50 protein-coding genes and 1 pseudogene (2 of these 51 cut by a window edge) are annotated in these 57,671 nt (G+C 39.1%); 24 read left to right on the top strand and 27 right to left on the bottom strand.

Going from position 1 to position 57,671, the window contains the following annotated elements:
• The 3 genes from GQR54_RS09830 to GQR54_RS09820 form a co-directional block, all read left to right on the top strand.
• Nucleotides 1-522: the 3' end of an EAL domain-containing protein gene (locus tag GQR54_RS09830; protein WP_166377478.1), read on the top strand. Its footprint begins 1,017 nt before the window's first position; the window shows 522 of its 1,539 coding nt (coding positions 1,018-1,539); its start codon lies off the left edge, out of view; its stop codon occupies nt 520-522.
• 55 nt (nt 523-577) lie between these two features.
• Nucleotides 578-1,099: a hypothetical protein gene (locus GQR54_RS09825; RefSeq protein WP_166377477.1), complete on the top strand. Its 522-nt coding sequence runs from the start codon at nt 578-580 to the stop codon at nt 1,097-1,099.
• A 247-nt stretch (nt 1,100-1,346) separates the two neighbouring features.
• A complete protein-coding gene (locus GQR54_RS09820) occupies nt 1,347-2,036 on the top strand; it encodes a response regulator transcription factor (RefSeq protein ID WP_166377476.1) in 690 nt (229 codons plus the stop codon).
• 73 nt (nt 2,037-2,109) lie between these two features.
• Here the strand turns inward: GQR54_RS09820 and GQR54_RS09815 are convergent, their stop codons facing one another.
• Genes GQR54_RS09815 through GQR54_RS09800 form a run of 4 tightly spaced genes read right to left on the bottom strand, consistent with a single transcriptional unit; the run spans nt 2,110 to nt 5,241 of the window.
• Complete coding sequence (locus GQR54_RS09815; protein ID WP_166377475.1) at nt 2,110-2,883, bottom strand: CsgG/HfaB family protein; 774 nt, start codon at nt 2,881-2,883, stop codon at nt 2,110-2,112.
• Nucleotides 2,883-3,308 (bottom strand): curli assembly protein CsgF, encoded by a 426-nt coding sequence (locus GQR54_RS09810; RefSeq protein ID WP_166377474.1) that lies wholly within the window; start codon nt 3,306-3,308, stop codon nt 2,883-2,885. Before GQR54_RS09810 ends, GQR54_RS09815 begins: the two co-directional genes overlap by 1 nt.
• Nucleotides 3,298-3,696: a curli production assembly/transport protein CsgE gene (locus GQR54_RS09805; protein ID WP_197193263.1), complete on the bottom strand. Its 399-nt coding sequence runs from the start codon at nt 3,694-3,696 to the stop codon at nt 3,298-3,300. The genes GQR54_RS09810 and GQR54_RS09805 overlap by 11 nt, the downstream gene beginning before the upstream one ends.
• A gap of 42 nt (nt 3,697-3,738) precedes the next feature.
• Nucleotides 3,739-5,241 carry a curlin gene (locus tag GQR54_RS09800; RefSeq protein ID WP_166377473.1) on the bottom strand — a complete coding sequence of 501 codons (1,503 nt, stop codon included), beginning with the start codon at nt 5,239-5,241 and terminating at the stop codon, nt 3,739-3,741.
• 580 nt (nt 5,242-5,821) lie between these two features.
• On the opposite strand from GQR54_RS09800, the gene GQR54_RS09795 reads away from it, so the two are divergent.
• A complete protein-coding gene (locus GQR54_RS09795) occupies nt 5,822-8,323 on the top strand; it encodes a S8 family serine peptidase (protein WP_166377472.1) in 2,502 nt (833 codons plus the stop codon).
• 68 nt (nt 8,324-8,391) lie between these two features.
• Here GQR54_RS09795 and puuE read toward each other — a convergent pair whose 3' ends face one another.
• The 8 genes from puuE to xdhA are packed head-to-tail and all read right to left on the bottom strand — an operon-like array spanning nt 8,392 to nt 17,462.
• A complete protein-coding gene (gene puuE / locus GQR54_RS09790; RefSeq protein WP_166377471.1) occupies nt 8,392-9,327 on the bottom strand; it encodes an allantoinase PuuE in 936 nt (311 codons plus the stop codon).
• A 1-nt stretch (nt 9,328) separates the two neighbouring features.
• Complete coding sequence (locus tag GQR54_RS09785; protein WP_166377470.1) at nt 9,329-10,540, bottom strand: urate hydroxylase PuuD; 1,212 nt, start codon at nt 10,538-10,540, stop codon at nt 9,329-9,331.
• A 5-nt stretch (nt 10,541-10,545) separates the two neighbouring features.
• Nucleotides 10,546-11,910 carry a guanine deaminase gene (gene guaD, locus GQR54_RS09780; RefSeq protein ID WP_346766082.1) on the bottom strand — a complete coding sequence of 455 codons (1,365 nt, stop codon included), beginning with the start codon at nt 11,908-11,910 and terminating at the stop codon, nt 10,546-10,548.
• Nucleotides 11,910-12,260: a hydroxyisourate hydrolase gene (uraH, locus tag GQR54_RS09775; protein WP_166377469.1), complete on the bottom strand. Its 351-nt coding sequence runs from the start codon at nt 12,258-12,260 to the stop codon at nt 11,910-11,912. Before uraH ends, guaD begins: the two co-directional genes overlap by 1 nt.
• Nucleotides 12,257-12,757 carry a 2-oxo-4-hydroxy-4-carboxy-5-ureidoimidazoline decarboxylase gene (gene uraD / locus GQR54_RS09770; protein ID WP_166377468.1) on the bottom strand — a complete coding sequence of 167 codons (501 nt, stop codon included), beginning with the start codon at nt 12,755-12,757 and terminating at the stop codon, nt 12,257-12,259. Before uraD ends, uraH begins: the two co-directional genes overlap by 4 nt.
• A complete protein-coding gene (xdhC, locus tag GQR54_RS09765) occupies nt 12,754-13,644 on the bottom strand; it encodes a xanthine dehydrogenase accessory protein XdhC (protein ID WP_166377467.1) in 891 nt (296 codons plus the stop codon). Before xdhC ends, uraD begins: the two co-directional genes overlap by 4 nt.
• A complete protein-coding gene (gene xdhB, locus GQR54_RS09760; RefSeq protein ID WP_166377466.1) occupies nt 13,637-15,976 on the bottom strand; it encodes a xanthine dehydrogenase molybdopterin binding subunit in 2,340 nt (779 codons plus the stop codon). Before xdhB ends, xdhC begins: the two co-directional genes overlap by 8 nt.
• Entirely contained in the window at nt 15,963-17,462 is a 1,500-nt protein-coding gene (gene xdhA, locus GQR54_RS09755; protein WP_166377465.1) for a xanthine dehydrogenase small subunit, read from the bottom strand. The genes xdhB and xdhA overlap by 14 nt, the downstream gene beginning before the upstream one ends.
• A 225-nt stretch (nt 17,463-17,687) precedes the next feature.
• On the opposite strand from xdhA, the gene GQR54_RS19765 reads away from it, so the two are divergent.
• Nucleotides 17,688-17,846, top strand: coding sequence for an ATP-binding cassette domain-containing protein (locus tag GQR54_RS19765; protein ID WP_166377464.1), 159 nt, complete (start codon nt 17,688-17,690; stop codon nt 17,844-17,846).
• Between the two features lie 439 nt (nt 17,847-18,285).
• Nucleotides 18,286-18,921, top strand: coding sequence for a trimeric intracellular cation channel family protein (locus GQR54_RS09745; RefSeq protein ID WP_004334621.1), 636 nt, complete (start codon nt 18,286-18,288; stop codon nt 18,919-18,921).
• Nucleotides 18,922-18,923: 2 nt separating this feature from the next.
• Here the strand turns inward: GQR54_RS09745 and GQR54_RS19600 are convergent.
• Nucleotides 18,924-19,142: pseudogene (locus GQR54_RS19600) on the bottom strand (GNAT family N-acetyltransferase); the annotation flags it as partial.
• Nucleotides 19,143-19,634: 492 nt separating this feature from the next.
• Nucleotides 19,635-21,101, bottom strand: a complete 1,467-nt coding sequence (locus tag GQR54_RS09730; protein WP_166377462.1) for a DASS family sodium-coupled anion symporter — start codon at nt 21,099-21,101, stop codon at nt 19,635-19,637.
• 286 nt (nt 21,102-21,387) lie between these two features.
• On the opposite strand from GQR54_RS09730, the gene GQR54_RS09725 reads away from it, so the two are divergent.
• From GQR54_RS09725 to GQR54_RS09695, 6 genes are all read left to right on the top strand, one after another.
• On the top strand, nt 21,388-22,227 hold the full coding sequence (locus tag GQR54_RS09725) for a DUF417 family protein (RefSeq protein ID WP_166377461.1): 840 nt from the start codon (nt 21,388-21,390) through the stop codon (nt 22,225-22,227).
• A 10-nt stretch (nt 22,228-22,237) separates the two neighbouring features.
• Nucleotides 22,238-22,489, top strand: coding sequence for a Rho-binding antiterminator (locus GQR54_RS09720; protein ID WP_166377460.1), 252 nt, complete (start codon nt 22,238-22,240; stop codon nt 22,487-22,489).
• 252 nt (nt 22,490-22,741) lie between these two features.
• Nucleotides 22,742-23,920 (top strand): DUF262 domain-containing protein, encoded by a 1,179-nt coding sequence (locus GQR54_RS09715; protein WP_166377459.1) that lies wholly within the window; start codon nt 22,742-22,744, stop codon nt 23,918-23,920.
• Nucleotides 23,920-25,041, top strand: coding sequence for a DUF3696 domain-containing protein (locus GQR54_RS09710; RefSeq protein ID WP_166377458.1), 1,122 nt, complete (start codon nt 23,920-23,922; stop codon nt 25,039-25,041). The genes GQR54_RS09715 and GQR54_RS09710 overlap by 1 nt, the downstream gene beginning before the upstream one ends.
• A 6-nt stretch (nt 25,042-25,047) precedes the next feature.
• Nucleotides 25,048-25,995, top strand: a complete 948-nt coding sequence (locus GQR54_RS09705; RefSeq protein ID WP_166377457.1) for a hypothetical protein — start codon at nt 25,048-25,050, stop codon at nt 25,993-25,995.
• 631 nt (nt 25,996-26,626) lie between these two features.
• A complete protein-coding gene (locus GQR54_RS09695) occupies nt 26,627-26,851 on the top strand; it encodes a hypothetical protein (RefSeq protein ID WP_166377456.1) in 225 nt (74 codons plus the stop codon).
• Between the two features lie 114 nt (nt 26,852-26,965).
• Here the strand turns inward: GQR54_RS09695 and GQR54_RS09690 are convergent.
• A protein-coding gene (locus tag GQR54_RS09690; protein WP_166377455.1) for an IS3 family transposase occupies nt 26,966-28,146 on the bottom strand; the annotation gives its coding sequence in 2 pieces (ribosomal slippage) (nt 26,966-27,888 and nt 27,888-28,146; 1,182 coding nt in all).
• Between the two features lie 310 nt (nt 28,147-28,456).
• On the opposite strand from GQR54_RS09690, the gene GQR54_RS09685 reads away from it, so the two are divergent.
• The 5 genes from GQR54_RS09685 to GQR54_RS09665 all read left to right on the top strand — a co-directional run bounded on the left by GQR54_RS09685 (nt 28,457) and on the right by GQR54_RS09665 (nt 32,577).
• Nucleotides 28,457-29,995, top strand: coding sequence for a glucan biosynthesis protein (locus tag GQR54_RS09685; protein ID WP_166377454.1), 1,539 nt, complete (start codon nt 28,457-28,459; stop codon nt 29,993-29,995).
• 151 nt (nt 29,996-30,146) lie between these two features.
• A complete protein-coding gene (locus tag GQR54_RS09680; RefSeq protein ID WP_166377453.1) occupies nt 30,147-31,334 on the top strand; it encodes a hypothetical protein in 1,188 nt (395 codons plus the stop codon).
• A gap of 256 nt (nt 31,335-31,590) precedes the next feature.
• A complete protein-coding gene (locus GQR54_RS09675; RefSeq protein WP_166377452.1) occupies nt 31,591-31,908 on the top strand; it encodes a hypothetical protein in 318 nt (105 codons plus the stop codon).
• Complete coding sequence (locus GQR54_RS09670) at nt 31,909-32,178, top strand: hypothetical protein (protein ID WP_166377451.1); 270 nt, start codon at nt 31,909-31,911, stop codon at nt 32,176-32,178.
• Nucleotides 32,179-32,274: 96 nt separating this feature from the next.
• On the top strand, nt 32,275-32,577 hold the full coding sequence (locus GQR54_RS09665) for a hypothetical protein (RefSeq protein WP_166377450.1): 303 nt from the start codon (nt 32,275-32,277) through the stop codon (nt 32,575-32,577).
• Between the two features lie 137 nt (nt 32,578-32,714).
• Here GQR54_RS09665 and GQR54_RS09660 read toward each other — a convergent pair whose 3' ends face one another.
• The 7 genes from GQR54_RS09660 to GQR54_RS09630 form a co-directional block, all read right to left on the bottom strand.
• Nucleotides 32,715-33,998 carry an allantoate amidohydrolase gene (locus GQR54_RS09660; protein WP_166377449.1) on the bottom strand — a complete coding sequence of 428 codons (1,284 nt, stop codon included), beginning with the start codon at nt 33,996-33,998 and terminating at the stop codon, nt 32,715-32,717.
• Nucleotides 33,999-34,012: 14 nt separating this feature from the next.
• Nucleotides 34,013-35,242 carry an alanine--glyoxylate aminotransferase family protein gene (locus tag GQR54_RS09655; RefSeq protein WP_166377447.1) on the bottom strand — a complete coding sequence of 410 codons (1,230 nt, stop codon included), beginning with the start codon at nt 35,240-35,242 and terminating at the stop codon, nt 34,013-34,015.
• Nucleotides 35,243-35,245: 3 nt separating this feature from the next.
• On the bottom strand, nt 35,246-36,070 hold the full coding sequence (locus tag GQR54_RS09650) for a sulfite exporter TauE/SafE family protein (RefSeq protein ID WP_024593246.1): 825 nt from the start codon (nt 36,068-36,070) through the stop codon (nt 35,246-35,248).
• Complete coding sequence (locus tag GQR54_RS09645) at nt 36,058-37,659, bottom strand: gamma-glutamyltransferase (RefSeq protein WP_166377445.1); 1,602 nt, start codon at nt 37,657-37,659, stop codon at nt 36,058-36,060. The genes GQR54_RS09650 and GQR54_RS09645 overlap by 13 nt, the downstream gene beginning before the upstream one ends.
• Entirely contained in the window at nt 37,656-38,858 is a 1,203-nt protein-coding gene (locus tag GQR54_RS09640) for an amidase family protein (protein ID WP_166377443.1), read from the bottom strand. The genes GQR54_RS09645 and GQR54_RS09640 overlap by 4 nt, the downstream gene beginning before the upstream one ends.
• 465 nt (nt 38,859-39,323) lie before the next feature.
• Nucleotides 39,324-39,806, bottom strand: a complete 483-nt coding sequence (locus GQR54_RS09635) for a putative 4-hydroxy-4-methyl-2-oxoglutarate aldolase (RefSeq protein ID WP_166377441.1) — start codon at nt 39,804-39,806, stop codon at nt 39,324-39,326.
• A gap of 3 nt (nt 39,807-39,809) precedes the next feature.
• Nucleotides 39,810-40,463 (bottom strand): TetR/AcrR family transcriptional regulator, encoded by a 654-nt coding sequence (locus GQR54_RS09630; protein ID WP_004334664.1) that lies wholly within the window; start codon nt 40,461-40,463, stop codon nt 39,810-39,812.
• A 180-nt stretch (nt 40,464-40,643) separates the two neighbouring features.
• On the opposite strand from GQR54_RS09630, the gene yddG reads away from it, so the two are divergent.
• On the top strand, nt 40,644-41,552 hold the full coding sequence (gene yddG, locus GQR54_RS09625; protein ID WP_166377439.1) for an aromatic amino acid DMT transporter YddG: 909 nt from the start codon (nt 40,644-40,646) through the stop codon (nt 41,550-41,552).
• A 131-nt stretch (nt 41,553-41,683) separates the two neighbouring features.
• On the opposite strand, the gene GQR54_RS09620 is transcribed toward yddG, so the two are convergent.
• Entirely contained in the window at nt 41,684-43,240 is a 1,557-nt protein-coding gene (locus tag GQR54_RS09620; protein ID WP_166377437.1) for a PepSY-associated TM helix domain-containing protein, read from the bottom strand.
• A 674-nt stretch (nt 43,241-43,914) separates the two neighbouring features.
• On the opposite strand from GQR54_RS09620, the gene GQR54_RS09615 reads away from it, so the two are divergent.
• Nucleotides 43,915-45,963, top strand: a complete 2,049-nt coding sequence (locus tag GQR54_RS09615; RefSeq protein WP_165729000.1) for a TonB-dependent receptor — start codon at nt 43,915-43,917, stop codon at nt 45,961-45,963.
• 116 nt (nt 45,964-46,079) lie between these two features.
• Here GQR54_RS09615 and GQR54_RS09610 read toward each other — a convergent pair whose 3' ends face one another.
• The gene (locus tag GQR54_RS09610) at nt 46,080-46,760 is read right to left on the bottom strand and encodes a LytTR family DNA-binding domain-containing protein (RefSeq protein ID WP_166377435.1); all 681 of its coding nucleotides are present in this window, start codon (nt 46,758-46,760) and stop codon (nt 46,080-46,082) included.
• A complete protein-coding gene (locus tag GQR54_RS09605; protein WP_166377433.1) occupies nt 46,754-48,262 on the bottom strand; it encodes a sensor histidine kinase in 1,509 nt (502 codons plus the stop codon). The genes GQR54_RS09610 and GQR54_RS09605 overlap by 7 nt, the downstream gene beginning before the upstream one ends.
• A 343-nt stretch (nt 48,263-48,605) precedes the next feature.
• Between GQR54_RS09605 and GQR54_RS09600 the strand changes: the two genes are divergently transcribed.
• The 3 genes from GQR54_RS09600 (at nt 48,606) to GQR54_RS19590 (ending at nt 52,629) form a co-directional block, all read left to right on the top strand.
• Complete coding sequence (locus GQR54_RS09600; RefSeq protein ID WP_166377431.1) at nt 48,606-49,469, top strand: ABC transporter ATP-binding protein; 864 nt, start codon at nt 48,606-48,608, stop codon at nt 49,467-49,469.
• On the top strand, nt 49,463-50,539 hold the full coding sequence (locus GQR54_RS19595; protein WP_240918921.1) for a hypothetical protein: 1,077 nt from the start codon (nt 49,463-49,465) through the stop codon (nt 50,537-50,539). The genes GQR54_RS09600 and GQR54_RS19595 overlap by 7 nt, the downstream gene beginning before the upstream one ends.
• Before the next feature lie 128 nt (nt 50,540-50,667).
• Nucleotides 50,668-52,629, top strand: coding sequence for a M1 family aminopeptidase (locus GQR54_RS19590; protein WP_240918919.1), 1,962 nt, complete (start codon nt 50,668-50,670; stop codon nt 52,627-52,629).
• 72 nt (nt 52,630-52,701) lie between these two features.
• Here the strand turns inward: GQR54_RS19590 and GQR54_RS09590 are convergent, their stop codons facing one another.
• Nucleotides 52,702-53,217 (bottom strand): ankyrin repeat domain-containing protein, encoded by a 516-nt coding sequence (locus tag GQR54_RS09590; RefSeq protein WP_166377429.1) that lies wholly within the window; start codon nt 53,215-53,217, stop codon nt 52,702-52,704.
• 135 nt (nt 53,218-53,352) lie between these two features.
• On the bottom strand, nt 53,353-54,879 hold the full coding sequence (locus GQR54_RS09585) for a catalase (RefSeq protein ID WP_166377427.1): 1,527 nt from the start codon (nt 54,877-54,879) through the stop codon (nt 53,353-53,355).
• A gap of 427 nt (nt 54,880-55,306) precedes the next feature.
• On the opposite strand from GQR54_RS09585, the gene GQR54_RS09580 reads away from it, so the two are divergent.
• The gene (locus GQR54_RS09580; RefSeq protein ID WP_101216367.1) at nt 55,307-55,981 is read left to right on the top strand and encodes an HAD family hydrolase; all 675 of its coding nucleotides are present in this window, start codon (nt 55,307-55,309) and stop codon (nt 55,979-55,981) included.
• Between the two features lie 210 nt (nt 55,982-56,191).
• Nucleotides 56,192-57,671, top strand: partial view of a membrane protein gene (locus tag GQR54_RS09575; protein WP_024591939.1) — the 5' portion only. The gene runs 242 nt beyond the window's last position; the window shows 1,480 of its 1,722 coding nt (coding positions 1-1,480); it begins with the start codon at nt 56,192-56,194; its stop codon lies beyond the right edge, outside the window.

Raw genomic sequence — 57,671 nt, 5'->3', positions numbered from 1 at the left:
ACCTCTATAGAGGCATTGCCGAAAGGCTTTAAAGTGTCGCTTAATATATTTCCATGTGATGTAGAGCTGGGTAATGTGTCGTTGCTGCCGCAAATAATAGAGCTTGCCAATTCACGCTTTATTATTTGTTTAGAGATAACTGAAGATGAATACCTTGATACAAGCATTGCGCATGCTCATTTTAGAACCTTGGTTGAGTCGGGATTTAACTTATCATTAGATGATTTTGGTACGGGTTATTCGAATTTAAGAAACTTACAAAATTTGAGTTTTCACCAACTTAAAATTGACCGTACGTTTGTTCAAGATATAGCAACTGAGGGTTTAAAAGCCTCCATGATCCCACATATTATGGAGCTTGTGCATAAGTTTAATTATACCTGTGTGGCAGAAGGAATTGAAACCACTGAGCAAGAAGCTATTTTAAAAATGGCGGGTGTACATTACGGGCAGGGTTGGAAGTATGGAAAACCTATGACTGCATCTAAATTTAAAAATTATATAGATAATCAGCATTTTTAGATCTTAACAGCCATACTAAACGTATCGATATAATATATAAAAAATTAGGTTTATTATGATCAAATTAACATTAAGTGCCTTTGCATTTTTATTACTTAGTGCGTGTACAACACAGTACCCAAACCAGCAATTAACAGGTAAGCAGTTCCCAAGCATTAGCGGCGAAAGCTTAGAGCAAAGCATAGTAACTATACCTAGTGATTTCAAAGCAGATAAAACACTTCTACTCATTGGATACAAGCAAGACAGCCAGTTTGATATTGACCGTTGGTTAATTGGTTTAGATATGGCAGGTGTAACGCTTCCTACATACGAACTACCAACCATTGCCGGCATGGCGCCACGGATGTTTAGTACATTTATAGACAGCGGTATGCGCAAAGGCATTCCTAAGGAATTATGGGGTGGGGTAATCACTATTTATAAAGATGGTGAAGCAGTACAAAAATTTACAGGCAACCAAAGCCCAAATAATGCTCGTGTTGTACTCATAAATAGCAGCGGAGAGATTGTGTATTTTTACGATCGAGGGTTTTCGGTTAATGCGCTAAATAAATTAAAAACGACTATAAAATAAACCACTCAAAATGTTTGTATAGACTAATTTACTCAAGGTTTTCTGAGTTATTAACCCACTAATCCGATCTGTTATTTATCTTATAAAAGTAATTTGTTGAACTCGGATTTTAGTTTTTTGTAGTTGATTTTATTAGTTTTTATCTCTATTAGTATGAGAAATTATAACTGTATTTTAATACCAAAATCTCATTGTAAGTTGTATTTGATTTAGGTAATGTAGTGTAAATGTTTCAAGGACGAAATTTATGCCTCATATAAACTCTGTATTCGTAAAAACAACATTTCAATCATCTTTCCATTCCCATAATTACTCCACTATTTTAAGAACACTGCAAGCCCTGTTTAGTGATATTAAAATGGACGACGTTGTTCCTAAAGCTGAGCAGCGAGAAAATTATGATTTGTTTTTAATAGATGGTGCTAAAAGCAAATGGCAAGACCTTATTCCAGCAGATCTAATTTGTTTAGCTAAACATCATAACGTTGTCATTTTTAATGTAAATAAAGAAGACGTGTGCGAGCAAAATTTATTGCTTAACCATTTTAACGGTGTTTTTTATAAATCTGATCCGCCAGAAGCTATTTTTAAAGGCGTAGTTCGGGTTAATACTGGCGAGCTTTGGTTTACACGTAAAGTTATATCAAAGGCATTTAATGATATTTTAGCCGTGGCATCGTCGTTTAATAACCTACATGACAACATTGAATTAAAGCAAGACCAATACGAGCACTTAACAAAGCGAGAAAAGTCTGTTATTCATCTAATTGCACAAGGTGCGAGTAACAATACTATTGCTGAAAAACTTAATATTAGCGACCACACTGTAAAAACGCACTTATATAGTGCGTTTAAAAAAACTAACTCACGTAATCGAGTGGAGCTTGCTAATTGGGCTCAGCGCTATGTTTCTGTTTTATTACCTGTGGCTAAATAGCTTATTGCACATTGAATTCCCCTATAAAGGCTACTTTTAAGTAGCCTTTATATTTGTTATAACACCTATGTGATTAGCTCACTTTTTTGGCCCATAAGCCTTTATCAATACCTTTAGTTATAAGGTCTGTAAGTGCTTTTTCTATTGCTTGCGTTACACAAATACTCATAGGTTCATTGTCACTAAAGCCTGCTTCAGCTTCAGCTAGTCGTTTGTAGCTTACGTATCTAAAAAAGCCTGCTCGCATTTCTTGGCTTAATACTTTTTTACTGGTAGCTACACTTAATAATACTTGTCCTGTACGAACATCAACAGCGCGTAAGTATATTGAAATAGCATCTTCACGGTAAAGCTCTGATGCGCCTATACCAAAGTATTCCATACCCAAACCACCTGTTTTTACATTGGTGTCGTAGCTTATAATACCGCCCTCTAAAATAATTTTAGCCGTAGTAAGTGGAGGTAAATCAGCTTGGTTAGGATTATCGGCTTGGCCTGCACGAATGATTTTTCGCTCGGTTAAAATGTTTTGTAAACCTTCACGCTCTACGGGAGTAAACCAATCAGATTCATGTAGTGCTTGTACTAGTATAGAGTTAGCCCCTTGAGTAACGGCAGTTGAAAATGAGCTGACGTTAGTTTGTGGCTTATATTGGCCTGTTTGATCTCTAAATGAGTAAACCGATACTGGAATACTGCCCACAGGTTTAGGTAGATTTTTTAGGTCTGCAAATAATTCAGTCGGTTCTAGGCTAATAGCTTTTTGCTGTGATGGTGGAATAAGGTTGCCTAAACTTGCACAGCCGCTCAAACCTAGTAATGTTATTGTTATTAGTAGCTTATACATTATCCAAACCTCGGTACTTCAATGATCACAACAGAGTCATCTAATATATTTGTTATTCTTACTGTAATAGAGTCGGTTGTGCTGGTTATAACTTCAATTTGATAATCACCACTCATAAATATAGAGTCTTGATTAAAAAGGCTATCTTCTATGTCCTCACCAAATGCCATATCGGTAATTTCTCTTACCATACGATTTAAGTAAGTTCGCTCTAGAGTTTCTTGAAATTGTTCAGCGTAACCTTTTTCTATTACCGGTGCTTTGTGTTTGTTTTGTGCTTGAGCCTTACTCAACAGCATATTTGCATTTAGTGGATTACCACCAAAGCTTGGGTTAATTGGGGTATAAATTATTTCAGTCGCTTGGGGCGAAAAGCTTAATATTGTTATTATTATAAGGGCTGTTTTTTTCATTTTACCATCCATCTTTAGCCATATCTGGGGTTGATGCAGCCATATTTGAGCGAGCCATTGCATCTATTACAGTAAAAACAGCTTGCTCAACACGTTCATCGAGCGGCTCTAATCTACGGCCTAAATAAGTTGCGTAAACAAGCTGGTTATTCATTATTAAAGAAAGTTGTGTACCCGCTTTTGGTATGACGGTTTCTTTTATTTCGATATTAAAACCAGCTGTTGAGGGTAAATCTCGCCAGTAGTTTGAAAATTCATAATAAAATTGATGACCAAAGCGGCTGATACTTCTGTCGAGTAATAAGCCATCTATTTCTAGTTCATCAGCAGCATGAGCAGCCCCAGAAAAACATAGGAAGAGTGTGAGTAAGTAACTATTAAAGTTAATATTTTTTTTCATAATTTAAAATAGGGGAGAGGGTCGCTCTCCCCACCTCAACAATTACATTTGAGTAATTGTTGCTGCGTTTCCATCACCAATTTGAGTAACAGAAACTGTGCTGTTAAAGCCAATTACAGAGCCTTCAACAATATTGTCGTTACCAATTTGAGTAACGCTAAACGATACGCTTTCACCACCAACTAAAAATGCTGATTGTTCAACGCCAGTAACCCAGTTACCTTCACCTGTTTGTGAAATATCAATACTGTGGTTATTGCCTTCAACCATCATATCAATAAGGTTTAACATGCCATTTTGGGCAATATCAATCTGGTTATTGTTACTGTCTAAAATACCAGCAAGGGTAACAATTGCTTCATTTTGAGAACCATCTTGCGCAATATCGATGTCGTTATCGTTAGATGTAAGCGATACATCTGGATATGACGATTGAACAAGTACGGCATTTTCATCGCCTGATTGCACTAAATCAACATCGTTATCAGAACCATTAAAGTTAGCTAAGTGAACTGAGTTTAAATCACCCACTTGATTAACCATAAACTCATTATCAGAGCCAATCACGCCCATATAAGTTTCGTTTAAGTCGCCTATTTGTGTTGCTGTTAATTCGTTGTTATCACCAATAACATCTATAGTTGATAAGTTTTCAGAACCAACATGCGTTACAGAAACTTCGTTATTTGAGCCTTCAAACAAGTTAGATTCAATGGTATTCATTGCTCCTTCTTGGTCTAAATCAATTTCGTTATCATCGCCAACAACCGTAGCAAAAGTTACCGCATTTACATCGCCATCTTGCTCAACTAAAAGTTCGTTAGCATCACCTGAGATAGAAGTAAATGTAGCTGTGTTTCGATCGCCTTCTTGTTCAATATCAAGTTCGTTTTCATTGCCTTGAAGGCTGCTTACTTTAAAGGTGTTCCAATATCCGTCTTGAACTAAATCAAGAGTATTTTGGTCACCTGTAAGCATAGTGATTTCAGCTTCATGCCATTCACCTGTTTGTAGCGAGGTAATTTCATTTGCGTTACCTTGCATATCCATGTTGTAGAACCAGTGGCCACCAGTGCCTTGTTCAACATCAATGATATTATCATCACCAGTTACAATATTAATGGCTTCGTTATTTACTAAAATGCCTTGGCCAAATTGTGAAACCAATAGCATGTTATTATTACCAGTCACTTCAGAGATTAAACCATTAGCAACGCCGTCTTGGTTGTATACTTGTAAGTTATTGTCACCGATAGTTGTTATCTCAGCATAATTACCTGATTGACTCTGAACAACTTCAGTTTCGTTATTATTACCGGTCGTTGTTACAAGTATGGTATTGCTATCACCATCCTGTGTAAGCAGTGCGGTATTTTCATTAAAAGTTTGTATTAGAGTCATCGAGTTTTCAATACTTGCTACAGACACTTTAGTACTAAGTTCTGAGCTAGATGCTGATTTGCTTGATGTATCTGCATAAGATGCAAAGCTAGTACCCATTGCAATCGCAACTGCGCAGCTTAAAAGTGATTTGTTCAACGTCATTATTTTCTCCTTGAAATGTTAAAACCAAATACCTTAAATTTTATAGGTTTTATAAGTTATTTGCTGTGTCAGCATGCCGTGCCGATATAATGTTTTGTGATCCGCTTGAAAAGCTCTTTAAGTAAAATTTACGATGTAGCTAATAATTATTACTAAGCGGTTTGTTGTCTTTTAACTTACGTTTAATAATTGTTAATTATTAACTGCCTATTTACTGTATTCCTCTAATAGCATTTCTTAAATCATTATTTTTTACCAATTTTTTAGTTTCTATTTTTCATGGTGTTATAGCGTTTCTTTGTGTTTTTTATAAATTCACCATAAAAAGCAGTAAAAATTAATGATCAAGTATTAGGTAAATAGTTGAGTATTAATTTCATTAAAACGTCTGTGTTTAGTGTTTTTTTTGCACATTAACTGGTCAAAACTGCTGGTTTTTACATCGTTTTAACTTTTTAGCTTGTTTAATGATTCGTTTGGTTGTTTCCTAATCATATGCCACGTGATCCCTTGTACTCGAAATAGTAAAAGAGCGCGCTTAGACCATCTAAGCTAACCCAACAAAACTATGGATAGAACAATGAAAAAAAAATTATCTATTATTACTCTTGCCTTACTCCCTTGTTTAGCAGCTGCAAAAGTTCCTGATGTGGGTGTAAAGGAACCTATAGCCGCAAGCAGTGATTCAATAATTGTTAAATATAAAAACAATGCAACGAAAGAAATGCGTAAGCAGGCTCGTTTATTAGTTAAAGCCAAAATTACTGATATAAATAAAGATGAACTTGATGATAGTTATGCGTCTTTACTTTCAGGGCGTTTAGCTAAATTCAAAGTATCAGGAATGAGCACTAAAGACGCGATTGCTCTTTTAAAGTCTCATCAAGCTATTGAATATGTAGAGCCGGATTACCGAGTAAGTATTGCGAGCGCACCTAATGACCCTCGTTTTGATGAGCTTTGGGGCCTAAATAATGAAGGTCAGACCGGTGGTACGGCAGACGCTGATATTGATGCTGTAGAAGCGTGGACTATTTCTACTGGTAGTCGTGATGTAGTTGTTGGTGTAATCGATACAGGTATTGATTATAGCCATAGCGATTTAGCGAGCAATATGTGGGTAAATACCTCTGAAATCGCAGGCGATGGTATTGATAATGACGGTAATGGCTTTATCGATGATATTCATGGTATCAATGCGATTACCAATACTGGCGACCCTATGGATGATGAAGGTCACGGAACGCATGTGTCTGGAACTATAGGTGCGAGTGGTAATAACTCTGTGGGTGTAGTGGGTGTAAATCATGAAGTATCACTTGTTGGTTGTAAGTTTTTAGATGCAGCAGGTAATGGATCAACATCAGATGCAATCAAGTGTATTGATTACATGGTTGGCCTAAAAAACTCTGGTGTTAACATCCGCGTATTAAATAATAGTTGGGGTGGCGGTGGCTATAGCCAAGCGCTGGCTGATGCAATCGAATCAAGTGAAGCTGCGGAGCTACTGTTTGTAGCTGCAGCAGGTAACGACACTATTGATAACGATGTAAACCCACATTATCCATCAAACTACGAAAATGCGAGTGTTCTATCGGTTGCAAGTACTAACCAAACTGATGATATTTCGTGGTTCTCTCATTGGGGCTTAACCAGTGTTGATATGGGCGCACCAGGTACAGCTATTTTATCTACTACACCGGGTGAAAGTTATGCATCGTATTCTGGTACGTCAATGGCAACGCCGCATGTTGCTGGCGCAGCTGCGCTAGTTTTATCTATTAATCCAGAGTTATCTACTCAAGAACTTAAAGATTTATTAATGAGCTCGGGCGATGCTAATGCTGCACTGCAGGGGAAAACGGTAGCCGGTACGCGACTTAATGTTAACCAAGCACTTATTGATGCGGATCCAACTCCTGGTTTTAAAATATCAGCTAGCCCGCTTACCCAACAAATTATAGCTGGAGAGGCTACAAGCTATACATTTACAATTGGCTCAATTGCCGAGTGGGATGAGGAAGTAACGCTTGAATTATCAACAACATTAGGTGGTGCTTATTTATCATCGCTTACAGCGCGCCCTGGTGATGACGTGATACTAAATGTTGAAACCGATACTGATACTCAGTGGGGAGATTACGAGTTTACCGTAACGGCCACTGCGGGTGATATTGTTAAACAGCAATCGGTTGAATTAATGATACAACCATTAGGGTTAAATGACTTTACCTACAGCAGTACTGGTAGCGTAGCAATTCCAGATAATTCTCCACAGGGGATTAGCTCAGTAATTAATGTTTCTGATGATTTAACCGTATTTGGCACAACCGCCGATGTTGATATTACTCATACTTACTCTGGTGACTTAGTTGTAAAACTAATATCTGCACAAGGTACAGAGGTAACATTGCAAAGCAATGTTGGTGGTAGTAACGATGATATTGTTAAGAGCTTCACGTCTAGTGCATTCAATGGCGAAGTAGCAAATGGTGACTGGACTCTTCATGTAGAAGATACTGCAGCCGCTGATACAGGTACAATTAATGGCTGGTCACTTACGCTTAGCGCTATAGGCGAAGTAAGTGCACAACCGCCACGTGCAGGCTTTACTGTTGATACGCAAGGTTTAACAGCCTCGTTTGTAGATACAAGCAATGATGCCAATAACGACATTACACAATGGAGCTGGAGCTTTGGCGATGGCGCTACATCAACAGATTCAAGCCCTGTGCATGCATATGCGCAATCGGGTAGTTACGATGTAGAACTAACTGTTACTGACAGTGAAGGTAATACAGATACATTTACCCAAGCCGTTGTTGTAAGTGACGTGACCCTTGAACTGAACTTAAAACGCGCTAACAAAACACGCCTAGGTACGATGCGTGTAGAACTTAGCTGGGAAGAAGTGGGTGCAGAGTCATTAAGCGTTTACCGTAATGGTGAGTTAGTTGATACCACTGCAGATAACGGACGCTACCGTGATTACGTACGTGGAGCTACATTACCATCGTACGATTACCAATTATGTGTAACAGAAAATGTGTGTTCGAATATCATCACCGTTTCTTTTGAATAAATTTCACTACTCCTAAAGTAATTTAAGCCCAGCTTTGCTGGGCTTTTTTATGTTTTAAAAAATATAAACTATGCTTTTTTATACGGGTGAGTTTTAAGCCAGTGCTCGGCGATTTGCTCGCGCGTGGCAAACCAAACCTGCTCATGCGATCGGGCATATTCTAAAAACCGTGCTAGTGCTTTTATTCTTCCTGGGCGACCAATTAAGCGGCAATGCAAACCTATCGACATCATTTTTGGGGTGTTTTCACCTTCTGGATCGCCTTCCTCGTATAGCGTATCAAAGGCATCTTTTAAATAATTATAAAACTGATCCCCTGCATTAAAACCCTGCACTGCAGCAAAGCGCATGTCGTTTACATCAAGTGTGTAGGGCACTATTAACTGTGGCTTACCTTCTTTAATACTGTAAAAAGGTAGGTCGTCGCTGTAATCGTCGGCGTCATATAAAAATGTGCCATTCTCAACTACAAGGGCTGCGGTATTTGGGCTAGTTCGGCCGGTATACCAGCCTTTGGGCTTTTTACCTGTGAGCTTTTTAATTACATCAATGGCTTGTTGCATATGCTCGCGCTCGGTTTGTTTATCTATATTTTGATAATTAATCCAGCGCAGGCCATGGCTTGCAATTTCGTGGCCCGCTTCAACAAAGGCTTTAGCTATATCGGGGTGGCGCTCAAGGGCCATCGCCACTGCAAAAATGGTGACCGGTATATCGTATTTTTTAAATAAACGCAGTAGCCTCCACACGCCCGCGCGTGAGCCATATTCGTAAATAGACTCCATGCTTATATGGCGGTCTTCAACATGCGGGGCACTGACTATTTCTGATAAAAACGTTTCAGCGGCTGCATCACCATGCAGCACGCAGTTTTCGCCGCCTTCTTCGTAATTTAATACCACTTGCACGGCAATACGTGCTTTATTGGGCCAATTTGCATGAGGCGCATGTGGGCCATAACCAATTAAGTCTCGTGGGTAATCAGTTTTAATATGATCAGCCATATTATTTATCCTTATTTAACAAGGTTAACCAAAGTCCTAACGCTTCGCGCTCTGCGTCTGTCATTTTTGTCATATTAGCCAGTGGCATGTCTTTAGTTATTACGGCGCGAGTATGCACAAGTACTTGCGACTTTTTCACCTGTTCAATTGAGTCGAGTTTAAAGCCAAGTGGCGCTGTTTGAAAAAGCTCAGAGGTAGGTGTTTCGCTGTGGCACTGCGTACAGTGTTTGCTGATTATATCCCACGCTTGTGCGTCGGTAATACTTGCTTGTAAAGGCGCGTTTTCGCCTGCATTTGTTGTACTGCTGGGCCAAGGTGCTATTGCTAGCATAAGGGCAAAAAATGCTGCAATACCACTTATAAGTACTGAAGGTTTATTAACGCCTTGATGTTTTAAGTTAAAGTAATGGCGTATCCACATACCAATACCAAACAGCGCAATTAAAATAAGCCAGCCAAAGTTGTGGCTATACGTGTAAGGAAAGTGATTGCTAAGCATAATAAATACCACAGGTAACGTGGCGTAGTTATTATGAATAGAACACAGCTTTGCCTTTAAACCTGGCGCTGAATCGGGTATACGGCCGGCTTCTACTTCACTTACCATATAGCGTTGCCCTGGCATAATAATGTGATACACATTACCCACCATACACGTGCCAATAAGTGCACCTACATGAATATACACAGCGCGGTCGCTAAATAATTGATCAACCCCAAAAGTCCACAGAGCTAATAAACCAATAACCACAGCAATAAACATTTTGCCGTTTTCAACGAGCGGGGTTTTACACAATAAACGATAAACACCATAACCTAAGCCAATAAAGCCAAGTGATGCGCCAATAGCTACAAATTTACTTAGCTCACTTTTACTGTTATCAATTAAGTATACATCGGCGCCAACATAATAAAGTAAGCTAAATAGTAATATACCGGTGATCCACGTTGTGTAGGCTTCCCACTTAAACCAATGCAGGGTGTGAGGCATTTGTTCTGGCCCATTTTGATACTTAGCCACTTCGTAAAAGCCACCGCCATGCACGGCCCATAAATCGCCTTTTATGCCTTTATCTATTTTCCATTGCGGTGGTGTTTGTAGGTTGTTATCAAGCCATGCAAAATAAAATGAAGCGCCAATCCAGGCTATACCAGCAATAACATGAAAATAACGCAGTACTAAATGAGCAAGCTCAAATAAATAGTTTTCCATAACTGTTAAGCCTCTTCTAATACCTGTGAGCGGGTGTCTGAAAATTGATTGCTATCATCGCGCTTATACACACTTTTACCCATAATGTAGGTTTGCTCAACGCAGCGGTCGTCGCCTAACATCATCATTGCAAATAGTTTTTCATGCAGGGTTTTGGCATGTTGTATTCTAAATTTTAAAAACGAAGTTGCCGAACAATCCATTACAATAAAATCGGCTTCACAGCCGGTTTCAAAATTACCAATTGTCCCTTCTAAATCGAGCGCTCTAGCACCGCCGAGAGTTGCTAAATACAGCCCTTTAAATGCTGAAAACTTTTGGCCTTGTAACTGTTGAATTTTATAAGCTTCGTTACCTGTTTGCAGCATAGAAAAGCTTGTTCCTGCGCCTACATCGGTACCCATGCCTACGTTTATGCCGTGCTCTTCACAGGCTTTTAAATTTAAAAGTCCTGATCCTAAAAATAGGTTTGAGGTAGGGCAGTGCGATATAGCCGCATTGTTATCGGCAAGGCAGCAAAGTTCGCGCTCAGATAAATGAATGCTATGGGCAAATACCGAGCGTTTACGTACCATTTTAGCTTGCTCGTACACGCCTAAGTAATCTTCAGCTTCTGGAAATAGCCCCTTTACCCATTCGCACTCGTCTTTGTTTTCAGATAAGTGTGTATGCAGGTAGGTGTCTGGGTATTCTTCAAGTAACTGAGTGCATTTTTGAAGTTGTTCAGGGGTTGATGTGGGGGCAAAACGCGGTGTAACTGCGTAGCTTAATCTGTCAACATTGTGCCATTTTTCGATGAGGGCTTTAGATTCGTCATAACTTGTTTGCGCACAATCAGATAAGTCGTCAGGGCAGTTACGATCCATCATTACCTTACCGGCAATCATGCGTAAATTGCGTTTTTGTGATTCGTTAAAAAATGCATCCACCGACTGCGGGTGCACAGTGCCAAATACCAAAGCGGTGGTGGTGCCGTTTCTAAGTAGCTCGTCTAAAAAGCGATTAGAGATCTCTTTTGAATAATGCTCACAGGTAAACTTTTTTTCAGTTGGGAAGGCATATTCGGTGAGCCAGCTTAAAAGCTGCTCGCCATAAGCGCCTACCATTTCGGTTTGTGGCAAGTGTATGTGGGTGTCTATCATGCCGGGCATAACCAATTTGCCATCGTGGCGAATAATAGAGGCTGATTTATCTAAGCTTGGTAGTATGTCTTGCTCGTAACCAAGTTTAACTACTTTGCCGTTTTGAATAACCAACGCGCCTTTTTCAAAATAGCGATGGGCGTTGTCGCCTGCTATGGCAGGGTCGTCTACAAAATCGAGTATGTTGGCACAAATTACGGTCACTTTATTATTTTGCATACTCATTATTAGCTACCTCTATACGTTGAGTAGCCAAATGGGCTAAGCAATAACGGAATATGATGATGCTTTTTATCTTGTAATCTAAAGGTAATTTGCGCCTCTGGGTAAAACGCTGGGGTAGGTTGATTTTGATAATAACTATCTAAATCAAATATCAGTTTATAGGTTGCAAATTCTACGTCTGTATTTAGCCAGTCGGTAATACGCCCATCGCTATCGGTTGTGCCTTGGGTTAGTTGCACCCATTCGTTATTTGTAAGTTTAAATAGCTTAACAGCAACGTTTGCTGCTGGTTTTCCGGTGCTGGTATCGAGTATATGGGTGGTTATAGGGCTTTTTTTCATACTTTTATTCATAGTAGTGACTCCAATCTTATTTTTGTTATTTTGGCTTGTTCGCCCGCGGCAATATTTAGCTCTGTACTGCGGGTGTTGTGTATGCGCTGCTCTATGAGTTCAAGCATTTGTTCGGCCGTTTTACCGCTGGCACACACAATAAAAATAAAGCCAAACTTGTTCAGGTACTCTTTATTAAGGTCGACCATTTTGGTAAGTACGGCTTCGTTTGCTTTGCTCATACCTGATTGCTCATGCCCCGCTTTTTGTGCGGTAGCAGCGTATTTTTTGCTAAGGGTTGATAAGTCACCTATTTGCGGGTGGCCTTCAAAGGCAGCTAAATAGTCGCTCTCGGTTAGGTTATCCCATACGCTTTGAGCGCTCTGAAATAGGTGCTCTTTACTTTTAAATGGCATTGCTTTTACCATGCCCGCCACCCAGTTAGGGGCCGCGCAGCAATGCTCAAGAGCTTGTTTTGCTTGTGCATCATTTAGCGTATTTATTTGTAAGCTACTCATGCGTTTACTTCCTCCTGCGTGGTGCTAATTAAGGCATTTTTTAGTGTGCGCCATTGCAAGCCTTGGCGTTTTGGCGCTTGGGTTTGCATAGCCTGATAAAGGCCAATTAGCTGTCCACTAATCGAAATAGCCACTTCCATTGGTAATTTGCCCGTAATGTTTTTAAGCCCAACAGGGCAGGTCATTTGTTGTATTTGATCGGCTGTAAAATCGCGATGTGCTAGGCGTTGTTTAAAACGTTTTGCTTTAGTGTCAGAGCCAATAACGCCCAGCCAATTGGCATCAGCGCGTTTAATAATTGCTTGGGTGAGTGCAAAGTCGAGCTGGTGGTTATGGGTCAATATTAAGTAGTTGTTAGATTTAGGTGCACGCTTTACTTGTTCTGTTGGCTCTTCATCAACCACTTTTACTACGTTATTTGGAATAGCCTGTGGGAATACATCTGCGCGGCTATCTATCCAGCGTATGCGCATAGGCAGCTGTGCCAATATACCAATAAGCGCTTGTGCTACATGGCCTGCGCCATAAATGTCGAGGGTAAAGCGCTCGCATTGCATGCACTCAAGCATAACGGTGGCAGCTCCGCCGCAGCACTGGCCTAAATTTGCACCTAGGTTAAATTGCTCAATTACTTGGGCGGCTTCGCCTTTGGCAAGTAGTTCGCGGGCTTTTTCTATTACTACGTATTCAAGGTGGCCACCGCCAAGGGTGTCGTAAATATGCTCGCCGCTTATTACCATTTTTGAGCCTGTGCCGCGAGGGGTTGAGCCATTTGTGCCTAGTACCGTGGCAATTACATAATTAGTGCCGCTTTGTTCGTGCTCGTTTATAGCCTGCGCCCAGTTTTGAGTATGAAAACCCTGAAACGACTCATTTAAATTAGTCATGTTGATGCTCCTTAAACCAACTAGCGGTTTGCTCAATTGCACTCAATACTCGCTCTGGGGTTGCGGGTGTATCCAATGGGGCGGTGTATTTGTAATCGGCCACACTGCTTATGGCATTACGAATAGCACTCCACACACTAAAGGCCAGCATAAATGGCGGCTCGCCTACGGCTTTTGATCTAAACACGGTGGTTTCTGGATTTGCTGAGTTATATAAATTGACGTTAAATTCGGCCGGTGTATCGCCAATGGCTGGTATTTTGTAGTTGGCTGGGCCAAAGCTTGCAAGCTGGCCTTTATCATTCCATTGTAAATCTTCGGTTGTTAGCCAGCCCATGCCTTGTACAAAGGCGCCTTCAATTTGCCCTATATCAAGTGCTGGATTAATTGAACTGCCTACATCGTGGAGTATATCAACGCGGGTTACCGTGTTTTCGCCGGTTAGGGTATCTACTTCTACTTCACTCAGTGCTACGCCGTGGGCGTAGTAAAAAAATGGGCGGCCTTCGCCTTTTGCTCTATCGTAATGAATTTTAGGGGTGGCGTAATAACCCGTTGATGAAAGCGATATACGGTTCATATAAGCAAGGTTTGCAAGCTCACTAAAGCTGATTTCACCTTTATTAAAGGTGATCAAGTTATCTTTAAATTTTATGCTTTTACTATCTGCCTCAAAGTGTTCGGTAATAAATTTTATTAAGCGCTCTTTTATTGTGTTTACTGCATTTAGCGCCGCCATACCGTTTAAGTCGGTACCGCTTGAGGCCGCTGTTGGTGAAGTGTTTGGTACTTTGTCGGTACGCGTAGCGCTAATACTTACCGCGTCAAAATCAACGCCAAACCCATGGGCTACAATTTGTGCTATTTTGGTGTTGAGCCCTTGGCCCATTTCGGTGCCACCATGGTTTAAATGTATAGAGCCATCGCTATAAACATGCACCAGCGCGCCAGCTTGGTTTAAGTGTTGTACAGTAAACGAAATACCGTACTTAACTGGCGTCATTGCAAGGCCTTTTTTTATAATAGGCGATGTGGCATTAAAGGCTTTAATAGCCTCTTTACGTTCCCAGTAGTCACCCGATTTCTCAAGCTGGCTTATCATATCTATTAAAATATGTTGCTCCACGGTTTGATGGTACGGCGTGGTGTCGCGGCCTTTCTTGTATAAATTAAGTTTTCGGATTTCAAGCGGATCTTTACCTAATTTGGCTGCTATATCGTCCATTATTAGCTCGCCCATAATCATTCCTTGCGGGCCACCAAATCCTCTAAATGCGGTATGGCTTACGGTATTTACTTTACAGCGATTACCCTTAATTGTGGCGGCTGGGTAGTAGTAGGCGTTGTCGGCATGAAACATGGCGCGATCTACAATTGCATCCGATAAATCAGGCGAGTAGCCACAAAATCCGTTTACGGTAATGTCGGCACCTTCTATTAAACCATTTTCGTCAAAACCAACATGGTATTGATTATAAAAAGGGTGGCGTTTACCGGTTAATTTAAAATCGTCGCTGCGGGCTAGGCGCATTTTTACTGCGCAGCCAAGGTGGTAAACCGCAAGGGCTGCAAGGCATGCCCATGGTGAGCCTTGGGTTTCTTTGCCACCAAAAGCACCGCCCATACGGCGGGTTTCTACGTTTACAAAGCTAAATGGCTTTTTTAAAATTTTAGCAACTAAGTGTTGAACCTCTGTTGGGTGTTGCGTAGAGCACTGAACATGAATGCCCCCGTCGTTATCAGGTTGCGCCAGCGCTATTTGGCCTTCTAAATAAAAGTGTTCTTGCCCGCCTATGTTTATTTCGCCTTTAAGCTGGTGGGCTGCGTTATTAATGGCTTGTTCGCTGTTACCACGGTTAAGTGAATGGGGCGGCCTCACCCAGTGCTCTTTGCTAATGGCTTCTTTAATATCAAGTATGGGCGTAGTTTGCTCGCACTCTATAACCACCAAACGTGCAGCGCGGCGCGCTATTTCATAGGTGTCGGCAACTACTACCAGCACAGGTTGTCCGTGGTATTGAATTTCATGACTGGTCAGCAGTACATCACCTGGAAATACCGGGCCAATATCTAATTTACCCGGAACATCTTCGGCCGATAAAATACGTTTAACGCCTTCAACTGCCAGTGCGAGACTTGTATCAATTGATTTAATAAAGCCGCTTGTAACAGGGGCGAGCACTGGGTAGGCATGCAGGCAGCCGTAAGGCTCAGGGTTATCGTCGGCAAAATTTGCACTGCCACAAACTTGTTTAATAGCGCTTTCGTGATATTTAGATTGCCCAACGCTACCACCTTGGGCTTTTAGTTTATCCATTTCAAAGTGACGCATGTGAGATCCTCGTAATGGCAATGTTGTTATTGTTGCGTGCTTGCGGCTCACAAAACTCAATACCAATGCGTTGTAATAAGTTTTTGCTTACCGTAATGCGATAATGCGCACTGCTTCTTACATCGCTCATGGGCGTAAAGTCATCGTTAATAGCCGTTGCTGCGTCTATAAAACTACTTACTTGTAATGATTGAGATACCAGCTTTTGCTCAATATGCTGCGCGCGCTTAGGAATAGCTGCCATACCGCCCATAGCGCAGCGGGCTTGAGTAATCATGTTTTGTGAATGCTCTATAGCAAGCACCAAACACACGGTAGATATATCGTCTTCAAAGCGTTTTGATATTTTATGACAGGCCAGTTTTAGCGACTCTGGGCGCTTTGGGATGGTGAACTTACTAATTACTTCATCGCTTTTAAGAACTGTTTTTTTGTAATCAATAAAGTAGTCGGCAACTTTAATAGTGCGCGAACCAGCGCTGCTTAATAAATCCATTGATGCATTAAGAGCGATTAAAAGGGGAGCTGGATCGCCAATCGGAGAGGCATTCCCTATGCTGCCACCTAGTGTGCCGCTGTTACGTACTTGGCTTGATCCTAAGCGTTCAAATAGCTCTTTTGACTCTGGGTAATGGTTATAAAATGCCTCAACAAATTGGCTATAAGGTAGCGCTGCACCTATGTGTAACTCACCGTTATTATCTGCCAAGGTGCAAAGATCCTTTACTTGGCTAAGGGAGATAATTACATCCGGTAAGAGCATGTTTTGGCTAAGCTCAATGGCAAAGTCGGTGCCACCAGCAACTAAATGTGCATAAGGATAAAGCGCTTTTAGCTCAACAAGTTGTTGGGCAGTTTGTGGTAAGTAAAATTTGCGAGGACCATTTTTTAAAAATGGAATATCGTTATCATATTGCGTATTAAGTGATGCTTTAAATTGGGCGGCCATTGCTGAGTACGGTTCAGCTTTACGTTCATAGCTATAGGCTTTTTCGGCTGCAAGTAATATTGGGCTATAACCTGTACAACGGCATAAGTTACCACCAAGTGAATGAATAACCGCTTTTTTACCAGGGTACGTTGGTTCATTAATATAAAGAGCCAACAAGCTCATTATTATACCCGGCGTACAAAAACCACATTGCGAACCATGACACTCCACCAGTGCACGTTGTACGGGGTGTAAATCGGTTAAGTTTGGGTATAAGCCAGTAGTCACAGCCTCTACCGTTACTATATGTTTTGCATGCGCATTACCTAATAACAATAAACAGCTGTTCATTGTTTTGTATTGCCAACTAGTTTGCCCGTTTGCATTTATACGTTCTTCACCCACTAAAATTGTGCACGCGCCACAGTCGCCAGTTGCACACCCTTCTTTGGTGCCCACTTTCCCTTTTTTGGTGCGTAGCCAGTCCAAAATGGTGAGACTTGGCGAACATTCTTGTACTTCAATTGGCGTGTTATTTAATAAAAATTGAATCACACAGACCCCCTTAATTTTTATAAAGCCTTGATACATAAAGGCTTGGCGTATGTTTTTTCTTGTTGTTTGCGCACGGGTAACAAAAATACTTTTTAATATTAGTAAGTTTATTGCAGTTACTATGCCATTGTTGACCGCTTGGTCAGTTAATGGTTTTGGGCGGCTAAATTATCGAGGCATAGGTAATAACGGCGTAGCCTTAAAAAATAAAGCACGGTAAAGTGAATGCTTTTACTATTTAAATCTAAAGGGGAAAATAGGGCTGGTAAAAGCACATTAATGAAAATGCTTTATGGTGTGGTTAAACCTGACCAAGGGGACATGTTTTTTAATGGCCGTATAATACCAATAAGCAACGAAAAATTAGGAGAACACTCACTCTAATTACCAACACAATAAACTGTTACTTTTTGTTTATAAATTAATTGTCGGATGGCATGGCTTCGCCATTTATCCGACCTACGTCAACAATAAAATTAGGGTAGATGTCAGCGTTATTTTTTATGTGATTCTGCAAGTTGGATAGGTATTAGCCTATTAATCTTTGAGTCAATTTTTGTAGGCTATCTCGCTTACTTTGAGTGTATAAATAGCGCTAGCTTAATTTATGGGCCTACTTATAAACAACGTGTAAAAAATACCTACTTTTAAAATAATTACCTTCTCAAATATTACCTTTCATAAAACCTAACCTCAAACTGCATTCAGTGTGAATTACAGCGTTGTTTTTAAATGTATTTTTCAAAGTTAATTCAACTTTTAAGGGATGTTTTTTGGCACGTAAGTTGAAACAACTCCTTATAAATTTTAAAAAGGAATTACAATGACTGCTGAATACTTTATGGTACTAGGATTACTCGGTGTCGCATTTTTTGCTGTTGCAGGGGCATTGCTTGGGTATGAAAAAAACATTAGTGGCTTTGGCGTAGTAGTGGTTGCAACCGTTACAGCACTAGGGGGCGGTACCCTTAGAGATATACTTTTAAACAAACCGGTATTTTGGATTGCTACCCCGGAGTATTTGTATTCGACCTACGGGGCCGTTATAGCAACAATTGCATTTATTCGATACTTACCGCGCGTTAATAATTACTACTTTTTATTGGTAGACGCTGTTGGTATGGCGTTATTTAATATTATGGGGATAGAAAAAGCACTCATTAATGGCTCTGGCATGGTGGTCGCAATTACCATGGGTATCACTACAGGTATATTTGGTGGTTTAATACGTGACGTAATTTGCCGTGAGGTACCAACTGTTATGCGCAGCGAACCATACGCCTCTGCGTGTTTAGCGGGTGGTGCAGTTTATGCTGCTTTATTTAGCCTTAATGTAGATTACATTTGGTGTATTTTAGGCTCATTTTTCACGACTATTTTTTTAAGATTAGGCTCTTTGCATTGGGGTTGGCATTTAACTATTTTCAGAAAAAAAGACTTCAGAGATCAAAGCGACTAATTTTAGCTACGAGTAGCCCGCGTTTGCATGTGGTACTCGTAATTATCCTCACCCGCTATAGTAAAACCCAGCCGCTTATAAAGTTCTAATGCTGGGTTGTTTTTAAGTACTGTGAGTTTAATCGGTTTTGACTGCGCACTTGTAATAACTTGTTCAATAACCGCTTTCCCATACCCTTTATTTTGATGCAGTGGATGTATTTGTAATTGCATTATTTCAACGTATTGAGCGTGCGTTTAGTATTTTAAAGTACCAATTGGTACCTCATTTATAACTATAAGATGAGAGCAGTCATATTGATTATCAAGCCTTAAAACATGCTGTTACGCAGTTATACCAATCCGCAATAATACTTAATCATTTTGCGGGGCTAAACGTGTCGCTACCTGCGTTAAAAAATGCTCATTTAGAACAACTAAATAGCGAATTTTTTGCCTAGCTATCAACACGTTTTTCCAGCCTCAAAATAGATTACTTAATTAAGCGAATTGGTATTAAAAATAACCCGGCATTTTCTAAGTGTTCAACCATAGTCAGTTTTCTGAGGCTTAATAAGTAGTCTCGGTCTGAATATATGCCTTTATGAATTTAAAAACAATGATACTCCCTTATAACAGCGCTAATGTTTATATTTTTAGAGCTGAAGTACTTGAGTTTGTACTAAACTCAAGTACGCAGCAATAAATGTGCAAGCCAAACTAACAAAGGCAATACTACCAATACCCAAGTGCTTTCCACCAAAGCCCGCCAATAATTCCCCATACACTTAAATTAATAACGCTCATTATAAGGCCCATTACCCACCAGTCTTTTAATGATACATAGCCTGAGCCAAACACTATGGGAGATGTGCCTGTCGCGTAATGCGTTAACGACATCATGAGTGATGAAGCGCCAGCTAACAGTAAACCTAAAAATAAAGGCGGTGCGCCAAGCGCCAAACCTGCGGCGTAAAATGCGGCAAACATAGCAGTAATATGTGCTGTGGTACTAGCAAAAAAGTAATGAGCGTAAAAATACACAGCTACCAATATAATGGCCGATACAATCCAGTCAAAGCCCAGTTGCGCAATGTTGCTCTCAACAAGTGTTGAAAACCACGTTACCAAACCTAGTTTATTTAAAAAAGTGGCCATCATTACTAATGCTGAAAACCAAACAACGGTATCCCACGCAGACTTTTCTTTAAGTACATCGTCCCAGCTTAATACACCAGTCACTAATAAAACCGACAAACCTAAAAAAGCCACTGCTGTGGTATTAACCGCGTAGTCAGCCCCTAAAATCATTGCAGGTACGCCGGCCCATAAAACAAGCAGCATAGCAAAAACACCCACCATTATTTTTTCGCCATAACTCATTGGGCCCATTTCAGTTAATTTAGATTCTGCGTAGGTTTTAGCGTCGGGCGTACTTTTAACTTCAGGTGGGTAAATGGCATAAACAACCAAAGGCACAAGGGCAATACATAGCAAACCAGGAACAAGCGCTGCGAGCGCCCACGTACCCCAAGTAATACTAATATTTGCACCGGTAGCATCAGCAATCAGCTTTACAATTAGCGGGTTTGGCGCAGTTGCCGTAATAAACATAGCTGATGTAATAGGGTTTATATGGTAGCTCACTAAAGCAAGGTAGTGCCCAATTTTACGAGATGTGCCTTCCTCAGGGGACGAGCCAAAGCTTGTTGCTATCGACTTCATTATTGGGTGAATAATAGCGCCGCCTCGCGCGGTATTACTTGGCGTTACAGGCGCTATAACAAGTTCAGAAAGTGCGAGTGCGTAACCAATACCAATTGTTTTTTTACCAAAAAGAGAAATAAAATTATAGCCAATGCGATTTCCCAAACCAGTTTTAGCTAAACCCCGAGATATAATAATAGCAATACCAATCAACCAAATTAATGAATTAGAAAAGCCACTTAATGCATCTTTAATAGCGCCAGAAGGACTGTCATTAGTTACGCCCGTTAACGCAACAGAGGTAATAGCCAAAATAGCAATGGCGCCAATCGGCATTGCTTTACCAATAATGGCAACTACAGTACCAACAAATAAAGCCAACAAATGCCATGCGTTTTCGGTAACACCCTGCGGAGGCGGTACAGCAAACCAAAGTAATAAAACAATGGCTATAGAAATCAGTCCAGAGGTAACCCGAATATCAGTACCCTTCATTAAAAATGTCCCTAGGTTTTAGAAATGCATGCATTCTGTGTATTGAAAAGGCAACGTTATTTTACTTCATTTAATAATAAAAAAGGTGACGCACATCATATGAATATTAGACTTATTTAATTTTATTAATAAAGAGGTAATAAACCATAAACTAAAGTGAATGATTAAATTACCCTATGAGAGCTTACATTGTGCTTAATCAGCTCTTAATTTTTTAATAATTAGCTTGAATTTTTTTATCGGCTTGTAAGGTCTTTGTAAGTCTTAACGAATACTTGGAAATACAATGAACTTAAAACACACAAACAACGCACTTTCTTTTTTACTCTCATTGAGCTTTCTACTGCTTGGCTTATCGTTTGCGTTAGGTGCAAATCCTAATACGTTAACGGCTACATTTAGCTTTTATGAGCTTGATGCGTTAATAGGTGTAAATACATTAGGCTTATTGGCGGGCTCAACTATGCTTGCACTAGTGGCAACAACCTTAGCTGCGCATTTTAAATTAATAAAGCCTACAGCGGCACTCGTGTTAGCTATTGTAATTAGCATCGTCCCGTTACTAACATTATTTGCCAGCAACCGTTGGATGGCGCAACTTGGCGGCTTTCCAATCATTGGTAGCGGGCAGGGCATAATTAAATACTTTGCTGTAGTGCCTTTATATTTGTTTTTATTTTATAAAGACAAACTTACCGACAAACAACATGTACTTTTAAACTTTATACCGGTTGCTATGGTTTTACTGTGGATTGGCGGCATGAAGTTTTATGAGTTTGAAGCAAAAGGCATTGTAAGTTTAGTAGAAACTTCACCGTTTATGTCGTGGTTATACACGGTATTTAGCGTACAAGGCGCATCTAACGTGATTGGCGGGTTTGATGTATTATTTGCTGTGTTATTAGGCTTAGGGCTATTTTTAAATAATAAAAAGCTAATTATTGTAAGTGGCTTAGCGTGTTTAAGCGTGTTTATGATGACCCAAACGTTCTTAATTACCGCAACCGGTGCATTTAGCTCAAGCACTTTATTAGAACGCTTAGGGCAGTTTGTAATTAAAGATTTATGGTATGTAGGCAACCTTGTTGTTATCGCTTTTTTAATGATTTTTAAACCGACTAAATAAAGAGAACTTTATGATCAGTTGCCACCAATACGACTACATCGAAATTGCCTGTATGCATCGTTTAAGCATTGAGCTTATATTAAAAAATGGCGATGGTGTATGTGGCGTAGCAACTGACACAAAACGCAATGCTAATAGAGACGAATGCATAGTTGTTAACGTAAATAACGAACTGCAACTCATTGTTCTCACTACGATCAGTGTACTTAAAGCGCGTGAGAAAAATCCATATTTTGACCACGTGAACTTTGATGTAAAGTAAATACCTCATTCATTCGTTTTTATCATAAACATCTCAGCGAGCCTGTATCAATCGGCTCGCAACACTTTTCTATGCGGAAGTTGAGGCTTACTCACATAGACAGTACGTTTTAGGCCAAAACTTGCTTCAACGTGTCTTTCTAAAGCCACAGTCAGGCATATATTTGTTTAATTAACTTGCCTCAAGTTATGATATTATTAAAAACTATCAATGAATATAATACCTTAAATTTAAAGTGGATTAGATACAGTTATGGCTGATGAAAAAGTTACATCTCTTGATTCTTTTAATAACTCAATAGATTTGGATGAACAGAATTCCATAGATCTCGAGGATGAAGACTTAGGTGAATCTGAAGAGGTATTTGATCAGACAGAGCCATTTGACCCAAAGAAAGTTGATGTATCTATATCTAATCCTAATTTAGGCGCAATCATTGAGAGGCTTAAATACGACGAAATAGATTTGATGCCTGACTTTCAACGATCACCTGATTTGTGGAGTAAGCAAGCTCAAAGCCGTTTAATTGAGTCTATTTTAATTCGACTACCGATCCCTGCTTTTTATTTTGATGCCTTAAATGAAGACCGTTGGCAAGTTGTTGATGGTTTACAGAGGTTATCTGCGATAGTTAACTTTGTAAAAACTAAAAAATTAGCCTTAACTAATTTAGAATTCCTCAATGAGTATGAAGGTTTTTATTATGACGATTTACCACGATCTTTAAAAAGAAGAATTGATGAATTTCAAACATCGGTTTATCTAATAAAACCAGGGACTCCATTAGTGATGAAATATTCGCTATTTAATCGAATTAACACAGGCGGGTTAAAGTTAAATCATCAAGAAATTAGACATGCTATGAGCCAATCAGTTAAGAAGGGTATTGCTTCTAAATTTTTAACTGAAATTGTTCAAGAAAATTCATTTAAAAACGTCATAGGTAACAAAAGTAAGAGGATGTCTCATCAAGAGCTGGTGCTGAGGCACATGGCTTTTAGAATGTTTGATATCTCCACGTATAAATCTTCACTCCCCAAATTTTTAGATTCAGCCATGATCAAGTTAGGTGAGCTGAGTGAAACTGAAATAATAAGGTTAAAGTCTAGCTTTTTAGATTCAATGGAAGATGCATATGACTTATTTGGTCGAGATGCGTTCAGAAGAACATTCGCAGAATCATATCAAAATCGAGTCGTTAATAAACCATTATTTGAAACAGTATCCGTGAATTTAGCGACTCTTAATTTTGAAGAGAGAGCTATTCTCAAATCAAATAGTATGCAATTTAAGCAAGAGTTTAAAAGCTTGTTACTTGAGCCTCAATTCTTAACAGCAATTACAATTTCAACAGCTAATACTGATAATGTTCAATCTCGATTTGAAGGTATGAGAAACATTATCGAAAAGTATTCAAAGAGGATTTTTTAATGTTAGAACGTCTAAGCTTATGTAACTTCAAATCAATAAAAGAAGCTACTTTTGATTTAGAAAATCTTACCTTGTTTACAGGTTTAAATGGTATGGGGAAATCTTCGGCTCTTCAATCATTATTGCTACTTCGCCAGTCGTTTGAAAAACATATTTTCCCCAGTACAGGTTTGTCCTTAGCCGGTGATTACGCAAGTATTGGTAATGGAAAGGATTTGCTTTTTAGTGATGGTGAGGATGAGTTTGTAGATATTGAATTATACTGGTCTAATAATTCAACTCTTAAATCCAGATTTTTATATTTTGAAAATTCTGATATGCAGCCATTGGATGAAAAAAATAGCTTGTTAAGTCCTAATGTTTTCGAACAGGCGTTATTTACTTCATCATTTCAGTATTTATCTGCAGAAAGAATTAGTCCTAAAAGCATTTATTCTGTTTCTGAGTATGCTGTTAATAAGAAACGTTCGCTTGGAAAAACCGGTGAATATACTGCGCATTTCTTAGCTGAACATGGCGATGAGAAAGTCTCAATTAACGCTTTAATGCATCAGAACTCTATTTCCGATAATTTAATTGGCAGTTTGAATGCATGGATGTCTGAGATTACACCCGGTACTAAAGTTATCGCAAAATTAATACCTGAGATTAATCAAGCTAGCTTACACTATCAATTTGAAACAGACACCGAATTAACCTCTCAATTTTCACCCCAAAACACTGGATTTGGTTTAACTTATGTTTTACCTGTAGTGACAGCTATTTTAAGCTCAAAGCCTGGTGATATGTTATTAATAGAGAATCCTGAATCTCATTTACACCCATCAGGGCAGTCGACAATTGCAAAGTTAATTGCTTTAGCGTCTCAAAATGGAGTGCAGGTGCTGGTTGAAACTCATAGCGACCACTTTTTAAATGGTATCAGGACATCGGTCAAAAATAATTGTATTGAATCAGATAATGTGTGTATTTATTATCTTTACCGTGATGAGAATAGTTCTGAGCATAGTGCTAGAGTCGAAGAAATTAGAGTAGAGCCATCAGGTAGGATTAGTCATTGGCCACCAGGTTTCTTTGACGAATGGGATAAAAGCCTAAACTCTTTAATTATTGGTAATTAATAAAACGTGAATAGTCTTATTTTTAATGATGCCTCATTACCATTTTTAAGTAATGAAGATTGCTTAAATAACATCGATACTTTTTTTGAAATCATATTCTATATTAATGAGAAAAATGTAAATTTCAATAAAGTAGATGAAAAACTGGGTGGATGGAACTCTTATATTTATGCAGAAGGATTTGAATTTGGTAAGTGGCTAAATCAAATAGGTGATATTGAAAGCAGTAGACTAATTAAAAGTGTTGTTGCTAATGTACCGTGTCCTCTTATTGTTAATAATAACCCAATTGAAGATATTATATTTTCGCTTAAAAGTGATCAAGATATTGAAGTGACTGCACTGGGAGTTGCTTCTATCTTAAATTCTTACTGTGTTAGTTTTGCATCAAGTATACATTGGAAATCAAATTCAATTGATGTTTTAAAACATTGGGACGATGATGGCGAAATAAAAATTGAGAGTACAACCGTTGATAACATATTCTCTCTTGAGCAAATCGATATTTTTTTACATAAAATCATAGAAACTAAAAAATCGAATAAGGATTATCTCAAAACATTAGACATCAAGGATAATAAAGAGTACCCAAATATTATTTTTTGTACGTCAGCATTAAAAAATTTAACAGCTATTTCAATCACCACAATTGATTTTAAAAATATTATATATGCTCTGGATCAACTCGATCTTGCTATAAAGCAATCTAATTGCCTTGAAGATTTAATTGAAAATTCAGAATTGAATATGTCATTTGAAAGTGTAGAAACAATGAAATGTGCAAAACATGCCCGAAAGAGGTGGTTTAAACATCCTTTCTTAGGTGAATCACTTTTTGAATTACACGTTAAAAACTTTCAAAATGGAAAGAGAATGCATATATTGGCGGACTATCATTCAAAAACAGTATCAATTGGTTATTTCGGTCTTCATTTATCAACAGTTAAATATTGAATCGTATTTTTATATGTACTAAAAACTCAATTACCCTTCGAATAAGTCACTCAGACACCAGGAAGTTAGGATGAAGTTAGGATGACACCCATTCAAAACTTTACGTTAATTATCAATGATATAAGTAATTTAGGTTACATCCATGAAAGTGCGTCACGCAAAGGTCTGAGCTATATTGACAAGATGAAAGTAGTAATTGGTAGCCCGATAGACGACAACAATTTTTATTAAAAAATGGTAAATAACTCGGCTTCATTGAGCCTGCTTTCCTTTAAATAAAAAGCGGAATATTACGGTGAATAAAGGGATGAATAAATTGATCTTACGAGGTCAAATGAAAGTGAATACGCAATGGCAACTGTATTGCCTTGTTCATAATATAGAAAAGCTGCAAAACACGATGCATTAAGAAAGGAAAGCCCTTTTATCCTAAATAAAAGCCACTCAAGCACCCGTAATACCTTCCAAAGCGCCAACTAAAACAACAGCTAACTCTTTTTTATATTCAACGTAAAATACAGTAAAAGATTGAACCAAAATAGGAACTTAGCTATGGTTTATTTATTAATAAAAACAAATAAAAAGCGAGTTAATCTACAGGTTCATTATTTTTCGAACATCGAGGATATTTATGGAAATTGAATATATTTGGGGTGTTTTAGCGGTTATTGCAGTTTTATTTATATTAATATTTGGTAACTCAATACCTAAGCATGGCAGCGTAACTGAAGATGATATTATTTTTGCTTTAAAATCAGGTCACAAAGTTAGAGCAATAAAATATTATAGATCTGTTCATGGTGTAAGTTTGAAAGAAGCTAAAAATGCCATAGAAAAATTAACTTCAAAAAAATAAAACATGCCCTGAATTGAGGGCCAAGTAAAATTTAGCCATTAATTGCAAATTTTTAAAAGTAGTGAGCCTCTTTACTTCCACCACCTAAATACAACCCTTATCCATTTGTAGTGGTCAATAAAATTTGGCCACAGTTTTAGAATCTTTGTATCTAACCTCAGATTCATTTGGCGCTAAACCAGCATTATAATGATGCGGCCTAACGTTGTTGTAATATCCGTTGATATAATCACTAACGCTATATTTAGCATCTATAAAATTTCCATATCCAACCTTTGGCATCCATTCCGTTTTAAAGCTTCTAAAAAATCGCTCCATTGGCGCATTATCCCAACAATTTCCACGCCTACTCATACTTTGTGTGATTTTATAGCGCCATAAACGTTGACGATATTTTAAACTTGTATAATGACTACCCTGGTCTGAATGAAACATCAGTCCTGTCGGTTTTCCTCTGCTTTCATACGCGAGTTCAAGCGCTTTTAGCGTTAAATTAGTATCTGGTGACAACGACATGGCCCAGCCAACCACTTTACGTGCAAATAAATCAATAACAACGGCTAAATAAGCCCAACGATTACCTACCCAAATATATGTCACATCACCACACCACACTGTATCTGGCTCAACAACATCAAATTGTCTATCAAGCAGGTTTGGAATTTCAAGGTGTTCATTACCGCCGCGTTTATATGAATGTTGAGGTACTTGGCAGCTTTCAAGCTTTAATTTAACCATTAGCTTAGCAGCACGATAACGACTCAATTCAAAATCATTGTTCGTTGCTATTGCCGCGATTGTCCGCGCCCCAGCTGAGCCACCGCTCATTGCATGTATTGCTTTAACTTCAGCCTCTAGCCTTACTTGCTCTGGCGTCGGCGTTGTATCCCGTATAGCCCAATATTTATAGCTGCTACGATGCACATTGAATACGTTACACAGCACGCTAATTGGGTAACGCTCTCGTTGATTTAGTTTCTCAATTAACGAGAATTGTTCAGGGAGTCGGACATCAAGAGAGCGGTAGCCTTTTTTAATATATCCATTTCTAATTCAATGCGTTGGATTTGCTTTTTAAGTTCGCGGATTTCAATTTGTTCGGGCGTCATTGGCGAAGCAGATGGTGTCTGGCCACTCCGCTCTTGCTTTAATTGAGTAACCCACTTACTGACGGTTGATTTACCCACTCCCATCGCTTTGGCTGCTTCTTCTTGAGTATAACTTTGGTCAACGACAAGTTGAGCCGTTTCTAATTTTATTGCTGCAGAATACGTTGCGCGTTTTAATTTCGTCATTTTTTCACCCAAATTTGTATGCTTATTAGCATAACATTTCTTTCTTAATGGGTGGCCAAAATCACTGTACCACTACACTTTGAATACCAGCGATCTAATAATAAATTGCGCTATCCCCACTTATTTTTACTTCAGCGACATCACCAAACGCGCCGCCCTAAAAACAAATTAACTAAGAGTCAAATAACAATACCTTAGTAAACGCTAGTTCATATTACGTCACGTAATATCCATGCAGAACTTTAAGTTAAACATACGTTCGTGCAGCGTTCCCATTTTTATTAGACTCAATTTATTGGACATTCTTTTTATGAAATTAAAGTTATTTATCGCAATTATTTTTAGCACTTCGATGTCGTCTTACGCGACAGATGCATTAGATAAAACGGAGTTTTCATTCGAAGACTTAAAATCACTTGCAAAAGCCTCGGCCGAAAAACCCTATACGCCAACTAAGGTGCCAGCGCCGGAGTTAATCGATAAAATTACGTATGACGAACACTGGAAAATACGCTTTAAAGAAGATGAAACCTTATACCCAAGTGGAAAAAACGCACCTGTACAATTATTTTACCCTGGGCGATATTTTCCTGAGCCAGTAAGTATTTACATCAGAGACGATGAAAATCAGGTGCAAAACGTACCTTTTAGTAATGATGTTTTTGATATGCCTGATGACAGCCCAGCTCACGATCTCCCAGAAGGGTTTGGATTTGCAGGCTTTAGAATAATGCGCCCAGATATGAAACCAGATTGGATATCTTTTTTAGGCGCGTCTTATTTTCGTACCGACGGCCCAGAGGGGCAATATGGACTCTCGGCTCGAGGTATCGCGATTAATACGGGCATGAATCAGCCAGAAGAATTTCCGCGCTTTTCTGCTTTTTGGATTGGCCCCGCAGAGAAAAAAGGTGAAAGTGTGTCTGTTTGGGCATTGCTTGAAGGGCCTTCTATCACTGGTGCTTATCGATTTGGTTTAAGCAAAGATAACAAAGAAGCCAAAGGCCATATTACCTCTGTAACGGCTAATTTGTATATGCGCGCCGATGTTGAACGCTTAGGCGTAGCACCATTAACCAGTATGTATTGGTATTCACAAAAAGATAAAACAGAAGCTAAAGATTGGCGCCCAGAAATTCACGACAGCGATGGCCTGGCGATTCATACAGGTTCAGAGCAATACATTTGGCGACCGTTAAATAACCCTCAGTCGGTATCGACCAATAGCTTTATTGATGAGAACCCTAAAGGCTTTGGCTTAATTCAAAGGGATCGTGATTTTGATAACTACCAAGACGATGGCGTATTTTACAATAAGCGTTCATCAGCGTGGATAAAACCTAAAGGGAAATGGGGTAAAGGGGCTGTTCAGTTAATCGAGATCCCTACAAAAGATGAAACGTTCGACAATATTGTTGCCTATTGGGTGCCTGAAAAAGAGGCGCGCAAAGGTGATGAGTTTACCTTTTCTTATGATATTGAATGGCGTCCACTCGATCCAAAATCAAAAACGCTTGCAAGCGTTGTAAATACTCGCCAAGGCTTAGGCGGGATTCCCGGCCAGCCAATTCCTAAAGGTGTTAACAAAATGGTGATTGATTTTGAAGGCCCAGTATTTAATGGCTTAGATAACGAAAGTGGTATAAAGCCGATTGTTGAAGCCAGTAATGGTGAAATACTAGAGCCTATTGGAGTTTATCCGGTAGTTGGTACAAACCAATGGCGATTAGCGTTTGACTATAAACAGACTAATAACGACCCAGTAAGCATACGCGCGTATTTAGTTGATAAAAATGATGACGCGATAACTGAGACATGGGTAAGTGATGCAACGGTAACGATCGAATAAGACTTTAAAGTAACTGTTTAGCATATTGTTCTTAAATGAACTCAGGCGCTTTTTATCCTTGTTCTTTTTAATGCTTGGCTTTATGTATGCTTTAATTAAATTTATAATTAAAGCATACAAATTACGTGCATAAAAAGTAGTGGAACTTAATATGACATTTTTAAAAAATGTAAAGCAACAAGCGGCGACTAAAATGCCTTCTGAATTAGAGCGTTTATGGCAGCGAATTGAAAAACATACTAAGCGTAACGCAAACTTTGATATTAAAAAGCAGATCCTGTTTTCTCAATTTCAAGAAAAAGTAGAGCACCATGAGCAACGTCAAGCTCAAATGATTGCAGAACAAATCATTCATTTTAGTAAGTTTATCCAACGTAAAAGTTTAACTATTGAACAGCGTAATGAACTTGTGGATTGGATAAATGAAGATTTAGATTATTTGTCAGAACATCCATTCATTGGCGAGTTGAATGTTGAGGAAGTGTCTCAAGTTTTTCAATCTTACCTAAATAAGTATAACCAAGATACGGTTAGTACAATCCCTTCTTCAGAGTTAAACATATTACGTAATATGTTACAGCAAGATTTCCCCGGTTTAGAATTAACAGATGACGAACTGAGAGAAATAACAGCTGATCCTTCATTGCTTTATAAGCACCTTGACGAGCAAGGTTTTGGTGAGGAAAAAGATGATGAAGCGTTTAGTGCAGATAATATGGACTATGAACAAGATGAAGATTGGGATGACTTTTTTGACCAACACGAACAATTTGATCGCGATGAAATTAAACAGCAAAAAAACAACTCAAAATTAGAAAAGTTATTTAAAGGCTCGCAGCTAAACAAAATGTATAAACGTTTAGCATCTAAGTTGCATCCAGATAAAGAATCTGATCTTGCAAAAAAAGCAGAAAAACACGAACTAATGCAACAGTTAGTACAAGCTCGAAAAGAGAAAGACGGTTTTACTTTATTACAGCTTTACATAAGCCATTTTGACGATGATGTCGATTTTGATGAAGAAACCAAAGCAAACTTAATACCGTTACTGAAAAATAAAATAATCGAGCTAAATGAGCAGCATCGCCAACAAAAAGAAAGTAATGACCAATATACAATTGTGTGGCGTAAGTTTAATGGTCGTAGTAAAGCGCAAATTAAAGATAATTTTGTAAACCATTTAGCGGCGCTAAATAATGAATGTGATGAAATTGCTAAACGTTTAGAGTATTGCACTACGGTTAAATCACTTAAAGATGAGCTTAACAACCGCATTATGAATAAACGTCATATGCCCATGTCTTTAGAGGCGGCTCTCGAAAACATGTTCAATTTTTGATAAATTAACAGTGACGTCAGCCTAAGTTTTTTCATTAAGTTAGAATGGCTGGCCTGTTTAGCTGTAATTGTGTGCTGCGTAGTATGTTATGTAGTGTGAACGATTAGGCCAATTAGGCCGATTAGGCCGATTACGCCAGTTAGATAAAATAGACTTGCTTAAAATGTTGGATTTAGGTTAAATAGGTACAGGGTTAACACATTGGCAACGTTGAGCGTATTTTCCTCTAGATACACAATTTATTAAGGATGAATAATTGAATTATAAAAACTGGCTTCAAAAAAATTTTTCTCAATTAGATAAAGCCCCGCAAGAAACGATTAACTCACCCATCAGTAAAGCACAATCGGAGATTGAACTTTTTAGAGAGTTTTTAAAAGTACTAGGTAGTTTACTTTTTATTATCCCCTTTAACTTATATCTTTATGTTTCTGGTATTGCGTTATATAAAAGTCCTATTTATTGGTTTTTAGTGATTGCCTCATTTGCAGTTGGTGGTTTTATAGGGCTTTATTGTGAGCAAACGTTAGTTAAAAGACGTCTTAAAAAAATAATACATTTAAAGGAAATCTAAATGACTAATGACGAAGTTATTTCAACGCTGCGCAGTGCAAAAGTTAAAGTTATTCTTTATGTTTCGGGTTTATTTATACTTATGGCTTTCGTTGATTTTTATTTGGTTAGCACCTCAGTAAAAACAACACAAAGTATGCTATCAAACTCACCATTCTCTATTGTTATTTTTGTATGTTTGCAATTAGCGATAATGCTTACTTTTACATACTTAGAGAAAATTCTCGTTGGTATAAATAAAATAAATGATAGTGCCGATATATCAGGTTGAGATAGCACTGTATAACAGAATAAATAAAGTCAATTTTTTGAGTTTTACATAACGAACTTTAGTCAATTATATAGATATTTTTAATATGGAGATCTGATGAGAAAATCAATTGAATTTACCGTTAAGTCAATCAAAGTTAAAATAATTAATTCTTGGTTTAGTGGTACTAAATTATATGTGAATGGTGACTTACGAGATACTGACAAAACGTTGTTAGCTTTTAGGAATAATACTTTACTATCTGCAAATTTAGGTGAGTTGGGTGTTCTTGAAATTAAGCCATTATCGGGTCTAATTACGACTGAAATGGACGCATATTTAGTTAACGATACGAATATTCAACATGTATATAGCTCACATAAACGCCTTAGCCTAAAAGAGCAAAGGGTAGCTCGATAAAGCTACTTTAAATAACGTATATTCCTTCGTTTTCCTGTATTTACCTGCGTTCAGTAATAACCTCCCAATGACTTTAGGAGGTTTAAGCCCCTAGCATACAAAGTTAATATATTTGGTTTTACTCTATTAATTCAAAACTATTCAAACTCTTTTACATAAAGTAAAAGCGCGCTGTACATTACGCTCAGTGCTTTTTTCACATCCTCATTAATAACCGCTTCTGCAGGGTGATGGCTTATACCGCCAGGGCTGCGTATAAACAGCATGCCAACAGGGCAAATAGGCGCGATTGCCATTGCATCATGCCCGGCGCCTGAAGCAAGAGAAGGTGAGGCTTGGTTATTAAGTTTACATGCGCAGGTAAATAAATGCTGAATAGTGGTGTCGCACGCAACGGCATCGGCTGCGTGAGTCCATTGCCAATCAAGTGTTAAATTGCGTTTGCTTGCTATAGATTGAGCGCAGCTTTGTATGTCGCTTAGTAAATTAGTAAGGTCGGTGTCGCTCTGTGCGCGTGCATCTAGGCTTATGGTCGTTTTGCCTGCAATCACGTTTGTAGCACCGGGGCGAGATTGTATTTGCCCTACGGTGGCAACTTCGCCATTTTTAGCATTGTTTGCTAGTTGTTCAATTTCGGTTACTAATTCGGCGCAGCCTGCTAACGAATCCTGACGTAAGTTCATTGGTGTTGTACCTGCATGACCGCTTTGACCTGTTAAGGTAAGCATGGCGCGCTTTGCTCCTGCAATAGCCGTTACAACGCCTAACGCCTGATTAACCGATTCGAGCACCGGACCTTGCTCTATATGAGTTTCCCAGTAAGCTAGTAATTCATTTTTATTAAGTGCAGCTTTTGCGTAGTCGTTGGGGTTTAAGCCAAAGTCGAGCATGGCTTGGCGCATAGTTATATCGCTTGTATCTTGTATATTTAGCCACTGCGGGTCAAACTCGTTAGCAAGTGCTTTTGAGCCAATTAAAGTGGTGGCAAAGCGGGTGCCTTCTTCATCGCAAAAGCCGACTACATCTAAATGAAAGGGTAAATCAAGCTTAAGCGTATGTGCAAGGGCGGCTATTTCAATACCCAGTAACACACCCAAAATACCATCAAACGCACCGGCGTTTGGTACTGTGTCGAGGTGCGAGCCTATAATTAAACGTTTAGCATGGGGGTTTGATGATTTAAGTCGCCCCCAAAGGTTGCCCACTTCGTCTTGCCACGATTGCATGCCAGCCTCAACCATCCACGATGCAGTAACGGCGTTACACTCTTTGTGCTCTTTTGATAAGTACACGCGGTGAATGCCGCCTTGCATTTGCGATAGCGCGCTGAGGGTTTTACAGCGAGATAAAGCGCGTGTTGCGTATTCATCAGCAAGTTCTTTATCTAATAAAAGGCTGTGTTGTGGGCTTACAATCGTCATGCTAAATCCTTTTTTTATTTATAGTGAGTAAGGGCGGCAATGGCGGCTTCGCCTTTAGGGCCTTTATAACCGTTGGCATGCAAACAAGCGTCTAAACTTGCAAGTGTTTGTAGTACGGTATCTTTTCGGGCGTTGTAGCCCATAGTGCCAATACGCCAAATTTTGCCATGAAGTGGTCCAAACGAGGTGCCAATTTCTATTCCAAAATCGGTTAGCATTTGTCCGCGCACGTGATCGGCATTAATGCCCTCGGGTATATAAACACCCAGTACGTTGTTCATTTTATGTGTTAAATCACCAAATACATTTAAGCCGAGCGCTTGAATGCCTGTTAGCATGGCATCGCCATGTAATTTGTGGCGCGCTACGCAGTTATCTACGCCTTCTTCAATTACTATGCGGGCGCATTCTGAGGCGCAATACAGCATGCTGGTGGCTTCGGTATGATGATTTAGGCGCTCCTCGCCCCAGTAATTCATTATCATGCCTAAATCAAAGTAGTTTGAGCGTACAAATGGCTCTGTGCCGTCGGTATGATCGGCTGTGCGAATACCAGCTTCTACCTTTTTACGTTTTTGGATCCACTCGGCGCATTTGTCGCTTAGTGTTAATGGCGCTGATCCAGAAGGACCGCCTAAACACTTTTGTAGGCCAACAGAAAGTGCATCGAGTTTCCACTCATCGGCAGGAAGTTCGTTACCCACAATAGATGCGGTGGCATCGCAATAAAATAGTACATCGTGCTTTTGGCAAATATCGCCAATATGCTCAAGAGGTTGGTTCATGGTGGTGGATGTATCGCCCTGTACCATAGCAAGCACATGGGGTTTTACATCAACAATGGCTTTTTCGATCTGTTCTGGCGTAAACACTTCGCCCCACGGTACGTCTATTGTGTGCACCTTTGCGCCAACGCGTTCTGCTATTTCAGCAAGTAGGTGGCCAAAGCGCCCCATAATTGGCACTAGTACTTTATCGCCTGGGCGTAAAATTGAGCATAATACGGCTTCAATACCTGCGCGCGATGTGCCATCTATTAGCATGGTCCATTCGTTTTTAGTTTTAAAAATTTCGCGGTAACGTGCCATGGTTTCGTTCATAAAATCGGTCATTACTGGGTCGTATTGACCTATAAGCTGCGCCGACATAGCACGTAAAACACGAGGATCTGCATTAATAGGGCCTGGTCCCATTAATAAACGCTGTGGTGGGTTTAAGGTTTGAACTTGCGTGTTATTAAACATATTTTAGGCTCCCAGAGTCTGAATGAGCATGCGAATGCCGGTTATCATTAAGACAACGGCAAAAGCGCGTTTTAGTTGTTTTTGATCCAGCTTGCTACCAATTTTTACGCCAATAGGCGCAAATAAAATAGTCAGCGGAATAATAAGAAAAAAGGCAGGGAGGTTAACTAACCCCCACGTACCTAGGGGAGCATCGGTTGGCGTTGTGCCAATACTTAATAAGGTAATAACACCTGGTAGCGCAATCAATAAACCAAAAACGGCCGCAGTTCCTACTGCAACATGGGCGCGTACATTAAATGCGTTTAGCATAGGTACGCCAATAGTACCGCCGCCTATGCCAATCATTACCGACAAACCACCTACAATACTTGCCATAACGCCTTGACCAAATTTACCTGGCAGTTGTTTTACAAGCGCGGGTGCGCCGGCTCTAAATAACATGTTTAAACTGACTAAAATAGCAATGCAGGCAAACATGAGCACTAATGCGTTACCGCGAACGGTATGAGCAATAATACTACCGACTACCGCCATAACTAATATAAACGGTGCCCAGTATTTTATTAGCGCAAGGTCAATATTTCCTTTGCTATGATGCGAGCGAATAGATGAAAGCGAAGTAGGTACTATGGTTGCAAGTGATGTGGCGGTGGCTATCATCATTGCCGACTCTGGGCTTACGCCAAAACCTTGCAGTAAAAAATACAGCACAGGTACGATAACAATACCGCCGCCTACACCAAAAAGTCCTGCTAAAATTCCGGCAAAAATACCGGTTGCTATTAAGGCCGCTACTATTGGCCATTGGTTTATTATTTCTGACATTGTGTTCCTGCTGTAGTTACTGTTGCACGTCCATCTGAACGAGGATCTGTTGCAGCTTCAAGGCTTGTAGGTGTATCTAAAATAGCCCCAGCGTGCCCCATCATTTCGCTATTATTATCAACGCTTACCCAATCGTGGTCACGTTGATTTAATTCATGTTCTATATGAGACGCTAAACTTTCTTCAATTTTTAAATTTGTACTTGTATCGCCCCATGTGCGTCCAAGTAACCAACGAGGGTCGCTAATTGCTTGTTTTATTGATTTATTTCGCCATGCGTAGCCTGCAAAAACAGCGGCTTGGGTTTGTGGTTGCCCTTCACCGCCCATTGTTCCGTAAGCAAGTCGACGACCATCGCTAAACTTTGCCATTGCTGGGTTAAGTGTATGAGCCGGCTTTTTATTTGGCGCAAGGGCGTTAATATTGTTACTCGCATCAATATCTTCATTGTTTAAACTAAAGCTTAAACCTCGGTTATTCCACACAAAGCCGCCTTCGCTCATTAGTATTCCGCTGCCAAATTCCCAGTAAATACTTTGAATAAAGCTTACTAATTGCCCGTTTTTATCTTTTGCAGCCATCCATACTGTATCGCCAGGCTCTGCGTTAAATGACCATTGTTTGGCTTTACTCATATCAATATTGTTAGCAAGTTGGCTTAAGCGATCATCAGTTAGTGCTTTTTTATAATCATCCCCTAACACATTAGGATCAGCCCAAAGGGTAGGGCGATGCGTAAAGCTTTGTTTAGTTGCCTCAACAATTAAGTGCGTCCAGTCGGCATCGGTTTTAGCTAAATGCTTTAACTTATTTACGGCACCAATTATTTGTAGTGAATGCACGCCCTGTGTTGGCGCGGGTAAGTTGTAGCAATTAATACCACTGAGGTTTGCATTTAGCGCAGTAACTACCTCAGCTTTTGTATTTGCAATGTCACCTGCGGTAATTGAGCTGCCTGCTTTTGCTAAGTCGGCGGCAAATGAGTTAGCAAGTGCGCCTTCATAAAATGCGTTTAAACCCTGTTTTGCTAAGTATTCAAACGTTGCAGCAAGTTTAGGGTTTTTAAAATGTTGACCTGCTTGTAAGGGCTTGCCATTGGGTATGTAGAGGTTTTTAAACGCGTTATTAGTATTGTTAGCAGCGGCTAGCTTTTCGCAGCCTGCTTGCAAGCTTTTTGTTACGGTAAAACCCTCGCGAGCAAGCTCAATAGCGGGCGCTAAAATGTTTAACAGTGGTAGTGCTGCGTGCTCATCTAGTTCAAGCGCCTTTTGCCAACCGCGAATTGTACCCGCTTGAGTTAGTGCGCTTAATCCGCCGCGCTCTGGTATTTGCGTGAGCGGGTTATACGCCGTTGTATTAGTTGCTGCGCGGCCGCAGGCATCAATAGCAGTGGGCGTTTTTTGGTTTGGGTTATCGATAAGCCAAAAGCTGTCGCCACCAATTGAGTTCATATGTGGATACACAACGCTAATCGCAGCGGCAGCCGCTACCATAGCCTCGGTAGCTGTACCGCCTTGTTTTAGTATATTTATACCCGCCTCTGTTGCCGAAAAATGAGACGCGGTAAATGCAATATTGTGTGTGGTCATGCCGGTGTGTCCTGTTTAAAGTGTTCAGCTAGGTGCTTAACGCAAGCAAGTAGGCTTTTATCGTTACCGTGGGTCATCATTAATGAAAAACCATAAGGATGATCATTTGCTAAATCAGCCAGCGGTAAATGCACTTGCGCTGAGCCACTAAGTCCTGCAATTGCCGAAAGCGTAATAATTTGCATACGTAAGGCGCTTGTGTCGGCGCCTAATTTAGGTGCAGTTGTAGGGGTGGTGGGTAAAAATAAGCAGCTGTGCTTGTTTAAGTTTTTAGCGACGATTACTTGCCATTCGTGCTGTATTTTTAACGCCTCTTGTTCTTCTTGCTTGGTTAAAGCCAGTGCCATTTTAAAACGAGCCGCAATTGCTGGCGCAAAATGAGAAAGCTGATCTGGGAGTTCTAGCCAGTCTCGGTGCGTTTTAGCAATCGCACGACCTTGTAATATTCTAAAGGTATCGGCAAGCTCACTTAGCAGGCTGCTTTTGGGGAGCTTAAAATCGATATGATGATTAAAATAAGGTTTGGTTTTTTCTAAAAGCTTACCCAGTGGTGCTTGTAAAGAGGGGTCAACGAGTTCAAAGAGTGCTTCGCAAATAACCAGCGTATTTACTTTATTAATAGCTTGTTGTGGTAATAATACATCGCTAACGCTGCTTAATAGCTCAGCGCTTTGGGTAAGCCAACCTATGGTATCAAAAGGGGGAGCCAACGGTATTAGGCCGTCTTTTTCAATCACGTTATGGCTTGGCCTTATGCCATATAAACCACAATAGCTGGCGGGTATTCTAATTGAGCCGCCAGTGTCGGTACCTAAGCCAATATCGGCTAAGTTAGCAGCCACGGCTGCTGCCGAACCCATACTCGAACCACCGCAAGCATGCCCTTTTAATTTAGGATTTTGCGCAGCGCCATAATGTATATTATTACCCTCTAAGCTATAAGCCAGTTCGTCTGTGTGGGTAAAGCCTATAAAGTTACAACCAGCGGTCATGAGCTTATTAACCGAGCTTGCCGTATTTTGAGCCGGTTTAGCTGTTTTAAACCAATGTGGATTGCCAGCGCTGTTACGCTCGCCTTTTACTGCAAATACATCTTTTACGGCTAAGCGATTGTTTGCAAGTAGACCAGATTGATTTGTTTGCCACAGGGTAGGACCGTGATTGCAAAAGATACCTTTGTTATTTTTTTTATCACTCATTTGCAGCTCATTATTATAAAACTGACCAAGTACTTACTTATTAAGTTAAGAGTGATTAAAAAGCGGGCTGGTTATTATTATTTTAATACCAATTTTATTAAAAACATGATCATTCTATCGGATTAAATAGCGCACTTACTTCGTTAAAAATTATTCATAGAGAACAACTATATGTCATAATTTTTTCCTTGTTATTACGCTATTTTCTTCGCGTTATAATAGATCACTAATTTAATGCAATTGGTATAACTCCGCTTTTTAATCGGTAGTTTTGATTTTATCGTGCTTAGACTAAGCAAGAGGAATGCCATAAATTAAAAACCTGTCCAACTGGTCAGGTTTTGGTGGACTGTATGAGGTTTATAAATGTGGGCTATAAAAATAGTGAGATTAAAAATGAGTTAAAACAAACCAATTTGGTGCGAAGGTGCACCAAGTTGGTCTTTATTTATATGGTTGTGAGTGCTAAATAAGGGGCGTTTTACTGATGATTAAACCGTTAATATCGGCGTAAACCCAATCGTTAGGTTCTATGGTGGTGCTAAGCATGGTAATAGCTTGGTTTTTATCACCAAAGCCGCGCTTTAAGGTACTACGCGGTGTAGAGCCTAGCGCCATTACAGGTAAGTTCATCGTGGCGAGTATTTCTATATCTCGGCAACATCCATTTATTATTACGCCTTCCCAGCCATTATTTAGGGCACGTTCAGCCATAATATCGCCTATAAACGCAAAGCGTTTGCTCGCAAACCCGTTTATAACTAATACTTTACCTTCACCATTTTCATGCAATATATCGGCGGCAAAAGAGTTGTCTTCTGGGCAGGTAACGGTAACTACTTTGCCATAAAACGTGGTTTTTTTACCAAAGTGGTAAAGGCCGCTGTCTGCTACTTGTACGTTATCGCGATGATCGTCAAATAAATCGGGTGTAGTAAAGGATGTCATGGGTTAAGTCTCACTTTGCTCAGGTATTTTAAGACCAATACCTTTTAAAATTATGTGGGCAATTGATTGCGTAATCTGTGCCACATCGGTTTCGTCGTACTCTAATTTGTTCATTACGAGTAAAACCTCAGCCTGAAAGTCGGCGTAATATTGCGTGGTAGACCAAATAGTAAAGAGCAAATGGTAGGGGTCAACCTTATCCATTTTATCTGCGTCCATCCATGCTTGAAGTACATCAACCTTTTGTTTAACCCAAGGGCGGGTATTGGTTCTAAAGTAGTTTTGTAAATAGGGTGCACCGCGCAGTATTTCACTGGCAAATAAGCGAGATTGCATTGGCTGATTTACGGCCAGTATTACTTTGCTTTTAATATAGTTATAAAGCACGGTAGCTGGATCGTCGTTAATTGTGACGTTATCAAGCCCTAAGTTCCAATTAGCTATTATGCGGTCAATCACAGACTCGTACAGACCATCTTTACTTTTAAAGTAATACAAAATATTAGCTTTTGGCACCTGCGCTTCTTTAGCAACCATGCTCATACTTGCTCCGTCGTAACCTAATTGCGAAAACAATTGCTCGGCGGCATCTAAAATTAGTTTTTGGTTTTTCTCGCGTGTAACTTCTTTTTTATTTGGCTTTATTTGTGTGGTCATTATAGAGTTTGCGTGTTTAACGTATTGATTGATTGTAGCTTTACTGACCAAAAGGTCAATTACTAAAAAGGTGAATGTTAAAAACAGGCGAGAGGTTTAAGCTATTAACTTTAATTGTTTAATTAAATAATTACTGTTAGTTTAGTTTCAAATTTACGAGTAGTACTTTTGGGTTGGCAAATGGATTTTATAAGCAAAAATAAATATACACTATATGGAGTCGCTGCAATATTACTGTGGAGTTGCTTAGTTGCATTACTACGGGATATTTCTGAGTTGTTTAGCCCCATTGGTGGTGCTGCGGCTATGTATTCTGTCAGTGCGATATTTTTAATTTTGGTTATGGGAGTGCCCAAGTTTAGTGGTTTTTCGAAACGCTACTTGGTAGTAGGTACTTTATTATTTGTATCGTACGAAATTTGTTTGGCGCTTTCTATTGGTATGGCAAATAGTCGTCATCAGGCAATGGAAATGGCGGTTATTAATTATTTATGGCCCACGCTAACAATATTGCTCTCTATTATTATTGGGCGCAAAAAAGTAAGTTACTGGGTTTACCCAAGCATGATTATTGCTTTTTTAGGCGTTGCTTGGTGTATTACGGGCGATCAAGAAATGTCACTCGATACGCTTGTTACTAACTTTGCTGATAATCCTGCTACTTACCTAATGGCATTAGCTGCAGCGTTTATATGGGCTATTTATTGCGTAGTAACGCAAAAGCTGAGTAATGGTAAAAATGCCATTACGTTATTTTTTACTGTTACGGCAATTGGTTTGTGGGCGCAATATGGTTTTAGTAATGAAGCGCCATTAACGTTTTCACTCAGCTCAAGCATGACGTTATTATTAGCTGGTGTAGTCGTGGGGAGCGGTTATGCACTGTGGAATCAAGCTATTATTGGCGGTAACTTAATGCTGTTGGGCACGCTTTCGTACTTTACACCGGTGTTTTCTAGTATTATTTCGGCGTTGTATTTATCTATTACGCTGAGTGCTTCGTTTTGGCAAGGGGTTGTACTGGTAACAGTGGGCTCGCTAATTTGCTACTTTGTAACGCGAGAAAAGCCTAAACGCACAGTAAACTAATCTACTTTAGTTAACTCTTTTAAGGTGCTGATATTTAATGGTTTAATGGTTTAATGGTTTAATGGTTTTATATTTTAAATCTAAATTTATACCTTTAATGAGGCGTGCAATACGCCTCATTAAGTTTTTCTTTATAATTTTGCAGGTATAACTGCATAGCTTACTGATTTATTTCTAACTTTTTTTGCACAATAATAAAATATTAATGCAAATACTGCAGCGCTAATATCAACAAAACCGCTTTGATAATATTTTAAAAAATCATCAGCTAATAAAGCCTGTATAAGTGTTGAAACTCCCATACCAGCAGATAAAAGTGTAATACCCATTAAGCCCCAATAGCTAGCGTGGTGAGTTCCTTTAAAAAAGGTATAAGCAACAAAGGCAAAAAATACCAAATAGTAACTATAGAGATAGCTGTAATTTGCGTTACCCATATATTGGTTAGTCCATTTAGCTTGTAATAAAGTGGCAACCATTGCAATCATTGACCCTAAGCAAACACCAATTGTTAAATTTGCCATAAATCGTGTACTTCGTTTGTTGGCATCTTGTTTAAAGCGCTTGTCTAGCCATAATAAGTTACCAGAGTAAAATAAGAATGCGCCAAGTAGCCCCATAACAAAATACCCCCAACGTCCCCATTCACCTCCATAAGTACCAAAGTGAAGTGAAAAGAAACTTCCTACTATATTACCCCAAACACCATCATCTCCTTGCGGATAGCTTGAGTTAAGTACTTCTAATGTATAGGGGTGTAAGAATAAGTAGTCGGTATCAGGTCCGCGAACGACAGCGCTGCTATTACTCATTTTTAATGTTGCAGTCGGACTGTTTGTATTTAAACGACTAAATGTAATGTGAATTGGCTCATAACCTGGGGCGTAGTTTTTTGCCGCTAGGAGCTGCTTATTTATGCTTGGTAAGTTTGCAATATGATAATTATGTGCTGCTGGGGCAGGACGTTGAAAAAAGGATTTATCGTCATAAAATGCTGATAGACCATCATAAACCAGATCATGAAATGCAAATACCACCACAGTAAACGCTATAATTAAATGAAAAGGCAAGCTGGCGATCCCAACTAAATTATGACTATCGAGCCAAAAGCGACTGGCGCCTTTTTCTTTTCGAATCGCAAAAAAGGTTTTTACAAGCGTAGGTAGTAAAATAATTACGCCAGACACCAATGCTAAAAAGTACAGCGCAGATGCTATACCGAGTATATATACGCCTGATTGGTCGTGCCCAATTTCGCCTGCAAACCCTGCGGTTCGATGTAAGTAATCTATTAAATCTGCAAGTTTATTCTCACTTTGTTGCTGTATTACAAGATCATTTTGCTGGTTTAGATAGAGCACCTGTAATTGATTATCAAGTTTCATCCCGCGCTCTTTACCTTGGCTATACCAAGATAGTGGCGCTTGATTTGTTAATAAGTCGAGAGAAAAACCATTACCCATTTGCTCAGGGTACTTAGCTATTGCTTGATCAACCAATGTTTGGTGATTGTTAGTGTGTGGTTTAGTCACTGGTGCACTGGCGGGGTTTGCCCACTGTGCTAATTCGTGTTTAAACATGGTTAAACTACCAGCATAAAAACCTATAAAAAGTACTAAACCTGCAATTATTCCAGTCCATGTATGCACGCCTTGGTAGGTACGCAAAATATCGGCTCTTACTCTCATAGCCAATTCCTTAAAATTATAAATAAACTATATAGCGTTATATTTAAGCCCCCAAGTGTCAGCCAAGCATTTTTTGCTGAACTAAACAGGTAGGTGAAGCTAAAAATAGTTAACCATAAAATGGGTATCATCCACATATTAAATTGCACTTTGTCGGGCGCATCTATGCCTCCCGCTCCGTACCATGCAAAAAAAGCAACGAGAATAAACGCTAGCGCTAGCCCTAAAAAACAACCAGCCAAACTTTTGCCAAGCCAAGTTGGTTTTATTTTTTGCCTTTGTGCAGATGACATTATTTTACTTCCTTGTGTTTAATCAGGCTTACGATCGGAATTATTATTAAAGCGAGCATTATCATTAAAATGATAAAAAATACGGCTGCCGCATTAGAAAAAGCATATAAGGCTAATGGTATTGCAATAACAAAAAGGATAAATGAGAGCTTGCGCCAGCTTTTGTTAATGGGTTTGCTTAGAAGTCGTTGGTGGCGGTTACTAAGATAAAACAGGGATGTAGCAGTAAATAAAATAAGAGAAAGGGTAAGTTGCAACATAAATTAAAACACTTATTAATGATGTTGCTATTCTAAATGATAACTAAACTCAATTGCAACAAGTGTGTGTTTGTGCTATTTTTTCGAAAAATAAAACAACTATCCATAAAAGGAAATAACTGTGGTAGCTTCATTTAAGCCTAATAAACTTTCACTACTGATTACAAGCTCTTTGTTATTGGCTCAAAGTAATGCATTTGCTGATGAAACAAGTCGAGAATCAATAGATACAATTATTGTAACAGGCGAAAAAATCGAAAGGTCACTCAAAGATACGATTACATCGGTTGCAGTGGTAGATAAGTCACTATTAGAAAATGGACAACTAGGTTCGGTTTCAGAAGCTTTGGCAGAAATGGCAAATGTAGTGGTACTTACTGGAGCCGTGCCAGATATGCGCGGTGTGTCGGGTAATGGTGGTGCAACAGGTTTTAACTCATTTAGTGGAGGCTCTAAAGCAAGAGTATCAACGCTTGTTGATGGTGTAAGTCAGCCATTTGTAGCTGATTTAACCGGTGATACAGGTTTGTGGGATATAGATCAAATAGCGGTATACCGTGGACCGCAGTCAACTAGCAATGGTCGTAATAGCATTGGTGGTGCAGTTTATATGACAACCAAAGCACCAACACAAGATTTTGAAGGTGCTGTGCGCGTTGGGTATAGAAATCAAGATAGTTACCTTGATACAGCCGCTGTTGTTTCGGGGGCTTTAATTGAGGATGTACTAGCATTTCGTTTATCTACTCAATATGTAAATGGTGAAACCTTTAGCAACCCAACGATACATGAAACCAATCCAACAGATAAAAACTTAAATCAGCTTAATACCAGTAGTACGCGTGCAAAATTACTGTATACCCCAACGACCGATTTAGCTGTACAGCTAACTTACTCTACCTACAGTGAAGAGGGTAATACAGGTCGTAAGTACTTTGAAGGTGATGAACCGTTTGATTATGTACCGTTATTTCAGCGCGATATGGATACCCAGTCAGACACGACCCAGGTAAATATTGATTATAAAATAAATGATAACTTTTCGTTCGATATATTACTCGCTTATATGGATTATGACTGGGGCTTTGAAGCATATGAGGCACTTGCCAGTGCGGAGTCTGATATTTCTATGGATGAAAAAAATATCACAATTGATAGTAAATTAAATTTTGGCTTAAATAGTGATTTTTATTCGGGTTTTGTAGGTATTGCTTATTTTGACCGTGAACAAGACTTTAAAAGCGTTGGTGCAACCAATTATTTTGGTGACGATAGTAGTGACTCTAAAGCAATTTATGGCGAAACAAGCTTTGAGTTAACAAATGAGCTTACGTTAACAGCGGGGCTGCGAGTTGAGCGTGAAGAACAACTTCGTAATTTTGATATGGCTTTTGGTGGCAGCAGATTAGTTGAGCAATTAGATAATTCTAATACGATAAAACTACCTACGGTAGCTGTTCAATATAAAGTAACTAATAACACTACCTTATCGGCAAGTGCTCGTCGTGGTTATAACGCTGGTGGTGGTGCCTTAGATTTTGCTGCACAAGAATACTATTACTACGAGCAAGAATCAGTAAATACCTATGAAGTAGGCTCGCGTAGCGTACTAAATAATGGTGATTTAAATATTAGTGCTAATATTTTTTACAATAACTTTAATGGTTATCAAGCTTTAAGCTCAAGTCGAAAAATCACTAATATTGACGATGCGCATAGCTATGGCTTAGAACTTGAAGCATATAGCATGCTAGGTGAGCAATGGCAGTTACATGCAGGGCTAGGTTTATTAAAAACTAAAATAGATGAATCAGCGACTTATTCAGATGCAGTGGGTAACGAATTAAACTCAGCACCAGAGCTAACTGCAAGTTTAGGTTTATCGCATTGGTTTACAGATAGCTTAAAGTTAAATGTGAGCGCTAATTATGTAGACGATTACTATGGCGATTTAACTAATACAGAAGAGCGTGTTGCCGGAGGTTATACAATTACGCGTGCAACAATAAGCTATAATAGCGATCATTGGTTGGTGAGTGCTTTTATTAATAATGCATTAGATGAAGAAGCATTTACGTCAGTTGAGCCTGCAAGTGGTCGTTACCCAACGGGTTATGTTGCGGTAGTGAATCCTCAAACGTTAGGTGCTTCAGTAACGTATCGTTTTTAACGTGCTTCTAAAATAATGAATTGGAAATTGTAACGCTACTTTTTAAAGGTAAAATAATTTAAAGCCCTAAAGCATTAGGGCTTTTCAATAAAGGGGGAACTTTAACCGAGCTTAAATTAAATAATGTCGCGCACTTGTTGTTTAAATGACTTGCCAATTTTAACTGACACGCCTGATGCTAGTTGAACGCTTTCAGTACTTAACGCGACCACTTTGTGTTTGTTAATCACGTAAGATTTGTGGACTTGAATAAATGAAGTATCAAGTTCCTGCAATATGTATTTGAGAGTACTGCTTGCAAGTAATGATTTTTCACCTTGCCATACTCTTACGTAATTTCCATACGCTTCAAACATGTCTATATCGCTTAATTGAATTTTATGTTTTTCACGATCGATTTTAAGCGTAATAGTCAGAGGTGCCTTGGGATTTAGCGTTATGTGTTTTCTTTTTTTCCGTACTTTATTGAGTGCTTGTTCAAGGCGTTGCGCAGAGACTGGTTTTAGTAGGTAGTCAGTTACGTCTAGTTCAAAACCGGCTAAAGCATATTCTTGATACGCACTAATAATAATCACTTGTGGTCGATTCGCGAGCACTTTTAGTAATGCAATCCCTGATAGTTCGGGCATGCTTATGTCTAAAAATAACAAATCAATAGATGATGTGGCTAAAGCACATAATGCATCTTTAGCGTTAAGGTATTGTCCGCTTATATTAATATCTTTATGGGCACTTAAATGATGCAGTATAACGTCATGCGCGAGCGGCTCGTCATCAACAATTATTGTGTTTAGCATGTAGCCAGCTCCAATTTAAGTGTGGTTTGCCAAAGGTTTTTATTTTCATTAATAATTAATGTGTGCTTATTTGGATATAAAAGGGTCAGCCTACGGCGTAAATTGTTAAGTCCCATCCCATGCTCTGAATTGTTATTAGGTAGAATAGGATTAGATGAAAATAGCGTTAGTATGTTATCGGCCATGGTGATTTTAAACACAACTGTTACTTTTTGTGACGTCGGCTCTACACCATGCTTTATCGCGTTTTCTAAAATCATTATTAACAGTAGTGGCGAAATTAAATAGTGTTGTTGATATTCAGGCCATTGCACATCAAAGTTACAGCGCTCAGCACTTCGCAAACGCTGTAATGCAATAAAACCTTTTAAGTAATTGATTTCTTTTTCTAAACTCACCTGTGCTTTTTGGCCTTCATAAACACTGTAACGCAGTAAATTAGCTAATTGCATAACAAGATCTGGTGCATTATCTGCTTTTTTTAATGTCAGCGCGTAAAGGTTGTTTAATGTATTAAATAAAAAATGAGGGTTAATTTGCTGCTGAAGTAGCATTAGCTCTGTTTTTGTTTGTTGCTGGGCAATGTTGCTAATTTGAACGTGTTGTTGCTGTCGTTCAAACGCTAAAATAATCGGTGTGCTTATAGCTAAAAACAAAAATACGAACTGATAATTTTCAGGGCTGAAAATATTATCATTACCGCCTGGTGTTAAGTTAGCAATGCCTGAGGGTAAATCGTTAATAGGTAACAGTAGCAAGCACGATGTTAATATAGGTGTAAGTACAACGAGGCTTATTAAACTTGCAAACAAAAATATTAATACGCCATGATAGGTTAATACGTAGCGTATTAATAAATATCTATTTAATAAATACACTCCATATACTAATCCGGCACAAACAGTAATTTGCCAAAGGTAACCCAAAAAAGTATCAAACTGTGTGAATACTTTATAAACATCAATAACAGGCTCAATAGGCTGGTTTAACATAGGATCAGTGTGCGTATTGAGTATGCTTGATGTAACTATTGCCCAACCTAAAAGTACTATAAACACGACTGTATCAAGTGAAAACAAGGATTTAAGCCATTTATTACTCAACACATTGTTATTTTTATTAGTGCGTTTAGTAATAAGCCATATACCACTTGCAGATGCGCACAGTGTCCAACATTGTGCATCAAGGTATTGCCATTGCGAAAAGTTAAGAAGTTGGTTATTAAATACTAGCAAGAGAGATGGATAGGCTAAAAAGCCTAACAGCCAAACTATGATTGCGGGTGTAAGTAATAAACGATATGCAAACGCATGGGCAATAAAAAAGGGAATACACTGTAAAAAAAGTTGAATATTAATAGTCAGATATTGGCTAGTTGAATCCATATGTGATGACAAAAAGCGTATATGAGAGTCGAGCATAATAGCGGCTATTAGCGGTAAAAAAATTATTAGCTGGGTAATGCTAAAGCGTTGCCATATTGGTGTATTGGCTTGCTGCATATGTGACTCCGTTTTTATTATAGTTTCTGAGCAGATATGCTTAGATAAAATTGTCTTTTTATTTTAAACATTACCTTTGCACAATTCACTACGCTGAGCGCGCTAGTTTATCCATAAAATTGTTTCAATCATAATTTATTTTTAAAATAATTATTTTATTTCATAGGGTTAGTAACCGTTTTAAGCATACTAGGCCGTTTATTTAAATGATGAAAGGTCATATTTAAATGACCAACGTTACTTTTTTATGTTCATCATTTATTTCAATACGTTAACCATTATTTTCTCGCTTGTATTGACTTGCTTTCTTAAGCTGGTGCTATACCAATTAAGGATGAAACTAATGCTTACACTGAAAAATATCAACAAAAAATACGCAGATGGTACGCAGGCTTTGAATGATGTGACGATCACTCTACCCGCCGGTATGGTCGGTCTACTTGGCCCTAATGGAGCGGGTAAATCAACACTTATGCGCACACTCGCGTGTTTACAAAATGCCGACTCCGGACATATTAATTTTAATGGCCTTGATGTGATTAGCCAACCAGATGCGCTTAGATCGCAGCTAGGCTATTTACCACAATATTTTGGCGTGTACCCCAACATGAGTTGTCGGGCGTTACTTGAGCATATTGCCGTATTAAAAGGCATAGATGGTAATGCACGCAAAAACCAAATTAATAGTTTACTTGAGCTAACCAATTTGACTCAGTTTGCTAATAAAAAGGTCGTTAATTTTTCGGGAGGAATGAAGCAGCGTTTTGGTGTGGCTCAGGCTTTGTTAGGTAACCCAAAGCTAATTATTATGGATGAACCCACTGCTGGGCTTGATCCTGTGGAGCGAGAAAGTTTAAATAATTTACTCGTTAGTATTAGTCAAAATAGGTTGGTATTGTTATCGACCCATATTGTTGAAGATGTAGAAAATTTATGTCACTACGTGGCCATTATAGATCAAGGAGCACTCATACAAAGCGGTGACGTAAAAGAGTTACTAGTTCCTTTAGAAGGTAAGATTTGGCAGCTCGAAAGTTTACCCACGGGCATACCGAATCAGTATGTATTAAGTAAGAGCCATCGCTATGGTAGAGCGTCATTTCGTGTGTATGCAGACACGGCTCCTGCACAAAATGCAATAAACTCGCCCGCTACGCTTCAAGACAAGTACTTTTTTGCACTTAATGAAGGAAGTCAAACATGTTAATTTTTAATGAGTGGCGATATGCAGTGCGCCAACCACTTGTTTGGCTGTGCATTATTATCCCTTTGGTATTTGCGGTTATGTTGTCCTCTGGGCTTGCAGCAGTTGAAGTTAATTCGTTAAAACAATTTAAGTTAAATATTACAATGCTACAAATGATGCAGTTACCTGTGCTTGTAGGAGTATTGGCGCCCGTTATATTTTTACGAGATCAGCACGCGTCAATGCAGGAGCTTATTTATGCTACGCAAACTAGCTTATTTAAGCGCAGTTTAGCAAGAGTATGCTTACTGATTTGCTTGGTTTTTATTATTAGTTTAATCAGTGATTTAGTAATGATATACATGCAAGTAAGGCAATTGGGCTATATACCAAATATGGTTTCTTTTACTGTATTTAATAGCTTTTTAGTGTTGTTACCAAATAGCTGCTTTTTAGTTGTTGTTGCCTTTTTTGTTTGCCATAAATCAGCTAATTCATTACCCAATTATGTTGTTTTTACAGTGTTGTGGATAGGCTACATAATGCTTGCAAGTATTACCGGAAATCCAATGCTTGCTGGAAGTAGTATTATAAGCAATCGATTTTATACATTATTTGTTTGGCTTGACCCTTTTGCATACACAGCCGTAATAAACAGTTTAACCAATTCATTAGGAGCTTCATTTGCTATTAATCGCGTTGTTGTGAGTATGCTTGCTGTTGGTATTTTTTATATTACTTTTAGTAAAAATAAAAAACACACATTATTAAAGAGTGAAAATGGTAAAAATACTAACGAATACATTCGTTACAACACGTTAGAACCCGCTGAATATAAAACAGCGAAAGTCACAAAAAAACCATTTTTGATGATGGCCAGTTTATACAAAATTACGCTGGTTAATTTGGTTTCACACCCTGTTACTTTACTGATTATTTTTGTTTGGCCGGTGATAGTTTTTAATAGTGTTGCCTCGTCGTCTGGTTATGTTGAACCAATGAGTGTTATGAGCACCACAAGCCTTGATGCGATCAGTTATTATGCATTTGATATGCATTTGATATGCAATTGTTGTTTGGCACTTTATTAATGGCTTTGTGGAGCTGGCAAGTAAGCTGTTTCGCTAAATACTATAATATAGCTGAGCTGATCGCTGCCACACCGCTCAAAACATATTACTTTTTAAACAGTCAGTTATTGGCCCTAGGTACTATGATATTGTTTTTTTTAACAATGAGCTTATTAGGGGCAAGTGCAGCTCAGTGGTTTTTACACAGTGCATATCAATTTGAAGTACATTTAACCATTTTATTTTTGATGGCAATTGTGCTTGCCATTATTGCGTGTGTATTTTTGTGTGTATTTAATTTGTGTCGTTCGCAGCTTATTGCGGGTTTGCTAATTGCTGTTATTTTACTGATCAAATTTACACCGATAATGACTAGCCTTGGCCTCACGCATACATTGTGGAGTGTTGGTTGGACGCCTTTGCAGGCACCTGATAACTTTTGGGGTTATCGTGCAAGTATAAGTAGTTATTGGCCTTATATATCAGTTTGGTTAGTGGCGTGTATAAGTTTAGTTATAATTACGGGGATTTTTAATCACCGAGGTGCCGGGTTGAGCCAAAGAGTAATGGGGGTTAAACATTTTTGGTTACTTATTCCTTTACTTATCACTGTGGCACTATTTACTCAATTACATTTAAGACTGGTTGAGGAGAAGCCTTTAACCAACTCGCATAAACGCGAGGCATTTAAAGCACAATACGAAAAAGCATTCTCACAATGGCGCAATGTAGCACAGCCAAACATTGTGCACATTGATGCTAATGTAGGCTTTTATCCGCATCAGCAGCAAGCTCATTTTTCCTTAATATATACCTTAAAAAACACCCATCAAGCCCCTATTAAAGAGATATTGGTTGGGCGCTCTGGTTTTTATAAATGGGCCGATATTGAAATCGATGGCGCGCAAAGGGCTAAAAGCTTTCCCTTGCTTAATCAAGCTGTGTTTAAGTTTGAGAATGAAATGCAGCCAGGAGAAATACGTAAACTAGTTACACGGTTTGATGTTCATCAAGCTAAGCTTTGGCCAGTAAGAGGCCATCAGATAATAACCCCTGAATTTAGCTATATACGATCAGTGCCTTTATTGCCGACTGTTGGCTATCAAGGTAATTATGAATTAACCGATCCGATACTTCGTCAGCAACACGCACTTAAAGTGAAGTCGGTGATTAGACCCACGAAGCTATTTGCTAAAACGGCGAAAGCAAGTACTCATTACCAGTGGCTTACTATGTCGAGTAAAGTGAGTACAACAAGGGGTTATCAGGTTATAACCCAAGGAGAGGAAATATCACGTACCAGCAAAGATGACCGCGAAATATTTCATTTTGAGACTCGTACACCCATAAATGCAATCCCAGCTTGGGTCACGGTGCCTTATTCCCCTGTTACCAAACAGCAAAATGGCGTGATATTAAACGTGTTTGCTAAAGATAAAAACGAGCCAGCACGAGCGGAGTCTATAGCTATAAACCTCAGCGCAATGGGCGATACAATAAAATGGCTTAATAATATAAGCCCTTATAGAGCAAAACAATTGAGTTTAATAGGCTCGCCTAGTGTTGGTGCTACAGGTTATGCATTGCCGCAACTTATACTTATTGAAGACAGTGTTGGTTTTAGATCAAAGCCAAGCGCTAATGCAGGCTTTGATCAACGCTATCGCCGTGCAGTTCATGAAACCGCGCATCAATGGTTTGGCCATGATATTGGTAATGGGGTATTTTCAGATAGCGCTTTTTTAGTGGAGTCTATGGCAAAGTATATTGAGCTTGTTGTTATAGAGCAGCGTTATGGGAAAGCGACAATGCAAGCGCTGGTTGAGTATGAAACAACACGCTATGAGCAAAGTATGCTGATGAACATAAAGGAGCGAACAGCCTTGGTTGATGCTACACAAAGCTTTGACCAATATTCGCGAGCAACCATTGTCTTTGCTAAGCTACGCGCTGCTATTGGGGATGAACCCATTATTAATGCGCTCAAGTTGGTTTGGGAAAATCATGGTTATCCAAACAGTCCCGCCAATTCTATGGATTTTATACGAGCATTAAAACATGAAGCTGGAAAAGAACAAGAAAGCTTAATAAACACACTGTTTTTAGAGTAAGTACGTTTAATTTGAACATATATTTAGTAAATCAAAAGCCCTATTATTTTAGGGCTTTTTGTTGCGTGCAGATTATTTTGCATTATTTACCTGCGCTAGTAACTCTATAACTTTTTGTTGACCAAATGTTTGTGCAAATTGCTCGGCTGTTTGACCGGCTTTGTTTTGATGCGCGTTGTCGCAATCAAGTGATACGAGTGTTTTAGCTATACTAAATTCACCTCTAAAAATAGCGGCCATTAGCGCTGTGTTGCCACGGTTATCTTCTAGACAGGCATTAGCGCCTAAGTGTAAAAGTGTGTTAACCGTGTTTTTATTACCATGGTAAGTAGCAATCATTAACGCGGTGTAGCCTTTATTGTTGTAGCTGTCGATAGGAATACCAGCATCTACAAATTGCTCTATTACAGCTGTGTCGTTTGTACGTGCTGCGGCAAAGTAATAAGCAAATAAGCTTTGGTATTGAGTTTTTGCAGAATGTTGGCTTTCAACTTGTGTACTGGTTGTTTGTGTATCTGATGTACTTTGAGCGTAAACGCTACTGGTAAAGCTCAGTAGTAGAACGACTATAATTAATAAATTACGCATAACCATTGTCTCTTATAAAAAGAGGAAGGGGTTATCCCTTCCTCATAATTGTGGTTGCTTATATAGCTGCTTGCTTAGTTGGGACTAATTTTTTACAACTGATTGCTTACAAGCTAGTTAATTACAACTAGCTACTTACAAGTTAGCGGCTAGTTGTTTAACCATTTTAAGGTCGCCGTTTACAGCTTTAGTTAAGCGTGTACCGTACTCGCTATCTGCTTTGTAAAAGTGGCTAAGCATTTTGTGTTTAACACTGCTGTTTTGCACTTTACCTAAATCGCCTGCTAGGTTATTAATTAGGTTTGTACGTTCTTGTTTGCTAAAACCACGGTATATAACACCTGCTTGCGCGAAGTTTTGCTGCTTTTTAATCGCGGCTTGTTGTACAAAGCCTTTAAGCTCTGTGTTACTTCTACGTGCAATTGGGTTTTCAGCTACGTTTTCTTGGCTTGGCTGGTAGTTCACATTGCTTGTCGTGTTACCAATATTCATTGCGCCGTCTTGGTTGTAGTTAACCACTTCAACTTTTGCACGGTTAATTGGCAGTTGCTGGTGGTTAGCACCTAGGCGGTACATTTGTGTATCAGCGTAAGAAAACATACGACCTTGTAATAGTCTGTCTTCTGATGGCTCAATACCTGGAATAATGTTTGCCGGTGCCATTGCTACTTGTTCTGTAGATTGGAAGAAGTTAGTTGGCATACGGTTTAAGGTCATTGTTCCTACTTTAGTTTCTTTAATGTCTAACCACATTTTTGTTGCATCTAACGGGTTGTAATCAAAGTCATCAAGTTGCGACGGATCAAGCGTTTTAATGTACAGATCCCATTTTGGGAAATTGCCTCTGTTTATTTCAGTGTATAAATCTTGTGTTAAATGCTGAAAGTTTTGGCTTTGTACTTTTGCCACTTCTTTTGCGTCAAGGTTATCAATGCCTTGCTGGCTTACCCAATGAAACTTAACGTATTTAACATCACCCGATTTATTAATCATTTTGTATGCATGTACACCCCAACCGTCCATTTTACGAAGACTTGCTGGTGTACCGTAGTCGCTGTAAACCCACGTTAGCATTTGTGTAGAACCTGGTTCATGCGAGAAAAAGTCAAATACACGGTTAGGATCTTGAATGTTATCAACCGGAGATGGTTTTAAAGAGTGAACCATGTCTGGAAATTTAATCGCATCACGAATAAAGAACACAGGTAAGTTATTACCTACTAAATCCCAGTTACCTTGGTCTGTGTAAAACTTAGTTGCAAAGCCACGTGGGTCACGCAGTGTTTCTGGGCTACCTTTAGAGTGAATTACAGATGAAAAGCGAACAAATACGTCTGTTTCTTTACCTGCTTGTGCAAACGGTGCTGCAATTGTTAAATCGTCTAGCTCTTTTGATGCTACAAACACACCGTGTGCGCCAGTACCACGAGCATGCACAACACGCTCAGGAATACGCTCACGTGCAAAGCGTTGTAGCTTTTGAATTAGTTGCACGTCTTCTAGTAATACACTGCCACGTTCGCCTGCAGTAATTGAATTTTGGTTGTCGCCAACAGCTGCGCCGTTATCTTTAGTAAGTTTTGTTGCTGCGCTTGCCGGTAATGCCATTGCAAGTGCTAGTGCAGTTAGTGTTAATTTTGTTTTGTTTATTTGAGTATTCATTGTCGACCTCATCTATTTAAAAGTGCCGGCAGTGGTGCAGGCTGTTAATCTGTTAACGATAGTATTGATTTTATTAACTTCGGTAAAACTGATTAATTAGATTGATGTGATTTGTAAAACAGATGAAATAAATTAACAGGAGCACTTTTTACGTTAACGGAATTTTTTTACTACGACCTTGGTCGCAATATGCTTTTATAAAGTTGATTAAATACAAAGGTTTTTAGTTTTATCTGAGTGTATTTTCACCAAGCTGGTGCGTTTTATACTTACAGTGTGTTGACATATTCGTGCAATAAAGGGAATATGCTCAATCTGTGGGCTTATGCTCATTGTTGAGTTGCACTAAAAAGCTGCACAATATTAATCGCGCTTAACTCGTTATACCTAAATTAGCTAAACCAAACAGTTTTAATAAGGTGACAAGATGAATACTAATATTGAGCTAGTGATATTTGATTGTGATGGCGTTGTTATTGATAGCGAAATTTTAAGCGCACAAGTACTCATTAATATGCTTGTTGAAAAAGGCGTTGAGATTGACCGCGCTTATGTACAGCAACACTTTTTAGGCTGCAACTTTAAAACAGTAAGCCAAAAAATAGCGGATGCATTTAATGTCACTCTTCCTGAAAGCTTTGAAGGTGACTACCGCGAGGCACTATTAAACGAATTTGAAACCGGACTAACCACGACTGACGGTATAAAAGACGTACTTAACAATTTAGCTGTGCCTATTTGTATAGCTACTAGCAGCAGCCCAGCACGCACCGCAAAAGCGTTGAGCGTAGTGAGTTTAAGTAAGTACTTTAGCGATACGGTTTTTACCAGCAGCGAAGTTAAGCGTGGCAAACCAGCACCCGATTTATTTTTACATGCAGCTAAACAAATGGGTGTAAAGCCAGAGCATTGTTTAGTGATTGAAGACAGTAAAGCCGGCGTAAATGCAGGAATCGACGCCAACATGCAAGTACTGCATTACAGCGGTGGGCAACATATGCAAGGCTCTGTTAATCATGTGCACAGTGCTTACCCAAATGTTGATCATTTAACGCATTGGCAAGATTTTTTTAGTGCATACCCTGCACTTAAAAAGCAGTAAACACGCGGCTTTTTAAATACACAAAGTTTTAAACGCGATTTGCTCGCCTTACACACTGACAGGCAAGCAAACGCAAAATATAAATGTAGATGGTTTTGCTTTACTAAAAATAAAACAAAACATGGCAAAACATCATGCGTTTATAAGCCAAATTATAAAAGGCAAAGTATTTAGGTATTAAATGCTTTGCTGTTAACAATAGGAAATACCATGGCAACGAGTCCACACACACAAACATTTAAAGATGTAAACGAAGAGCAACTTCCTGTTGCTAATAATAAGCTTCATGGCTGGAAACATTTTGCAGGGCTATATGCTGGCGAACATGTTGCGGCTACTGAATTTGTTATTGGTGCAACGTTTGTTGCATTAGGCGCTTCAACCATCGACATTCTACTGGGTTTATTAATAGGTAACCTGTTAGCAATGTGTTCTTGGTGGCTGATTACTGCACCCATTGCAGTAGAAACCCGCTTAAGTTTATATAACTACTTAAACAAAATCGCTGGTAACTCAATGACCAAGCTCTATAACTGGGCTAACGTGGTTATTTTTAGTGTTATATCGGCCGCCATGATCACGGTATCCTCCACCGCCGTGCGGTTTTTGTTTGATATACCTGCGCAACTTGATTGGTATCCAAATAGCTTTTGGTTTGTAGCCATTGTTTTAGCTGTTGGCTCTATTGTTGTGTTTGTTGCGATGTATGGCTTTTCTACGGTTGCTGACTTTTCGAAACTGTGCGCGCCGTGGCTATTTGTTATATTTATTGCAGGTTCGTTCGCGTTATTCCCTGAGCTTTCAAATCACGTATTAGGGTCTACCTCTTTAACTAGCTTTAGCGACTTTATGACCATAGGCGACTCCTCCATATGGACGGGAACCAATGCCGATGGTGAAAAAGGCATTGGCCTATTAGAAGTGATTGGCTTTGCATGGGCTGCTAACTCAATTACTCACTTTGGTTTAATCGACATGGCTATTTTTAGATTTGCTAAACGCAAAAGCTATGGCTTGTTTTCTGGCGTGGGCATGTTTTTTGGTCATTACTTAGCGTGGATCTCTGCCGGTATTATGGGCGCAGGTGTTGCGGTATTACTTAAAACAACTATTTCATCACTTGATCCGGGCGATGTTGCATACCATGCATTAGGTTGGACTGGCTTTGTTATTGTAATTATTGCCGGTTGGACTACAGCTAACGCAAACCTTTACCGTGCAGGTCTTGCAGCACAATCTATATTTGTTAATCAATCACGTGAACGCACAACCGCTATTGTAGGTGTTGTAACCGTGATTATTGCGTGTTTCCCGTTTGTATTTTCACAAATGCTTCCGCTACTTACCTATGCAGGCTTATTAGTTGTGCCAGTAGGCGGCATTGTGTTTGCTGAACATGTGTTATTTCCTAAAATTGGCCTAACACGTTACTGGGCTAAATATAAAAACATTACCCGCAGCGTACCGGCTATAGCATCTTGGGCGTTAGCACTTGTGTTTGGATTTGGTTTAAATGCTATTGATGTAATGTCGTTTTACTACTTATTTATTCCTACGTGGATTTTCACAATCGTTATTTATACGCTTTTAGCTAAAAAATACGGCGCCGGTGAAGATTACACACAAGAGATTGAAGCAGAAGAGCAAGAGCAACGTGATATTAAAGAATATCAAGCTGCTGAAGCGAAAG

Origin of the sequence: Pseudoalteromonas sp. Z9A4, from assembly GCF_011378845.1 — a bacterium.
GTDB classification, from domain to species: Bacteria; Pseudomonadota; Gammaproteobacteria; order Enterobacterales; family Alteromonadaceae; genus Pseudoalteromonas; species Pseudoalteromonas arctica.
Note: the sequence above shows the minus strand (reverse complement) of the source record. Positions and strands in the feature narration are given on the sequence as shown.

Bases quoted from the DNA above. Each gene is read 5' to 3' on its own strand.
- GQR54_RS09645 (WP_166377445.1), bottom strand. From the start codon at position 37,659: ATGACCACACACAATATTGCATTTACCGCGTCTCATTTTTCGGCAACA.
- uraH (WP_166377469.1), bottom strand. From the start codon at position 12,260: ATGAATAAAAGTATGAAAAAAAGCCCTATAACCACCCATATACTCGAT.
- GQR54_RS09710 (WP_166377458.1), top strand. From the start codon at position 23,920: ATGTTAGAACGTCTAAGCTTATGTAACTTCAAATCAATAAAAGAAGCT.
- yddG (WP_166377439.1), top strand. From the start codon at position 40,644: ATGGATTTTATAAGCAAAAATAAATATACACTATATGGAGTCGCTGCA.
- GQR54_RS09620 (WP_166377437.1), bottom strand. From the start codon at position 43,240: ATGAGAGTAAGAGCCGATATTTTGCGTACCTACCAAGGCGTGCATACA.
- GQR54_RS09725 (WP_166377461.1), top strand. From the start codon at position 21,388: ATGAACTTAAAACACACAAACAACGCACTTTCTTTTTTACTCTCATTG.
- GQR54_RS09800 (WP_166377473.1), bottom strand. From the start codon at position 5,241: ATGACGTTGAACAAATCACTTTTAAGCTGCGCAGTTGCGATTGCAATG.
- GQR54_RS09685 (WP_166377454.1), top strand. From the start codon at position 28,457: ATGAAATTAAAGTTATTTATCGCAATTATTTTTAGCACTTCGATGTCG.
- GQR54_RS09600 (WP_166377431.1), top strand. From the start codon at position 48,606: ATGCTTACACTGAAAAATATCAACAAAAAATACGCAGATGGTACGCAG.
- GQR54_RS09745 (WP_004334621.1), top strand. From the start codon at position 18,286: ATGACTGCTGAATACTTTATGGTACTAGGATTACTCGGTGTCGCATTT.
- GQR54_RS09715 (WP_166377459.1), top strand. From the start codon at position 22,742: ATGGCTGATGAAAAAGTTACATCTCTTGATTCTTTTAATAACTCAATA.
- puuE (WP_166377471.1), bottom strand. From the start codon at position 9,327: ATGGCTGATCATATTAAAACTGATTACCCACGAGACTTAATTGGTTAT.
- GQR54_RS19765 (WP_166377464.1), top strand. From the start codon at position 17,688: ATGCTTTTACTATTTAAATCTAAAGGGGAAAATAGGGCTGGTAAAAGC.
- GQR54_RS09640 (WP_166377443.1), bottom strand. From the start codon at position 38,858: ATGAGTGATAAAAAAAATAACAAAGGTATCTTTTGCAATCACGGTCCT.
- GQR54_RS09795 (WP_166377472.1), top strand. From the start codon at position 5,822: ATGAAAAAAAAATTATCTATTATTACTCTTGCCTTACTCCCTTGTTTA.
- GQR54_RS09630 (WP_004334664.1), bottom strand. From the start codon at position 40,463: ATGACCACACAAATAAAGCCAAATAAAAAAGAAGTTACACGCGAGAAA.
- GQR54_RS09670 (WP_166377451.1), top strand. From the start codon at position 31,909: ATGACTAATGACGAAGTTATTTCAACGCTGCGCAGTGCAAAAGTTAAA.
- GQR54_RS09655 (WP_166377447.1), bottom strand. From the start codon at position 35,242: ATGTTTAATAACACGCAAGTTCAAACCTTAAACCCACCACAGCGTTTA.
- GQR54_RS09730 (WP_166377462.1), bottom strand. From the start codon at position 21,101: ATGAAGGGTACTGATATTCGGGTTACCTCTGGACTGATTTCTATAGCC.
- xdhB (WP_166377466.1), bottom strand. From the start codon at position 15,976: ATGCGTCACTTTGAAATGGATAAACTAAAAGCCCAAGGTGGTAGCGTT.
- GQR54_RS09605 (WP_166377433.1), bottom strand. From the start codon at position 48,262: ATGCAGCAAGCCAATACACCAATATGGCAACGCTTTAGCATTACCCAG.
- GQR54_RS19595 (WP_240918921.1), top strand. From the start codon at position 49,463: ATGTTAATTTTTAATGAGTGGCGATATGCAGTGCGCCAACCACTTGTT.
- GQR54_RS09580 (WP_101216367.1), top strand. From the start codon at position 55,307: ATGAATACTAATATTGAGCTAGTGATATTTGATTGTGATGGCGTTGTT.
- GQR54_RS09610 (WP_166377435.1), bottom strand. From the start codon at position 46,760: ATGCTAAACACAATAATTGTTGATGACGAGCCGCTCGCGCATGACGTT.
- GQR54_RS09650 (WP_024593246.1), bottom strand. From the start codon at position 36,070: ATGTCAGAAATAATAAACCAATGGCCAATAGTAGCGGCCTTAATAGCA.
- GQR54_RS09660 (WP_166377449.1), bottom strand. From the start codon at position 33,998: ATGACGATTGTAAGCCCACAACACAGCCTTTTATTAGATAAAGAACTT.
- GQR54_RS09585 (WP_166377427.1), bottom strand. From the start codon at position 54,879: ATGAATACTCAAATAAACAAAACAAAATTAACACTAACTGCACTAGCA.
- GQR54_RS09680 (WP_166377453.1), top strand. From the start codon at position 30,147: ATGACATTTTTAAAAAATGTAAAGCAACAAGCGGCGACTAAAATGCCT.
- GQR54_RS09635 (WP_166377441.1), bottom strand. From the start codon at position 39,806: ATGACATCCTTTACTACACCCGATTTATTTGACGATCATCGCGATAAC.
- GQR54_RS09810 (WP_166377474.1), bottom strand. From the start codon at position 3,308: ATGGATGGTAAAATGAAAAAAACAGCCCTTATAATAATAACAATATTA.
- GQR54_RS09805 (WP_197193263.1), bottom strand. From the start codon at position 3,696: ATGAAAAAAAATATTAACTTTAATAGTTACTTACTCACACTCTTCCTA.
- GQR54_RS09785 (WP_166377470.1), bottom strand. From the start codon at position 10,540: ATGGAAAACTATTTATTTGAGCTTGCTCATTTAGTACTGCGTTATTTT.
- GQR54_RS09695 (WP_166377456.1), top strand. From the start codon at position 26,627: ATGGAAATTGAATATATTTGGGGTGTTTTAGCGGTTATTGCAGTTTTA.
- xdhC (WP_166377467.1), bottom strand. From the start codon at position 13,644: ATGACTAATTTAAATGAGTCGTTTCAGGGTTTTCATACTCAAAACTGG.
- uraD (WP_166377468.1), bottom strand. From the start codon at position 12,757: ATGAGTAGCTTACAAATAAATACGCTAAATGATGCACAAGCAAAACAA.
- GQR54_RS09820 (WP_166377476.1), top strand. From the start codon at position 1,347: ATGCCTCATATAAACTCTGTATTCGTAAAAACAACATTTCAATCATCT.
- GQR54_RS09665 (WP_166377450.1), top strand. From the start codon at position 32,275: ATGAGAAAATCAATTGAATTTACCGTTAAGTCAATCAAAGTTAAAATA.
- GQR54_RS09825 (WP_166377477.1), top strand. From the start codon at position 578: ATGATCAAATTAACATTAAGTGCCTTTGCATTTTTATTACTTAGTGCG.
- GQR54_RS09815 (WP_166377475.1), bottom strand. From the start codon at position 2,883: ATGTATAAGCTACTAATAACAATAACATTACTAGGTTTGAGCGGCTGT.
- GQR54_RS09590 (WP_166377429.1), bottom strand. From the start codon at position 53,217: ATGCGTAATTTATTAATTATAGTCGTTCTACTACTGAGCTTTACCAGT.
- GQR54_RS09720 (WP_166377460.1), top strand. From the start codon at position 22,238: ATGATCAGTTGCCACCAATACGACTACATCGAAATTGCCTGTATGCAT.